The sequence below is a fragment of the Chitinophaga sp. YR573 genome (genome assembly GCF_900110995.1).
In the GTDB taxonomy this organism is placed as follows: Bacteria; Bacteroidota; Bacteroidia; order Chitinophagales; family Chitinophagaceae; genus Chitinophaga.
The window spans coordinates 403,700-461,370 of the sequence record NZ_FOJF01000002.1; the positions used below are offsets into that span (position 1 = coordinate 403,700).

Genomic DNA, 57,671 nt, shown 5'->3' on the forward strand with positions numbered 1-57,671 from the left:
CAGGGCCTGGGAGATTTATTTATTATCAGAACGGCAGGGCAAGTATCCTCCGCTGCATCTTATGGAAGCATGGAGTATGCGGTGTTAAAATTGTATACCAGGTTAATTGTTGTTTTAGGCCACACGGAATGTGGGGCTGTGGCAGCGGCCGTAGAAAGACCTGAAGATGTACCCGGCCATATTGTTACGTTAATTAATGAAATTAAGCCAGCTGTAGCCAAATGTGCCAACATGCCTGGAGATCCTGTTAATAATGCTGTAAGACAGAATGTGATTGATCAGGTAAATTCACTCAGGGATTTAGACCCCATTTTACATAAAAAATATTTAAAGGGTGAGATTCTGATTGTAGGTGCTGTTTATGATCTTCATACCGGGAAAGTAGAATTCTTAGATGAAACCATGAAAGATCTTCCTGAAAAAACTAAATAGCCCTTGAACGGCATAAAATAAAAAATGGGAATAGTTAATTATTCCCATTTTTTATTTTACTCCAATGGTGATTATTATAATTTATCCAGTATCTCTACAACAGTTGCCCAACCATTATAGAGCACACCCTTCACATGTTTTTTGTCTTCGGCAACTGTGTATTTACCGATCCAGTTATCACTAAGCAGCTTAATGTAATAAGTTGAACTCATGCCCGCAGCATGAATCTTTGCAGGATATTCATCATCTTCTCTGAAAAGAAATGGAATAGGCCCGAACCTTTCATGAGGTTTAACCAATACATCACTGCCATTTGGATTGAGGACATAATTCTCATTTGAATAGAAGAGGGTGATACCAAACTTTGTCACACGATAATCATTATTGGCAATACCCGCTTCCTGCATCTCTGCTGTAGCTGTAATAGTAGACCTGATTTTACTGATACCGAAAATTTTATTTACAAGATTCATCATAATCACCAGGAACTTATACTTTAAAGGCATGGTGCTTTTTCTAAAACCTTTCCAGGAATTGATAACAAAAGAATACTGGCCGTGCCATTGGCCACGCCCTACTTCGAAATAATATATCTGGTTGTCTTTCATTTTGAAGTATTATTGTCCAGCGTCCTGATGATCTTTTTAATGCTTTTAAACTCAAATATGCCAATGATAAATATGGCAATCCTACCGAGCAGACCGGGAGAAACAATTTTTTTACCCAGACCAATGACCGTATCATTTACCTGCAGTACAAGTGCTTCTTTTTTCTTTTCATCTGCGACAGCCAGCTGACACGCAAGCGACCAACTCTCACATCGCGCTACACTGAGACTGAAGTTGAAGAATTTGTTTTCCACTTTCATCCCTGATTTTGAGGCCAGGCTAAGCACCGGAGACACTGAAAAAATCTGCTTTTCAATTTGGATCATTGCAGACGCCAGTATTGCATTTATCTTTAAAAAGTCGGGATAGAGGAAAACAATCTGTTCAGGAGTGCACATGCCGCTGGTTGCTATGGGCAGGTCCATATTAATATGCGGGTTCATTGAAAGCAATAGCTGTTGGAGGACAATCGTGAATTTTTGTTTGCTGTTTTCCAGCGCGAATGCCCACCCGGGTGTAATATCCAGGTTGTTGCGATAATTATCAACAGCTGCAAAATATCTTTTCGCAAATGTGACATCCAACTTTTCAATACGTGCTTTATCCTGAAACTCTCCCGCATCTGCCGCGGTTTTTATACGCATGGTCATATTTTTATAAATAGCAGCAAAAAAACCAATCCTGCTATTATTTTGTACAGACCATTCGATAATAGAATTAAGTTCCTGGATCACATCATCAAAGGAAGTGATTTCGTTTTGGTTGAGGTCCTTCATTTGGGGAAGGGGTTTTATTTATTGCAATATAGGCAATTTATTAACAGCCCCCGCACGTACGGGGGCTGTTAAGCTATGGCTGCAGGAGTTTAATAATATGCTCATTATCCTGTAGAGTAGCCTGCGTCAGTGCAGTGTTACCAAACCGGTCTTTGATATTTTTATTAGCCCCATTCGCAATCAGCAATTTTACGATGTTTTCCTGTCCGAAAGTAGCAGCGAACATCAGCGCACTTGCCTGGTTATAGTTTTGAAGATTGATATTCGTTCTATACTTAATTAATAGTTCAGCAATAGCGGTATACCCTTTGAATGCTACACCCATCAGGGCCGTATTACCATTACTGTCTTGTATATTGGTATTGGCACCTGCCTGTAACAATTGTCCGGCAGCAGCTATATTATCATTGTAACAAGCCAGTATCAGCGGAGTATATCCTTTATTATCTGCAGTATCTATATTTTTCCCGCTCACTATATATTGTTGGATGAAAATGGTATCATTGTTCCTTGCGGCATCGAATATATTATCAGCAACGTGCAGGTGAAAAATAAACGGAGCAAGTATATATAATAATGCTTTCATAATTAGTGAATAAACAAGCGTTCAACTTCTTCACGAGTTACGTTTAATTTAGCAGCTAACTGCTTCCCGAAATCGCTGTCTGCCATATAGAAATAACCTACCATTTTACGCATTACATCCTTGTCTGTTACCTGGGCAAGATCTCCGCTCAGATTACTGATCAGGTTCGTCTTATCCTTTTCGCTCAGTGAGCGGTAGAATTCTCCGGCTTGTTTAAAATCATTAGGCTTTGTAATCTTTGTCTGTACCGTATTTACAGTAGTAAAAGAGGCTGTCGGATAATCATATTTTGCATTATCTGTATTCCCATTCACGTCTGTATTGGGCTGGAAATTAATATCGGAGTTTTTACCACGATTGCTGAAAGCGCCATCCTGGCTATAGCTATTTACGGCCACTTTAGGCGCATTTACCGGTAATTGCTGAAAGTTGGCACCAATGCGGTAGCGTTGCGTATCGAAATATGAAAACAAACGTCCCTGAAGCAGTTTATCTTCTGAAGGAGCTATACCCGGTACCAGTGTGGCTGGTGAAAATGCCGATTGTTCCACTTCCTCAAAGTAGTTTCCAGGTAATTTATTTAAGGTCATTTTACCTACCAATACTGGTTTGGCAATAGTTTCCGGCCATATTTTAGTAGGGTCCAGCGGGTTGAAATCATACTTGTCCAGATCTTCCGGCTTCAATAGCTGTACATACAATTCCCAGGATGGATAATTTCCTTTTTTGATATTATCATACAGGTCTACAGTAGCATGCTGGAAATCTTTTGCCTGTATGGCTACTGCTTCCTCTGCCGTTAGGTTCTTTTCTCCCTGTAAAGTCTTCCAGGTATATTTTACATAGGTAACTTCGCCTTTAGCATTTACCCATTTAAATGCATGTACGCCAGATCCGTTCATTTGACGGTAGTTGGCCGGAATGCCATAGTCGGAGTACACTCTGGTGAGCATATGTGTAGCTTCCGGTATGTGACTGAAAAAGTTAAATACCCGGTTAGGATCTTGTTTATTATAAATAGGGGATGGTTTAAATGCATGCACCATGTCGGGGAATTTCATGGCATCCCGTATAAAGAATACAGGCAGATTATTACCTACCAGGTCATAATTGCCCTGATCTGTATAGAATTTTGTGGCAAAACCCCGGGGATCTCTGAGTGTTTCGGGTGAGCCATTACCATGTACTACAGTGGAAAACCTTACAAATACAGGGGTTGTTTTTCCTTTTTTTGAAAAAAGAGAAGCTACAGTATACTGTGAAAAATCGCCTGCTGCTATAAATTCTCCATAGGCACCGGCACCGCGTGCATGCACCACTCTTTCCGGTATCCTTTCACGGTCAAATGCGGCCAGTTTTTCTACCAGGTGAATATCTTCCAGTAATACAGGCCCATTCTGGCCCACGGTCTTGGAATCCTGGTTGTCGCCTACCGGTGCGCCGGTATTGGTGGTTAATTGTTTTTGCTGAGCCATCGCTAATCCATGCAATAAACAGAATAATAGTAGCAGTTTGATTCTTTTCATCATTGGTATGTAAATTTTTTTCTGGCCGTAAAGATGTACTAAAAGATCCATCAATTAAATTGATATGGTTTATCCTTACATAGAGATTACCTATATGATGAAAAAAGGGGTGTATCATTGATACACCCCTTTTTTATATTTATTTAAATCTATTTTAGTTATTGAATTGATAGGCTGCGGAGAACTCTTTAGCAAATTGCTGTAATGACGTTTGTCCTACTGATTGTAATTTATGTTTATTGAAATCTTCCATAAAACTTCCATTCTTTAAAGCTACTCCGATTTCAACCATGTACACCTTTGCCATTTGTTCAGAGAAGCCATTTTGGATCAAAGCATTGAATAATTGCTCATCTGTGAATGCAACCCAATTCACCCCGGATTTTCCAACTGCATTGCCTAATACCGCTGCAATTTCCAATCCGTTTTTCTCATCGCTTACAATATATTGGAACTGCTTTCCGGAGAAAGATAAAGTATCTAAAGCATTGAATGCAACTTCAGCAATATCCCGCGGATGAGTCAGCGGCAGACTAACAGAACCATCGAAATTATTCCCCAGCATATTCTGATGTTTAATCAATCCTATAGAGCCATAGAAATTGGTCAGAAACATTCCGGGGCGAAGATGCAATACATTAACACCCTCTAATTCATTTAGCTGTTGTTCTACAAAATAATTAGGACCAGTAGGGCCCAGTCCATCAGGAATATGGGCACCAATGCTACTTAAATTAACCGCATACTTAATCCCGTTTTCTTTAATAGCTTTTGCATACTGCGCACCTACTGTTCTAATGTATTGCTTTAAATCAGTTGTCCTGAAATTTGGCGGAATCATTAAATAAACTGCATCGCTACCTTTAAAAGATCCGGATATGAAATCATAGTCCTCCACCGAACCTATGGCTGGAATAGCATTGAGCTTCTTAATTTCATTTACCTTATCTGCACTGGAACTGATAACTTTTACTTCGTGTCCGTTGGTAACTAATTTTTCAATAAGTACACGACTTATATTTCCGAGAGACCCTGTTACTGTAATTTTCATAATTGATATATTTTAAATTTACAGAACAAAGGTATTTCTCAACCTGCTTCTCAACAAGTACTTACCCCGGAGTAGGTACTTCTCTCTATAACCTGCATTTAAACTTGGACACTTTTGTAGATTTTACCTGGGTAAGAAAGCCATATTGATCAATAGCATATTCTATCGTTTCATCAGAGTCTTCGCAGTTATCATGATAGGAGACAATCTTTTTTATTACCTGTCCCTGATCGTTATAAACATAACTGCTCTGATGCGGAGTAGCCTTTAGTGCCACAGAGTCCGCGGCAGCAAGATTCGTAATATACAAAGGGGATTTATACTCTTTATCTGAAATAAGAAGCCCTGTAGAATCATAACCGTATACATTCATTAATACTTCCTGTGTACCGTAATTAAGATCTCTGCTAACTTCCATCTTCCTGTCTATTGCTCCTTTGCCGGAGAAATCCATCCTGTAGCTTTTTAATCCCTGGTAAGGCATCTTCGGCTGGTAAAGATTATCTTTCTGTATACTACCAGTGCGTTCATACCTGAAGCGATCGATATATTCAGTAGACTTTACCGGTGGCTTTGACATGTAGTATGAATAATTGTAGACACTATCAGGTCTTTTCTTCCCATTATAATATATGCAATGGAATGTCCAGTTATCATGGTCTTTGCATTCAACACTATCCACCGCATCGTTTGTGTAGGTAAGGAAATACCTGGTGATCTGATGATAGACTTTTTCCAGTCCCGCATTTGCCTGGCCTATCGTAATTATACGTGAAGGATGGATAGAATCGTACACAAAGAAATAAGAATACTTTAATTCAGTGACCCAGGTCCAGGTAGTATTAAAATCAGGTACGTTACGTGTTTTATTCTTATTTGCGTATTGTAACATATGCTTCACTTTTGTTGAATCATACGTAACAAGTATCCTGTCGGTTGTATGCCCGAGAATATTTTTAAGCAGAATAGTAGCGGATGTATCCGTTACATCTTTGTATTCGGTATACTTCTTCCTGTCACTGTATATATCATATGGAGTGCTGAACATCTGTCCACAAGTAAACATTAAAGAAAGAAGATCATCTGTATTTACTCTCCTGACTTCCGCAGGTGTTAATACTTTCTTTTCTGCAATTTTCTCTTTAACAGGTTGCGGTTTTTTTGAAACAGCAGTTTTAGGTGCAATCTTCTGTTTGGATACCTGCGAAAAGCTTAACATGCTAATCCCACAGCAGATAATTAAGAGGCAATACTTTTTCATATAGGTAGGTATAGATTTTGTACCGAAGATACAAAATATTATAAAATATTACATATTTACCAGATTAGATAAAATCCCCCTTTCTCAGTTTTAATTTCAATACGCCTGCAGCTTTGGTATAACCACCTTCTGCTCCATCTACAAAATGAATATGATCATCCTTCAGATCATGTACATAACAGGACATAACAGACTCTTTGCTTACATAAAATGCATATAAAATTTCTCCGGCAGTCTCCAATGTATTCAATGCTTCCTGAAGAAGTAAGCGCTGTTTTTCTGTCCCGGTGATGACGGTATTTATTTTACCATCAATGACCAATGTATCAGACATCTCTACCAGCCGGTTCAGGTAGGTTTTTCCATTTCTCGTTTGAAAATAAAGATAACCGAGAGAATTGGTGAGCCATATCCGGATAAGATTAAAGACTTTCATTTCGCCGAATCTGGCACGTATCTCCAATCCCAGTTTGGTAAAAGTACCTTTCAATCTGAGTTTTGAAACAGATATTGGCTGCCTTTTTTCAGGAGTTCCATATATTTCGTCTATATGGAAAATTACTTTTCTGTATGCTTCTGATTGTTTCACCCTGTCAGCTGCAATAGCAATTAAAGTGACCACTTCATAGTTATTTTCCGGTGGCTTAATTCTATCCCAACGGCATTGCATCCCATTAAGATTCAGTTCATGCTCCAGGAGATCCGGATCAGGAAGCTGATAGTCCTCTCTTTTTATAAGCTTCTCTGCATACATTAAACCATCTCCCAATATTATCGGAATGGAAAAATTTCCCGAGCTACTGAATTTACTTACCTTAAGTTCAGATCCATGTTCATAAATCTCCCTGACAGGCATCGTACCTATCCGTAGTTCAATATTGAAATTCTTCTGTGTATTGATTTTATATAATCGAAGAGCACCTATAGCAGCATCTTTAACAACCTGTGGAACAATGAAAGTAGCACCGTCCCCTCCGAAGAAGAATGGAATGGTAATATTCGCCTTAAAACTTATATTCAGTACAGCCACAATACTTCCGGTGGCAATGAGATTTACGGTTTCATGTAGTCCGCTTTGTACTGCAGCAGTAGAATTTTTAATATCCGTTATAATAACATACCAGTTGTCGGGGATTTTATAAAACAAATGCTCCTCTGTTAAGAGATCACTCAAAGGAATACGATTCACCGGCAATCTTGAATAAAACTGATCGTTATTCATGGACATACTATGCTTTATCCTTTGATAACGCAACCTTTAATCAATTGTTTATAAAAAACAACCCGTGTTGGGGTTACACGGGTTGTTCATCTTTAATTTACTGAGAAACCTCCACTTCCGCAGGTACATGGTACACCAGTAAAGTAGGCCGAAGTGCCATAGACGTTATAGTTGTACGTGCAAACACTGCCTGCAATAGTATAATTGGAGGATGCACCGCCTGTGGGGTGTATACCAACCTGGTAGGTACCGGATGGAATTGTAACAGAATTGTTGTTAAACTGGAATTGATAAGTGCCTGATGAGTTACTGAATTCAATTACCCAGATACCTGAAACGTTTGAACCTTTTGATAAGGTGACCGTGAAATCCGCTCTGGTATCTGGTTTGTGAGATGAAGCTTTAGCTGGCTTCTTTGGATTGCTGGCAGATAATGTTGTGCCCAGCACAACCATACATAATAGCAGGAATGTGAGTTTTTTCATGTGGGTTTGGGTTTTTGGGTTTGGGTATATTGTGTTATACAATTTAAGTATTAAAACTCAGTATAAGAAAACTCTTCGTCATAACTATAGGTAGGCTGTAGGTAGATCATCACCAGAATAACAGGGTTTTAACTGGTATATAAGCCCACTCTAAATAAGGTGAGCTTGTATACCAGTTATAGAGGACTTATAGTGGGCTTATATAGGGCTTATACCTTCATATAGGTTGAATATCAGTACGTTGCAGGTACTAGTTAATTCGCAGTAAAAAGGCTTACTTTATTTCTATAATATAAAAGTTATCTGTTAATCAATAGTTAAGACCTTTATAAATAGTCGTAAACAGAAACAATTGCAGGTGATTCTATGTTATAACATATAAACACTGTTATGAAAACTTCTCTTTTTTCCAGGCAACAACTGCTGGCAGGCAGTTTCTTAATAATAACCGCATTACTGGCCTCTTGTAGTAATAGTGGTGGTTATGGTAATGGCGATACTACACCTACCAATTATACTGTTAGCGCCACTCTTAACGGCGGGGCAGAGGTCCCTTCTAATGCCACCACAGGCACCGGTACTCTTACAGGTACTTACAATCCATCCACTTATAAATTGACTTATACACTTAACTGGACCGGCCTTACTGGTGTAGCCCATATGATGCATTTTCACGGTCCTGCCATTGCGGGACAAAGTGCCGGCGTAGAGGTCGCTATTACCGGTTTTAGCTCAGTTGCAGCTGGTAGCTATTCAGGTTCAGCAACATTTACTGCAAGTCAGGGCTCCGATTTAACAGGAGGGAAGATGTATGTAAATATTCATACCGCCGGATATCCGGATGGTGAAATAAGAGGGCAGTTATCAGCCACAAAATGACAATAAAAAAAGCCAACAATTGTTACCCCGAGAATATTTCTTCCCTAAATAAATGTCAAATTGACGATTAATAAAGAATTTTTATTAGTTTTCATTCTGAAAGATCCTGTATAATTTAAAATCAATGTTGTTTAGCTAAATTCAGAAACATGGGTTTTGCTAAACAACATTGATTTTGAAGCTGAATTACAGGACAAAAATTCCAGTTATGAAACGTTTTCCGCTTTTCCGCATGCGGATATATAAGTTTTCTATATGAAAAAGATATTGCTGTTATTGGGGGTTTGTGTAGCAACCACCGCATTGGGACAAGTAAAAGATTATCCCTTTAAATCAGTCAGCTTTACAGCAGTAAGGGTAACAGACAGTTTCTGGCTGCCTCGTCTGCGCATTAATCACATGGTTACTATTCCGGCTTCATTTCAACGCTGTGAAAGCACTGGCAGAGTCAGTAATTTTGAAATGGCTGCCGCCCATTCGGGTAAGTTCTGCACTACTTTCCCGTTCGATGACACAGATATCTATAAAACCATTGAAGGTGCATCCTTTTCATTGAGCCTTTTCCCGGATAAAAAGCTGTCTGCATACATTGATTCGCTCATTGTTAAGATCAGGAACGCCCAGGAGCCGGATGGTTACCTGTATACGGCAAGGACTATCAACCCGGCATCTCCGCATGAATGGGCCGGACCAGAAAGGTGGATCAAGGAGCGGGAATTAAGTCATGAGCTATATAATGCCGGACATCTGTATGAAGCTGCTTTTGCCCATTATTATGCCACCGGTAAAAGAACTCTCCTTGATATTGCGCTTAAAAATGCAGACCTGGTTTGTTCCGTATTCGGCCCTGATAAAAAACATGTAGCTCCTGGTCATGAAATCGTTGAAATGGGCCTGGTAAAGTTGTACCGTATTACAGGGAAGAAGGAATACCTGGAAACAGCAAAGTTTTTCATCAATGAACGCGGTCATTATACAGGCTATGATGCCAAGAGTAAAGATCTCTGGAAGAACGGTGCTTACTGGCAGGATGATAAACCGGTAACAGAACAATATGAAGCAGAAGGGCATGCTGTCCGTGCAGGCTATCTGTATGCCGGTATGGCCGATGTAGCTGCATTAACAGGAGATGAAAGCCTGCTGCATGCCATAGACACCATCTGGGATAATATGGTAAGCAAAAAAATGTATGTACAGGGAGGATTAGGCGCTGTTCCATCAGGAGAACGTTTTGGCGACAATTACGAACTTCCCAATACTACTGCCTATAATGAGACCTGCGCTTCCATTGCAAGCGTATACTGGAATTACAGGATGTTCCTGTTGCATGGGGATTCAAAGTACATGGACATACTGGAAAAGACACTATACAATGGATTGATCTCCGGACTGGGTCTGGATGGGAAATCATTTTTCTATAGTAATGCGATGGAAATCAAAAATTCCTTCTCACATAAGAACCTGGAGCCGGAACGCTCCGGCTGGTTTGATTGTTCCTGTTGTCCTACCAACCTTACAAGACTGATACCTTCTATCCCGGGTTATGTATATGCTCAAAAGGATGATAAGATCTATGTAAACCTGTTTATCGCCAGCAATGCAACACTAACCCTGCAGAACAGGTCTGTGAACATTGAACAACAAAACAGCTATCCCTGGAACGGGGACCTGGTATTTAAAATTTCGCCGGAAAAAACACCGCTTGCATTTAATCTCCTGATACGTATACCAGGATGGGCACAAAATGAAGCCGTTCCTTTAGGGCTGTATAAATTTGCTACCAGTTCCGATAAGAAACCTGTCATTAAAGTGAATGGACAACCGGTGGAATATGAGATAAAAAAAGGGTATGCATCTATTGCACGCACCTGGAAAAAGAACGATAGGGTAGAAGTGGAGCTTCCAATGGAAGTACGGAAAGTAAAGGCGAATGAAATGATAAAAGATGATATTGGTAAAGTAGCATTACAGCGTGGCCCAATCATCTATTGTGGCGAATGGGTAGATAACAATGGTAAAACAAGTAATATCATCATTCCTTACAATGCTGTTTTTACATCAACATATGAACCTGGTATGTTAAATGGTGTAGAAGTAATTAACAGTGATGTACCGGTAGTTGTAATTGATGAAAACGGGCAAACGGTTAGCACTGTAAGAAGAAAGTTCACAGCTATCCCTTATTATGCCTGGGCAAACAGAGGTAAAGGGGAAATGATGGTCTGGTTCCCTGAGAAAATAAATGATGTCAATCTATTGACGAACAAGCCTGATGATAATACAGTTTCAAAGTAAAAACATATGATGAGAATACCTATCAAATGGATTTGTGTATGCCTGGCCCTGGGAATGTTGGTGCCGGCAATGGCTCAACAGGCCTCAACAAAGCATTATAGCGCTTATTTATTTGCCTACTTTACAGGTGCCGGAAATGATGCGGAATCTATTCGTTTTGCAATCAGTAATGATGGCTATAACTACAAAGCGCTCAATAACAATATGCCTGTCATTAATTCGGCCCAGATAAGTTCTACAGGGGGCGTAAGAGATCCGCATATACTGCGTAGCACAGATGGAAAAACGTTCTATATGGTGGCTACTGATCTGCATGTGGTAAAAGATGGCTGGGGCCCCAATCAGGCCATGGTATTATTGAAATCAAAGGACCTGGTTAACTGGAGCAGTCATATCGTAAACATAGCGAAGAGATTTCCCGCATTATCAGATGTAAGTAAGGTTTGGGCACCGCAAACCATATTTGATAGTCAAAAGAAGAAGTACATGATCTATTGGTCTATGAGTTTTGGTAAGGGCCCTATCAAAATATATTATGCCTATGCTAATCCGGATTTTACAGGATTGGAGACTACTCCCAAACAGCTTTTTTTCAGCCCTGACAGCAGCACTTGTCTTGATGCAGATATCATTTTTAAAGATGGTAAGTATCATTTATTCATGAAAGCTACAGGTAAAACACCAGGTATTAAAGAAGCCATTTCTGATAAACTGACAGAAGGGTATGTGTTATCAGATAAACGTTTGGAACAGACAGAGGAAGAAGTAGAAGGTTCAGGCGTATTTAAGTTAAACAATTCCGATACCTGGATTTTGATGTATGATCTTTTCAAAAAAGGGAAATACCAGTTTACTGAAAGTAAAGACCTGGAAAATTTCAAAGCAATAGATAACGAGATCTCCATGAACTTTCATCCCCGTCATGGAACTGTTATTTCAATCACCGCGAAAGAAGCACAGGTACTGACAAACAAATGGCCCTCATCTGATGAAAAAGAAACGCATAACCCGGTTTTGAAAGGGTATTATGCCGATCCGGATATTTTATATGCTGAAAAAACAGGCAAGTTCTATATATATCCAACCAGTGATGGTTTTGATAATTGGTCGGGTACTTATTTTAAAACTTTTTCTTCCAAGGATTTAACTAACTGGAAAGATGAAGGTGTGATACTGGACTTAGGTAAAGATGTAAGCTGGGCAAAAAAGAATGCCTGGGCTCCATGTATTATCGAGAAAAAGATCGATGGGAAATACAAGTATTTTTACTACTTCACTGCAGCACAGAAAATTGGTGTAGCGGTAGCGGATGATCCTACCGGTCCGTTTCTGGATTCGGGTAAGCCTTTAATTGATAAATATCCCGAAGGAGTTAGCGGAGGACAGCAAATAGATCCTGATGTTTTTACCGATCCTAAAACAGGAAAGAGTTATCTGTATTGGGGAAATGGGTATATGGCTTCTGCGGAACTGAATGATGATATGGTTTCTCTGAAAGCTGGAACGACTAAAATATTAACACCTGCTGCCAGTTACAATGAAGGTTCTTATGTGACTTACAGAAATGGCATTTATTATTTTATGTGGTCGGAGAATGATACCCGTAGCGAAGATTACCAGGTGCATTATGGAATGTCTGATTCTCCACAGGGACACATAAATATTCCGGAACATAACCTGGTCATTGCAAAGGATGCAGCGGTCGGTATTTATGGCACCGGTCATCATGCTGTTATTCAGATTCCTGGTACAGACGAATGGTATATAGTATATCATCGTTTCAAATATCCTGAAGGAATTACCATGGGAAGAGCAGCGGGATATAACCGTGAAGTTTGTATCGATAAACTGGAGTTTAATAATGATGGAACTATAAAGCAGGTAAAGCCAACTCATGAAGGAGTGAAGGCAATCAATAAAGTCCGTCAATAGTTTGATTTTTGGGTGCAGGGCGAAGCCCTGCAAAACCACTTCAATTTTTTTTATGATGGTGCTTAGCACCATCATAAAAAAATTCTCTATTTAAAATTGTATAGCTGTTTTTTTACCAGCATATTTAATCACCTTATCCGCTTTTTCGACAGTCTCAATTCCAGTACCATGGTTTTTCTTTACCAGGATAATATTAAAGGTTCTGTGTAGAAGCATCCCCGGATAACTACCTTTACGATCTTCTATGGTGAGTGTTTTTGTTTTATCGTTCCACTTCATCGTAATGGTCGAATAAATATTCCGCTCATAATTATAATTATCGTTTTCATCTTCATACAGAGTGAAAGTGCCATTGGCTCCTTCATATACTCTTAACTCCAGGTTGCTGGCATCTTTTTCACCTGTATATTGCTGAAACGGCCCCATTGGTAAAATAGAACCGGCTTTCACGTATAAAGGCATAATATCCACCGGCACTTCTTTTTCAATATCCTGTCCTCCTCTTGTTTTTTCACCTGTCCAGAAATCAAACCAATCACTACCTTCAGGCAAATAAACGGTATGTGTTTTTGTTTTGCTGAAATCGGTAACAGTCTCTCCATTAATTCTGCCGGTATAAAGAGAGTCAGTAACAGGAGCTACTAAAATATTTTTACCGAAGAGGTATTCGTTGTTGATCTCCCTTGCTTTTTTATCCGCTGCGAAATCCATCACCAATGCACGCATAAGGGTACCTGATTTTGAAGTCACTTCCCAGGCATTGGAATAATTATATGGCAGCAAACGGTAACGAAGCTGAATGAATTTCACTATCGCATCATAAGCCCAGTAACCTTTTTCTCCAAACTGGTAGATCTCCCTGGGTGTATCAGTACCATGAGACCGGAACATAGGTGTAAATGCAGCAAATTGTAACCAGCGTACATATAATTCCTGGAAAGCAGCGTCCTTAACCCCTTTAGGATAATTACGCCATGAGAAAAATCCGCCAATATCAGTATTCCAATATGGAATACCACTTAAAGAAAGATTAAGTCCACCGGAAATCTGCTTATTGAAAACATCCCAACCGGATACAATATCCCCCGACCAGTTAGTGGCAGCATTCCGCTGCTGACCCGCAAATGCTGAGCGGGTAAGGATAAATACGCGCTTATCAGTATTTATCCGGCGTTGATGTTCATATACGCCACCAGTGGTCATCAATGGAAAAGCATTACGCACTTTTCTGAAGGTACCCAGGTAGGTAAGGTTCTCATCATCACCTGGTTTAGGTACGATCTGGTCGGGCTCGGTGGCATCCATCCACCAGCCATCCATGCCGAGGGAGAAGATGTTTTTATTCAGATATTTCCAGTAAAGATCCCGTGCTGTAGGATTAAATGCGTCATATACCTGTACTTCCTGCACCGGTGGCCAGGTAGTAAAGTCATATAACATGTGCTGTTCTTTTAATTCCTGGTAGATCTTTGTTTTGTTCCCGAAAGAAGGCCATATTGAAATAACAATATGTGCATTGGCCTGGTGTACACTGTCGATCATGGCTTTGGGATCTGGAAATGCAGGATTACCAAACTCCATGGCATTCCATTCGTTATCATGTACGCCCCAATATTGCCAGTCCTGTACAATTCCATCCAGCGGTACTTTTAACGCCCGGTATTTTTTCACTACGTCCATCAGCTCATATTGGCTCTTGTAACGTTCCCTGCTTTGGGTGTATCCAAACAACCACCTGGCATACATAGGCGCCTCACCGGTAAGCCAGCGCATCTGAGCTATCACCTTATCTGCATTGCCGCCATTAATAAAGTAATAATCGGCGCAGTTACCAATTATAGATTCAAAGGAAGCAATGTTCAGGGTATCATTGAAAATAGTGGTTGAATAATTATCCCAGAACAGTCCATATCCTTTCACAGATTGAAAGAAAGGCACCGCTATCTGCATGTTTCCCTGCTTCAGTTCCAGTTTTTGGTTACGCTGGTCCATCAGTCCTTTCTGATGTTGCCCCAGGCCATAAATAGCCTCCTCTTCTTTTAACAGGAAGGACTGGTTTACACTATAGGTACTGTCTGCTCCGTCTTTTGCGGGTGTGAACTGAAGGCTGTTTTCTTCCAGTAAAGCTACTGCGGCGTTATTGTAGAAACTGATCTGCCCTGTTTGAAGGTTGATCCTGGTTTGCAGGGAAGCGCTGCTTACAGATAGTATATTGCCGTTCTGATGTACAGTTAGCGGAGTGCTTACAGGAGTCTTTATCACTGATAAACTTTTCTTCTCATCTGTAACACCTACGGGGTATTTTAATACCCGTACAATATCTGCATTAAAAAACCGGACTTCAATGTTTACGGAGTGGATGGTGGCTCTTATACCTCCGTTTGTCTGCTGGTATTGTTGTGACCATGCGCTTGCTGTAAACAGCAGCAGCCCGGAAAACAATAATGAACTTTTTACATGTATCATGACTAGCTTTTTCAGTACGTGGATTGCTAAATTAAGCGTCAAATTAACATTTATTATTAAAATAGATGTCAAATTGACGATTAATAATAAAAAATCATTAATTTACTTGCTGAGAATATCCCACGTAGACAATATAAGATATAGAAAACGTATTCCAGGTTATGAAATGATCAATCCAATTTCAGAATCGAAACTTTATTTAAACCTATTATAAAATGGGCTTTATTAAATATGTATGGTATAATTCATTTTACAGAATTACCATACTGCTCTGTTTATTATCGGCTGGCAGCATCTATGGTCAAAACACGGTGAAAAGAAAACAGATCTCTCCGAATTTGTTTGGGATCTTCTTTGAAGACCTCAGTTATGCAGCAGATGGAGGACTTTATGCTGAATTGATTCAAAACAGATCTTTTGAGTATGCTCCGGACGACCGGAAAGACTGGCAGCCATTTACCGCATGGGAATATCTTACAAAAGGCTATGGATACGGAACCGTTTCTGTGGAAACCAGGGAGCCAATCCATCCAAACAATCCTCATTATATTGTACTGAAGGTAGACGATGCAGGGCAGGAGGGAGTGGGCTTAATCAATTACGGTTTTGACGGAATCGTGATCAGAGCTGGTGAAAAGTATAATTTCTCAGTTTTTACCCGCCTGGTTTCGGAACAACCCATACCATTATCCATACAGTTGCGAAGTAAAAAGGGGGATGTGTATGGGGAAGTCGCTATTACTGCAAATACGCAAAAATGGAATAAGTACTCCGCTGTAATTGAAGCCACACATAATGATGACAGCGCTGTTTTAGCCATTGTTGCTAAAAATAAAGGTACCCTGGCAATAGACATGGTTTCACTGATCCCGGACAAAACTTTTCATGGAAGGGCAAATGGTATGCGATCTGATCTTGGTCAGGCAATTGCAGACCTGAAACCTGCATTCATGCGCTTCCCTGGTGGCTGTCTTGTTCACGGCGATGGATTAGAGAATATGTATCGCTGGAAAAACACCATCGGACCGGTAGAAGAGCGTAAAGAGCAACGGAATATCTGGAATTATCATCAGTCTGTGGGCCTTGGATATTTCGAATACTTCCAGTTTTGCGAAGACATAGGTGCTAAACCTTTGCCCGTTGTACCGGCTGCGGTAAGTTGCCAGAATTCCGGAGGTACCTGGAAAATAGGGGGAACAGGACAGCGGGGATTACCGCTGGATGAAATGCCTGATTATATCACTGAAGTGCTGGACCTTATTGAATACGCCAATGGCCCTGTAACCTCTACCTGGGGGGCAAAAAGAGCGGCTGCAGGTCATCCTGCTTCCTTTCACCTGGAGTTCCTGGGCATCGGTAATGAAGACAAACAAACACCGGAATTCAGGGAGCGTTTCAAGCTGATTTATGACGTGGTGAAAAGTAAACATCCTGAAATCACTGTTATAGGAACAGTAGGGCCTAGTCCGGCCGGTGAAGACTACGAACTGGGATGGAAGTTTGCCAATGAGAATATGTTGCAGATGGTAGATGAGCATTATTATGAAAAACCAGAATGGTTCCTGGCGAATACAGGCCGTTATGATAATTATGACCGCAAAAAAACAAAAGTATACCTGGGGGAGTATGCCTCATGGGGCAATACTCTATTCAATGCGCTTGCTGAAGCCGTTTATATGACTTCGCTTGAGCGTAACGGAGATGTGGTTAATATGGCCTCTTATGCGCCTCTTTTAGCAAGGATCGGGCATACATCCTGGAATCCCAATCTTATTTATTTTACAGGCACTGGGATTACTCTCACTCCCAATTATTATGTACAGCAATTGTTCTCAAACAATCAGGGTGACATTTATTACCCGGATATTGTTTCGTTCAAAGGGACTAATGTAGCGGCATCTTGTGTGAAAGATAGCAAAACAGGGGATCTGATCCTTAAACTGGTAAATGCGGGGGAGACCCCGGTGCTGGCTAAAGCCAATCTTTCCGGCTTCCGCCCTTTAAATAGCAATGCCACACTTACTTTTTTGAACGGCCAGAATGAAGCAAAAGAAAATGTAGTTCCGGTAACAACAGCTTTTAAGCCCGAAAAACAATTCACATACAATATGGCACCTCACTCGTTATCTGTCATCAGGATAAAATCAAAAAAAGAGTAAGTCAATTTCCACATATGAATGATACGCATCTTCAAAAATATGCAGACGATATCCTTTTAAGTTTACTTAAAGAGGATAACAGGGATGCATTTGATGTTATCTATATGAGGTATTGGGAGCGCCTGTACTTTTATCTTGTAAAAACAATTAAGAACGCAGAAGAGGCTGAGGATATTCTTCAGGAGGTATTTGTTTCATTATGGAAGCGCCGTAGTGATCTGGATGGTATTGAGTCTCTCTCTGCCTATCTTTTTTCATGTGTGAGATATGGTGGCTTCAGGTATATTCGTAATGAAATTAAAAAGAATGAGTTCAGAAAATCATGGAATTTCCTCTTTCATGAGGAAGATCATTTGCCTGAAATGCAACTCGCTGCAAATGAGTTGTCAAGGCTGTTAAATAAGGAAATTGATAACCTACCTGTAAAAATGCGGGAAGTTTTTATCTTAAGCAGAAAAGAGGAACTCTCCTATAAGGAAATAGCTCATAAACTTAATATCTCTGATAAAACGGTTAAGAAGCAGATTAGCAATGCTTTAAAGTACCTGCACCTAAAGCTGAACGGGAAAGTATTACTCCCTCTGTTTTTTCTCATTCAATTATTTTGATATTTTTTTTTCTCCGCCTACTACCACCTGACCTTTTTATACACTTCATTATTACAAGTCGCTTCTAATGGAAGAAAAAGATATTAAAAATCTGCTGGACCTTTATTTTAAAGGGGAATGTACGCCTGATGAAAAACAGTACCTGGAGTCAATGTTTGACGAGCTTTCCATACATGGAGAATTTGATGAGAAAACAATTGACACAGAGGCTGTCATGCATAGATTAAAGGGGAAAATAGACAGGCAGATCAGGCAGGGAAGATTTATCAGGCTTTCTGTTATGCTAAGGGTTGCTGCTGCTGTATTCCTGATTTCTTCTGTTGCAGTATTCTTTGTTTATAAAAGGACTCAGATAGATGCTGTTAAGTATGTAATCACTACAGTCCCAAAAGGGCAGAAAATGAAACTGACTTTAAGCGATGGTTCTACTGTTATGCTAAATGCCGGCTCACGAATCCGGTACCCGGAAAAATTCAACAGCGAAACAAGGAGTGTAACATTATTGGATGGAGAAGCTTTTTTTGATATAAAACATAATGACGAAAAACCTTTCGTGGTAGAAACACCGGGAACGCAGACACAGGTATTGGGAACAGCGTTTAATGTGCAGGCATACCAGGAATTAAAAGAGGTGAAAGTGACAGTATTACGTGGTAAGGTAGCCGTAAAAGAAACAGGGGAACACAAGCCTGTTTTACTGTTACCAGATGAGCAGGCCATCGTAAATACAGCTACGGGTTATCAGTCGAAGAAGCACATCAATGCAAATGAAAGTATAGGCTGGGTGCAGGGGAAATTTATATTCAGAAATGAGACACTGATGAATGTTGCGCTGATTTTACAAAACAGCTATAATGTTAAGATAGAATTTAAAAAAGAAACAACTAAGGAAATTCGGTTCACTGCAAATTTTAATTCAACTGATTCACTTGAAAAAATTCTTTTTGCTATTGCTAAAGCAAATGGGATCACCTATTCAGTTAAAGATAATATTGTTCGATTCTGATACAAAGCATTTTATATGATCTGATCCACCAGTTTTAGAAGAAAAACAGCCATTTATTTATCTAACCAAACCACGCAAATGTTATGAAAAAATTCATTTGGTATAATCTCTATGCCTTCCAGAAAACGATTAGTATTAGTTGTAAAGTATTCTTAATTATCACATTAGGGACGCAAATATTGTTTGCTGGTCCTTCAGCAGGACAAACTGCGAAAGAGATAAAGATTGACATGCAGTTTGAAAGCAGAACATTACAGGATGTTTTAACTGCGATGCAAAAAAAGAGCGGCTTAGGATTTGTCTTCAATGACAAATTGGTATCTAATTACAAAAATGTATCTGTTTCAGCTAATAAGGAACCAGTTACTGTTATTTTAGATAAAATCCTGAAAGATACCAATCTTGATTACCTGGAAAAAGATAATCTGATCATTATCGTTGAAAAGAAAGCAAAAGCTCCTTCTCAAAACGCCAATACTCCCAAAGAATTCTTTGAGCAAATTACCATAAAGGGTAAAGTAACGGATGAAAACGGGACACCCTTAATTGGTGTAAGTGTTAAAGTAAAAGGAGGACATACCGGTACCTCTACGGATATTTCCGGACAATATGCACTTACTGTGAATGACGGAAATGTAGTCCTTATATTTTCTTATATAGGATTTCAGGATAAAGAGGTGCCTGCAGCAGGCAATTCATCCCTGGATGTTGTGATGAAAGTAACAATAGAAAATCTCCGCGAAGCGGTGGTAATCGGTTATGGAACACAGAAAAGAGCTGATGTAACCAGTGCTGTTGCTTCCGTAAAGTCGGAGAATTTTGTTAAAGGACCGGTAGTGGATGCAGGCCAGTTATTACAAGGTAAAGTGGCCGGTTTAACTATTTCAAATACCAGTGGTAACCCCACCGGTGGATCGCAAATATTACTTCGTGGGAACACCACTTTATATGGCGCTAACACTAATCCTTTAGTAATCATTGACGGGATTCCGGGCGACCTCAAAACAGTATCTCCTGAAGATATAGAATCAGTAGATGTGTTAAAGGATGGTTCATCTGCCGCTATTTACGGTGTAAGAGGTTCTAATGGTGTAATCATCATCACCACCAAGAGAGCAAGTGGAATGATCACCAACAGCGTTGATTACAGCGTTTACGCTACTACCCAGGTGATTGCGAAAAAACTGGATATGCTTACTGCGCAGGATTACCGCGACCAGATCAAAGCTGGAACCAGACTGGCCTCATGGGATGCGGGAAGTAATACCGACTGGCTGAAAGAAACAACCCGTACTCCGTTAACGCACGTGCACAACCTCACTATAAGAGGTGGTAACAGCACAACAAACTACCTGGCTTCCGGTAATTACCGTGCAATGCAGGGTATTTTCAGAAAGAGCGATAACAATACATTTACCGGAAGGATAGATGTGAACCATAGTATGTGGGATAATAAGCTAAAGCTTAATATCGGAATATTGAATCAGACCAATAACTATACAAGGAATAATAATGGCGATAACAGCTTTAATGGCTGGATCTACAGACAAACAATCATACGTAATCCAACAGAACCGGTACGTGATTCTGCCGGTAATTTCTATGAACAAACAGGCAATTTTGATTACGAAAATCCTATGGGATTGTTGTATGAAAGCGATGGAGAGTCTAAAAATGTAAACTCCCGTATGAATGCTACTATTAGTTACAAACCTGTTAGTAATCTAAGATTGTCTGCCCTTTTTTCCTACTCAAGGTTTAATGGAAACAATGGATACTCAGAAAGCAAAAAACATATTTCTAACATTAAAAGCGGTTTAAATGGCTTTGCATCTGTAAGTTCCAGCTTGTCTATTGACCGGCTGACAGAATGGACTGCAGAGTATTCCAAATCCATAAAAGACCACCACTTTGTAATTCTGGGTGGTTATGCTTACCAGGAAAATGTGTCTTCCGGCATGTATGCGGACAACCAGGATTTCCCTACTGATCTCTTTAGTTATAATAACCTGGGATTAGGTGAAGGGATAAAGAATAAACTGGCCACTATGAGCAGTTATAAAACAGAGACAAACCTGATCAGCTTTTTTGGAAGACTAAACTATAGCTATAAAGACAGATATCTGTTGTTGGCAAGTTTAAGAAGGGAAGGTGCCAGTCAGTTGTATGGAGCCTTGAATCCCTGGGGTAATTTCTGGGCTGTTTCAGGAGGTTGGAGAATTTCCAATGAGAACTTCATGAAAGATCAGAAATTGTTTGATGATATAAAACTGCGTGCAGGGTATGGTATAACAGGAAATCCTCCATCTGCGGGATTTCTTAGTCAGCCGTTGATAACCTATGGTGATTATGTGTATTCTAATGGTAAATGGACAAGAATCCTGGTGCCTGCTACTAATGCGAATCCATATATCAGATGGGAAGAAAAAGCAGAAGCAAATATTGGTCTTGACTTTAGTATGTTAAAAGGAAGAATAAGCGGTAGTGTGGATGTTTACAATCGCCGGATCACAGGACTGCTTTATAACTATGCAGTACCAAGTCCTCCGAATTTATACCCCAGCACAACAGCCAATGTGGGTAAGATGGAAAACAAAGGCTTAGAGATCATGTTGAATTTCGTACCGGTAAAATCAAAGGATTTTACATGGACAACCAGTGTTAACTTCTCTACCAACTCAAACAAATTAATCAGTTTATCAAACGAATTATACCAGACAACTACTCCATATTTCACTACCGGAGCTGCAGGTATCCCCATTCAGACTTTTACCAATATTGTAACCGTTGGTAAGGGTATTGGCGATTTCTATGGATATAAGGTAATTGACATTGATGCTAATGGTAAGTGGATCTATGAAGGCAGAGATGGCAAACCTGTTAATTACGATAATTTCGCACATAGCTTTGAAGACAAAAAAGTGATTGGTAATGGTCTGCCTAAATATTATGCAGGCTGGAATAATAATTTCTCTTACAAGAAATTCGATTTAAGTGTTACGATGAGAGGTGCTTTTGATTATCAGATCATCAACTCTCAAAGGATGTATATGGAAAACCCCGCCATTCAGAATTATAATATTCTGAAATCTGCTTACGATCCTGTTTTTGGTAAAACAGCGCTGAAAGTAAATGCTTTGGAGTTTAACAGTTACTATGTTGAAAACGGGAACTTCTGGAAGATAGATAACATCACGTTAGGTTATACTTTCAATAAGATAAGAAGTAATTATATAAAGGGAGCACGCATCTATGCATCCACTTTAAATACGTTTATCATTACCAAATACAAGGGATTAGATCCGGAAGTAAACAGGCTTGGTTTAAATCCGGGTATGGATGATCGTGATAAGTATCCTACGACCCGTTCGTTTACTTTGGGAGTGAATGTCAATTTCTAACAATTGAAAAATCAAAAGATGAAAAAGCTTGCAAAAATTCATTTATTCATTGCAGCATTAGTTGCTGTAATCACTATATCCGCCTGTACCAAATTAAAAAATACACCATATACCTCTATTATATCTACCGAATTTAATCCTACCAAATCAGATCTGGCGGCATTGGTAGGAGCGGGATATTCTCAGTGGCGCTTCGTATTGCTGGACTGGAATGGTTTATGGCGGGCACAGGAAGTTACAGGGGATCAACTGGTAATACCTAAACGCCCCTGGGGCTGGTTTGATGATGGTGTGTATCAACGCTTACACAAACATACCTGGACTACCGATGATGATGTGGTGAATCAAACATGGAGCAGAACATATGCAGGTATCACAAACTGTAACAGGATCATTTACCAGATAGAATCCGGACTTATTCCAATTACAGAAGGGAAAGAGGCGACCCTTGCCGAACTGAAAGTTCTGCGGGCTTCCTACTATGCAATTCTGTGCGACTTTTACGGTAATGTTCCCATTGTAACAAAGTTTGATCTGCCATCAGGGTTTTTACCTGAACAAAGTACCCGCCTGGAAGTCTACACTTTTATTGTTAAAGAGCTTACAGATAATATCCCTTTATTAAGCGCTGAAAATAATAATGAGACTTACGGGAAATTTAATAAATGGGCGGCTTTTACATTACTTGCCAAGATGTATCTGAATGCCGGGGTTTATACAGGAACAACGAAATGGACCGAATGTATCGCGGCCTGTGATTCTGTTATCAATTCAAATGCAGGGTATATATTAGAACCAGCTCAGAAAAATGTATTTGTAACGGAAAATCAGAATTCAAAGGAGATCATTTTTGCATTACCTATGGATGAAGATTATACAAATAACTGGAATGCATTTGATCTTCATATGCAAACCTTGCAGCAGGAAAACCAGGCAACATACAATCTTAAAAATACTCCCTGGGGAGGCATATGTGCCATTCCTCAATTTATAAACACATATGATGTGAGTGATGCGCGGTACCAGAATAACTGGATAAAAGGTCAGCAATATACTTCAGCAGGTCAGATGTTATACGTAGCCCAGGGAGATTTTACCGGTCAGCCACTGGCTTTTGTCAATGAGTTACCCGGATTGGAAAAAGGAGAATCTGTGCATGGTTTTCGACTGAATAAATTTGAAATAAAAATGGGCGCTACCAACAGGTTAAGTAATGACTTCCCTATTTTCCGCTATGCAGATGTATTGATGATGAAGGCTGAATCGCTGTTGCGTAACGGGCAGGCAGATGCGGCTGCGACAATTGTTACCCAGGTAAGGCTGCGGAACTTTGCATCAGATCCGGCTAAAGCGGTTGTTACAGGAGCGGAGTTACAGTTAGGCAGTTCATATGCATATGGCCTTCAGGACGCGGTAAACAATCAGCATACTACTGAAGGTGGGGCTGATATTCAATATGGCAGATTCTTAGATGAGTTAGGATGGGAGTTTGACCAGGAAGGACACAGACGTACAGATATGATCAGATTTGGTGCATTTACCAAAAAATCATGGTTATCACATACAGCTACCAATAATATTAACAGAACACTGTTTCCGATACCAAGAACTGAGATACAGAAAAATGGCAACCTGATACAGAATCAGGGGTATTGATATTTTTTATGTAGAATATAACAGGGCATAAGTCGCCTGATTATTACTGAACTAAGGTAATAATCAGGCGACTTATGCCCTTTATGGAATAATAGCATTAATTTAATACAGAAAGAGACCATTTTATTATAAACTTGTGCTACTGATAATCGAAGACTTATGAGGAGCATTCTTGTTATTCTTATTACACTATTACCTTTTGCAGATAGCTTTTCCCAAACCGCTGCACAGCTTGAAGCCAGTCGTATACATTTGCCCAATGGCTGGTCGCTGACGCCTGTGGGTGAACACCTGCCGCTTGGAGATCTCCCATTGAATATAGCCGTTTCATCTTCTAAAAGATATATGGCGGTAACCAATAACGGGCAAAGTGTACAAAATATCCAGCTCATTGATGTGAAAGCTCAGCAGGTCTTAGATGAAGTGGTAATCCCGAAAAGCTGGTTTGGTTTGAAGTTTAGTGCAGATGAAAAATTCCTGTATGCTTCGGGTGGTAATGATAATCGTATAATTAAATACGCCGTACAGCAGAACAGGCTGATATTGAAAGATAGTATCAGACTGGGTGAAAAATGGCCGGTAAGAATCTCTCCTTCCGGTATAGAGATAGATGACAGGAAGCAGATCATGTATGTATTAACAAAGGAGAACGATTCACTTTACATCATTGACCTTACTACAAAAAATATTAAACAACAGTTGCCGTTAGGCGGAGAAGGTTATAATTGTTTGTTATCATCCAATAAAAAGGAGTTGTATATCACCTGTTGGGGATGCGACAAAGTACTGATCTTCGACACACAGCATAACAGTTTCAGCGGAGAGATTAAAGTCGGAGATAACCCCAATGACCTGTGCCTGTCAAAAAACGGGAAATACCTGTATGTTGCCAATGCGAATGATAATTCCGTTTCTGTGATAGATCTTCCGCAAAAAAAGGTAATAGAAACATTGAATACCGCACTTTACCCAAATGCACCGAATGGATCTACTACAAATGGGGTAGCATTGAGTGAGGATCAGAAGACTTTATACATTGCAAATGCAGATAACAACTGCCTGTCTGTATTTGATGTGAGCAAACCCGGTTCCAGCAGGAGTAAAGGATTTATTCCCGTAGGATGGTATCCAACAAATGTTAAAGTGATCGGTAAGAAAATATATGTGGCTAATGGAAAAGGATTCTCATCTATGGCCAATCCTTATGGGCCTAATCCTTTGAAGAAAAAGGAAGACGTGGAATACCAGGGAGGAGATAAGAACAGGCCAAAGGATGTGCAATATATAGCCGGACTGTTTAAAGGTAGCCTCAGTATTATCAGTGAGCCGACAGATAAACAACTGGCCATATTTTCCCAGCAGGTGTATAAAAATACCCCTTATACCAAAGAAAAAGAAAGTATTACAGCAGGAGAAGCCGGCAATCCTATTCCTATGAAAACAGGAGCAGCTTCTCCTATCAAATATGTATTTTATATTATTAAGGAGAACAGAACTTATGATCAGGTGCTGGGAGATATGAAAGAAGGGAATGGTGATACCAGTCTTGTTCTTTTCGGGGAACATGTAACGCCAAATCTGCATAAACTCTCAAGGGAATTTGTACTGTTGGATAATTTTTATGTGGATGCAGAAGTGAGCGCAGATGGTCATAACTGGAGTACCGCCGCTTATGCTACCGATTATCTTGAAAAGACCTGGCCTACCAGTTATGGCGGACGCGGCGGCGTTTATGACGGAGAAGGCAACCGCGATATTGCCAATGCGCCTAAGGGTTTCATCTGGGATCATTGTCAGCGTGCAGGGGTATCATATCGTACTTACGGGGAATTTGCTGATAATTCCAAGCCTAATATACCTGTGTTGAAAGGGCATGTTTGCCCATATTACACTGGCTGGAACCTGAGCGTTTACGACACTACCCGTTTTAATCAGTGGAAGCATGAATTTGATTCGTTGCTGTCTGTAAATATGGTACCGCATTTTAACTCTGTGCGAATGGGAAATGATCATACAGAAGGATTGCGAAAAGGTAAGCTGTCGCCTATAGCACATGTTGCAGATAATGATCTGGCAGTAGGTATGTTTGTAGATTACCTGAGTAAAAGCCCTATCTGGAATGAGAGTGCCGTATTTGTAATTGAAGATGATGCACAGAATGGTGCGGATCATGTGGATGCTCACCGTAGCACTGCTTATGTTGCAGGAGGATTTGTAAAACAGGGATATGTTGATCATACCATGTATTCTACTTCTTCTATGCTTCGTACTATTGAACTCATCCTGGGCATTCCGCCAATGAGCCAGTACGATGCAGGTGCTGTGCCCATGTGGAATTGTTTTTCTGCGACTGCCAGTCATCCACCATTTCAGTCAGTTGCTGCACAGGTAGATCTGCAGGAAAAGAATGTTGCCATAAATGAATGGCAACGACGCTCAGAACAGTTTGATCTTTCCAAAGAAGATAACGTACCTGACCTGGAGTTCAACATCGTATTGTGGAATGGAATGAAAGGCACTCCCTTTCCTGCTCCGAAAAGGGCTGCCTTTGTGAATTTATTGAAAAAAGATGATGGCGATGATGATTAGTGAATGTGTAATGCATGATCACTTAACTGATACCTGATGCTGGTTGTTTGCGACAGGTTATCCATGAACTCTGCCAGCCCGTCTTTCTTCGTGAGTACGCCGGTAACTGTTACATTCTCTACTGTTGCATCATCGAAAACAACAGGTATATCAAATAAGCGGGTAATGACGATAGCAATATCTTTAAGGGTGGATTTTTTGAAATAGTATTTTCCTTCCATCCATGCAAGCGTATTCTTTGGATTAAATTCATCTACACTGAAATCATTATCACAGGTAGCTTCATAACCCGGACGTAATTGAATCTGCTGATTACCGGTATTACTTTTAAGAGAAACTTTGCCGGAGGAAAGCGCAATTTTAGTATTGGTATTACTATAGGTATTTACATTAAATGCTGTTCCCAATACATTAATAGATACCTCCCCGGTATGTACTATAAAAGGATGATCAATATCTTTTTTCACAGAAAAATAAGCTTCTCCGCGCACGGATACTTCCCGTGTGCTGCCATTGAATGCCAGTGGGAAACTGATTTCGGACATGGAGTTCAGCCATACTTCAGTACCATCTGTTAATGTAAGTTTGTAATCCTTTCCGGCAGGTACCCGCAGTATATTCATAGCAGCTGCCTGACTGGTACCGGTTGCTTCATATTGCAAACTCTTGGGAGAAAGATGCATTTGAACTGTTCCAACACTAAGTACCGGTGCCTGACTGCTATCCGAGAGATTTATTTTTTGCCCGTTGGCCAGCTGAAGGGTGATACCCGGCGATTGTTTTGCAACAATGGGCATTTGTTTATGTTCCCGGGGAAAAAAGGTATACAGGAAACCGCTTCCTATAACTATTAACAAGCCTGCGGCAACCCTGTACAGCAGATGTTTATTACTGCGTCTATAAAAAAGATGTTGCTTTTTTTGCCATAAAATGTCTTCATCAAGTTCATCAAGATATTGTTTTGCTTCCGGATGGTTGAGTTGCTGCTGTAAACCGGTATATACCTGTTTAAGCTCCTTGTCATCCTCCAGCAATTGATGGAGTTCCTGATCATCTTCCCCGGAAATATATCCTGAAAGCTTCTCCACCATTAATTGATCAATATGTTGTTTATCGGATATCATTAGTTGCTAACTTAAGGGATGAATTTCACTCTGATATTGGAAAATGCAGCTTGTTCCGTAAGGTTTTAACAGCAATTTTCAGGTGAGTTTTTAATGAATTGACACTGATGCCCATATTGTCTGCAACTTCATGGTATTTTTTATGTTGCATATATACGAGATTAAATGCCCGCTGGCGTTGTGCAGGAAACTCATTCAGCAGTTCTTGCAGTTGTTCATGGAGTTTCGATTCATCTTCTATCTGATGTTTTTTATAGGTATCTGATTCGGGTAAATAAGACTGATCAACTGTTTCTACATATTTTTCAATCCTTTTATGGGTCCTTTGCTTCATCTTATGATAATCATTTACCTGGTTGCGAACAGCGGTAAACAGATAGGTCTTAAGATTGCCATTGATATTCTGATATAGTTTTCTTTCCCATATGTTGCTGAGAACAGACTGGACCAGGTCGTCGGCTTCAATAGGATCGCCGGTACCCAGGTATGCTTTAGTCCACATTAACCGGTAATATTTCTTAAAAATGCACTCGAATGCATTGCTGACATTCCCCCTTTCTAATAAGGCAAGTATAACCTCATCTCCTGTATATTCAGGCATAAAAATACTTTTTAATCTGGTTGATTAAATAACGTGGATAGAGTCGTCTGGGATACTGACAATAAATATATAAAAAGTAGTTCGGTTTTTAAAATGTTATTTTGACAATTATTTTTCAATTTTCTTCACCCGGTTTATAAATCTGTCGTCTTTATAGAGTAGCCAATTGTTATGAAGGACAAAATGAGTTCCATGTTATAGTTAAAATCAACCAAATAAGGAAAATGAAAAGAATTATCCCGTTAATGAAAATTGCGAGTCGAGATTTTGCGCGCAAAAAAATCAGTATTACAGCCTTTTTGCTCTTTTTTCTAAATTTCACGATGTATGCTCAGACTGTTACTCCCACAGTCACCATAAAAGGGAATAATATGACTCTGGAACAGATATTCCAGTCTATTGAACAGCAGACTGATCTGACGTTTTTTTACAAAGAAGCCCTCTTAAAGAGTGAAATAATCAATGGTCCGTTAAATTATACGGATGCTAAGGTTACCACTGTCCTTAATGAGGTACTAAAAGGACACAATTTGACATATGAGCTGAAAAAAAATGTGATCCTTATTAAAAGAGAGGAGAAGATTGCTGCAGAGCCAGGTAAACCGGCAGAAAAGCAGCATCAGGAAATCGCACAGGATAAACAGATCTCCGGGAGGGTGCTTTCTGAGGATAACAAAACTCCTTTGCCAATGGCTACGTTATTGCTGAAGGGAACCACCAATGGTGTTACAACAGACCAGAATGGGTATTTTAAATTAAAAGTGGTGGGGAACAGCAAAACACTGGTTGTTCAATATATAGGTTATATAGCCAAAGAAGTAAACATCGTAAATGGTGTGAATGATTATGAAATAGTACTTTCTCCCAAGGATAATACTATAAAAGATGTGGTGGTAGTTGCTTATGGAACACAGAAAAAAACAAGTCTGGTTAGCTCCATCACCAGTATCGACCCAAAAGAACTCAAAGGACCCTCTTCCAACCTTACCACTATGCTGGCGGGAAGGATAGCCGGTATTATCTCTTATCAGCGCAGTGGTGAACCAGGAGCAGATAATGCGCAGTTCTTTGTAAGGGGAGTAGGTACTTTTGGGGCGGGTAAAGTTGATCCGCTTATATTAATAGATAATATAGAATCGTCTTCAAGAGACCTGGCGAGGTTGCAACCTGATGATATTGGAGGTTTCTCCATACTCAAAGATGCAACAGCTTCATCCTTATATGGAGCAAGAGGTGCAAACGGGGTGATATTGATCACTACCAAAACAGGTGGCGCCGGGAAAATGAAATTCAACGTGCGTATGGAGAATTCAACTTCTTCCAATACCCGGAATTTTGCACTGGCCGATAATGTAACTTATATGAAACTGGCGAATGAGGCTGTGCTAACAAGAAATCCTCTTGGTGCATTACCTTATTCTCAGAATAAAATCGATCATACGGCTGCCGGAGATGATCCATTACTATATCCTAATAATAACTGGATAGAACAACTCATTAAAAATCGCACCAACAATCAAAGAGTTAATATAAATGCCAGCGGTGGTTCTGATAAGTCTAAGTATTATCTGGCCATGACATATAATGTGGATAATGGTATTCTGAAAGAAAACTCATTGAATAATTTCAGCAATAACATTAAGCTGAGATCTTATTCGCTTTTATCGAATGTTACATTAAACCTCACAAAAACAACAGAAGCGCTGGTGAGCCTTAAAGGGCAGTTTGATGATTATAACGGTCCTATTGGTGGTGGTGCTGCTACATTCTATAACGCTATATGGAGCAATCCTGTGGCGTTTCCGGCAGTTTATCCGGCAAGCTTATTACCATATGCAAAACATCCGCTGTTTGGAAATGCATTAATACCAGGAGGAGGAGGGTTGTATGTTAATCCATATGCGCAATCTCTTTCCGGTTTTCAGGCAACCAATACCAGCACCATGACTGCGCAATTGAGTTTAAAGCAAAACCTGGATGTTGTTACGCCAGGTTTGTCTGTGAGAATGATGGCCTATACCAGCCGGTATGCAAATTTTGCAGTAACCCGTCAGTACAGTCCTTATTATTATATGTCCAGCGCAGTAGATGGGAAATTCAGTGGCTTAACCCTGATTAATGATGGGGCCTCCGGAAGTGTTGGTACAACACCCACTGAATATTTAACGTATAATCCCGGTGATAAAAATGTGAATACTACCACATACGGGGAAGCGGCTATTAATTATGCCAGGATATTTAATGATAAACATAGTGTAGGTGGTATGCTGATAGGTACCATCAGAAATTATCTTACAGGGAATGCATCTACCCTGCAATTGTCTTTGCCAGCAAGGAACGAAGGCGTTTCTGGCAGGTTTACCTATGGATATGATAATCGTTATTTGTTAGAGTTTAATTTCGGATTCAATGGTTCAGAACGTTTTGCTGCGAATCACCGCTTCGGTTTTTTCCCTTCAATAGGTGGTGGATGGATAGTATCTAACGAAAAGTTTTTTAAGCCATTAACAAATACAATTAACCAGCTTAAGTTCAGATTCACATATGGCCTGGTAGGTAATGATCAGATAGGTAGTGCAACGGATCGTTTCTTCTATTTATCTGATGTGAATTTAAATGGTGCTGCTGCCGGATACTTTGGTACAAACTTTAATTATAGCAGACCTACTGTAGATATAAACCGTTACGAAAACCAGAATATTACCTGGGAACTGTCCAGACAAACCAATCTTGGAATGGATTTAATCCTCTTCAAAGATCTGACAGTAACAGTAGATGCATACCAGCAGAATCGTAGTAATATTCTGATGGTAAGAAGTACAATGCCTACCTCAATGGGTTTACAGGTAGATATTTCGTCTAATGCAGGTAAGGCTACCAGTAAGGGAGTAGATCTTGCGCTGGATTATCATAAATCATTTAATAATTCTTTATGGATACAAACACGGGGTACTTTAACTTATGCAAAGAGTAAACTGTTAGTAAATGAAGAACCTCAGTATGCTGAGAATAACAAGAATTTATCAAAAGTAGGTAATTCCCTGGGGCAGATCTATGGCCTTGTTGCAGAGAAGCTGTTTATTGATCAGGCGGAAGTGAATAATTCTCCTGTGCAATATGGGAGTACAATGGCGGGAGATATTAAATACAGAGATGTAAACGGGGATGGAAAAATTACCAATGCAGATTATGTACCTATTGGTTTCCCTACTACTCCGGAAGTGATATATGGTTTTTTGTTCTCAGTGGGGTATAAGAATTTTGATATCAGCGGTGCCTTTCAGGGTTCTGCCAGATCATCATTTATTATCAACTCAGCAAATACTACTCCTTTTTATCTGAATGGTGGTAATCAGAATGGCTTATTACAGGTGATTGCTGATAATCACTGGTCTGAAGATAACAGGAACTCTTATGCTTTCTGGCCACGTTTAAGTAATACACTTTCAGAAAATAATACACCAGTATCTACCTGGTGGTTAAGAGATGGTTCATTCTTACGATTAAAATCTGCCGAAATCGGATATAATATTCCCAGTCAGTTTTTGAAACGGTTCCATTTGAGTAGCGGACGTATCTATGTAAATGGGATGAACTTATTTACTATCAGCGCCTTTAAACTCTGGGACCCGGAAATGGGTGCTTCAGGGCTGGGATACCCTATTCAAAAGGTATTTAATACCGGATTGACAGTTGGATTTTAAGTTTTAAATAAAGAACTAATTATATGAAGGATAATAAACTTGTTGGCAGGTATTACAAGATGTGCTTCTTAATACTTTCAGTGTTATTGGCTATTTCCTGCAAAAAATCTTTTCTGAATGTAGTACCCGATAATGTGGCTACAATAGACAATGCTTTCACCTCTAAAACAGAAGCCGAAAAATATTTATTTACCTGTTATTCTTATTTGCCGGTAGATTATGACCCTACATACAATGTAGGTCTTTCTGCAAGCGATGAGGTTTTCGTGCTTGATCCCACAAATAATATCAGATCTACCAACGTGTTACGGTTAGATTATGGAGATCAGAATACCTCAGATCCGATCGCTAATTTCATGAGCGGCGGCAGAGATGGAATAGCATCTTATAAAGCTATCAGGGATTGTAATATATTTTTAGAAAACGTAAGTAATGAAAGTAAGATACCGGACCTCGATATAGATACCAGGAACAGGTGGATAGCAGAAGCGCAGTTTCTGAAAGCGTTTTATCATTTTGTGATGTTCAGGGCATATGGCCCTATTCCGGTAATAGATAAGAATTTGCCTATCAGCGCTTCACTGGAAGAGGTATATGTGAAACGTCAGCCGGTAGATAGTGTGGTGAATTATATTGCCAGTCTGCTGGATATGGCTGCCGTAAATCTTCCTTCAAGTATCAATAATATATCCTCTGAACTGGGACGTATTACAAAGCCTGCGGCATTAAGTTTAAAGGCAAAACTATTAGTAACAGCAGCAAGCCCTTTATTTAATGGTAATTCAGACTATGGCTCATTCAGAAATAAGGATGGTGTGGCGCTCTTTAATCCTGCTTATAGTGTGGAGAAATGGCAGAGAGCTGCAGATGCATGTAAAGCAGCTATAGATTTATGCACTGCGCAAAATATACAGTTATATACTTTCCCTGCACAGACGATACCGCTTAGTACTACTACCATGACTCAAATGAGTATCAGGAATTCAATGAGTGAACCCTGGAACGATGAGTTAATATGGGGATCTACCAGTGGTGTTAGCTGGGGCTGCACCTTTTTACAGCGTTGCGGGATAGGGCAGTTCGATTTTAATAATGCAGTGGCTTCGAAAACCGGCGGTCACCCTTTATTAGGTCCTACTATTAAAATGGCAAAGATGTTTTATACGAAAAATGGTGTTCCGATCGATGAAGATAAAACACTGGATTTTTCGAATATTGCTGCACTGAGGGTTGCCACTCATGAAGAAAGGTTTAATGTTAAAGAAGGTGAAACAACGGCAAGATTAAATTTTGACAGAGAGCCAAGATATTATGCTGATCTGGGATTTGACAGAGGCATCTGGTATATGGCAAACAGTCCGTCAAAAAGTGATGAAAATACTTTCTGGCTGATGGCCCGCGGTAGTGAATTAAGTCAGTCTTCACCAGTACCTATCGCCGGATTTTATATGAAAAAGACAGTGAACTGGCATATGGACTGGAATACACTCACTTATCCCCCTTATCCATATCCTGAAATGCGACTGGCAGATCTGTATCTGTTATATGCAGAGGCTTTGAATGAAGTACAGGGCCCTACTGCAGATGTATTGGATTATGTTAACAGGATAAGGGCAAGGGCTGGTTTACAAACAGTAGAAAGTTCATGGACAAGCTTTAGTAAAAATCCTACTAAATATACAACCAAAGATGGTATGCGCTCTATCATTCAACGGGAGCGTGGCATAGAGCTTTGTTTTGAAGGGCATCGCTTCTGGGACCTGTTACGCTGGAAAACAGCAGCACAGGAACTGAGTGGAAATATAACAGGTTGGGTTGTAAGCGGACAAACAGCTGAGTTGTATTACCGTGAGGTGTCTTTCCTGTCGAGACATTTTGTATCTCCCCGCGATTATCTGTGGCCAATACAGGAGAATGATCTGCTCGTGAATCCAAACCTGGTGCAAAACCCTAACTGGTAAAATAAAATATTAAAGGATGAGACTAATAAAACTATCATATATAACGCTACTATTAATAGTTGTAGCAGCCTGTAAGAGAGACGAATTAAACAAACCGATTGTCACTAATACAAACCCTCCGGGGCTTATATCCGGTATATCGGTAGTAAACCTGAATGGTAAGGCAACGCTTACCTATACATTACCGGCAGATGAGGATCTTTCTTATGTAAAAGCCGTGTATGAAACTTCACCGGGACAAACCAGGGAAGTGAAAGCCTCTCATTATGTGAATACATTAACAGTAGATGGTTTTGGAGATACGCTGGCTCATACTATAAAACTGTATTCGGTGAATTCCAGTGAAGTATCCTCAGGGGCTGTCACAGCAACTGTAGATCCTTTAACCCCTGCCGTGGACCTGGCACTCAGGTCATTGCAGGTGGTGGCTACTTTTGGTGGGTTTAACCTTACCTGTAACAACCCTACACTGGAAAATCTGGCCATTATCCCTTTGGTGGATTCTGCCGGGAAGGGACAATGGATACAGACCGTTGGGATGGATAATGTGTATAGTAACAGTCCGGTTATTACCAGCGCTGTAAGAGGACAACCGGCGGTAGAAAGAACATATGCTTTTGTGGTAAGAGACAGGTGGTTAAATTTTTCAGATACATTATTTGTAAAACTTACGCCTATATTCGAACAGTTGCTGCCGAAATCAGACTGGAGCAATTACGTATTACCCAATGATGCTACCATTCTTAATAATGGAGGTCGTACAGATGTGCCATATATTTATGATGGCAACTTCCACCCGGGATGGCCACAGTGCTTATTTACAGTAGAACAGGCAGGCAGTTCACAAATGGTAACGCTGGATCTTGGCAAGGCACATATCCTTAGCCGTATGCAGGTAAACCCATACCTGGAAGTGGGGAATAATTATTATGTAAGAGGAAATGTAAAAGATTTTGAAATATGGGCGTCTAATAGTCCGGATTTAAGTGGCAGCCTGGATCCCAGCTGGACCAAACTAACCACCTGTCATGTTATGAAACCTTCCGGATCTGCTTACGCAACGGAAACAACGGCTGATCAGACTTTGGCGTACAATGGCTGGCAGTTTGATTTCCCTGCCGGACAAATCGCCTACCGCTATATAAGAATAAGAAGCTTGTCCAACTGGCAGGGATCTTATTTTATAAATATTGCAGAGTTTACATTATGGGGTAATTAGTAATTGTGCAAACTGATAAATGATAATTTAAAACAGATGAAACAACATAAAATTACAACTTACTATATAATAGCATCGCTGGTGTTAATCATAAGCGCCTGTTCTAAAATGGATGATTACAAGGATAAATACATGGCCGGAGGAGCTATCACTTATCCTGGAAAAATGGATTCAGTCGTGGCTTATTCCGGTAACGGCAGGGTAAAGATTACCGGCCTTTTTACATCCGATCCGAAAATCGTTAAATACAAGGTGTTCTGGAATAGCAGGCAGGATTCAATAGAAGTGCCTGTTACAAGAACTTCCGGCGTAGATACTCCCAGTGTAATCATCCCTGATTTGCCGGAAGGATTGATGAATTTTGAAATAAGGACTTATGATGCCAAAGGTAATATCTCTATTCCTGTGAATACTTCAGCTAACGTCTTTGGTACCTTGTACCAAAGTGCGCTTATTAACCGCGGAATCGCCAATGCAGAAATGCAGCCTGACGGTTCCGCGTTGATTAGCTGGGCGGATGTAAGTAAAGATGCAGGTATAATGAATATGCAGATTAAGTACGCTGATAACACAGGTATGATGCATGATACCCTGATCATATCGGATCTGACAGGCTTAACTACTTCATTGCCTGCTTTCAAATCAGGTAATGCCATTAGTTACCGTACAGCTTATCTGCCCAATGCTACAGCTATTGATACATTTTATACTGCTTATGAGGTACATACTGTAAAAGCCGATGTAACCAGTCTCTATTTGACTAATACAGGTCCTTTTGACAGAGCTACCTATGATGGCGGCAGATGGGGAACACTGGCTGCTCCCTGGATTACAAGCGCGAATGTGATTAACCATTCGGGTTATGGCGGATACGCTTCTGAACCCTGGTTAAATATAGGAGGATGCCTGGTAATGGAATCGGGATGGGGTGGCACTGCTAACATTGTGAACGGGAAAATTACTCAAACAACTACTCTTCCGGCAGGGAATTATATTTTCCAGGTTAACTGCTATACTGAAGCGCTCGATCCGGTTTATATTGTGGCTGCTGCCGGTACCACATTGCCTGATATCAGTGATCTTTCAACGGCATTGGGGTACACTACATTTCCAACTAAAACGGGGACAACTGCTACCATCCAGTTTACGTTTACGCTGGCACAGCAACAACAGGTTACATTAGGGTTTTTAGCTACGATGGTATCGGGTAACCAGTATTGGAGAGTCCCTTCGCTGAAGCTTATTAAAAATTAGCTGGTCATATAACACGGTTCCATACACGAATACCGGGAACCGGAGATTGTCAGGGGGTATCATTAGATGCCCCCTGATTTTTTATGACCACAATCGGACAGTCTGCGTTCCATAAACGGACAGTTGAAAATAATAAATGGATATACATCGTTGATTTGTAATTATATAGGAATCTGGCATCTTCTTGGTTCTTCCAGACCAGTTTCCTATATAAATTGCAATTCATGCTAAAAAGCTACTTCAAAATCGCCTGGCGGAACCTGTTGAAAGACCGTCAGTTTACCTTTCTCAACCTGGTAGGGTTATCGACAGGGTTAGCTTGTACGCTGCTGATCTATCTCTGGGTGATGGATGAATTGAATGTCGATAAGTTTCACGAAAATGATGCCCGGCTTTTCCAGGTGCTTGTAAATAGTGAGAATGCCGGTGCTATAGGAACAGGCTCACAAACACCTGGTCTTTTGGCACAGACGCTGGCCAAAGAGATGCCCGGTGTCAGATATGCTGTGGCTACCGCCCCTACAATAGGATTGAAGAAAACGACCCTGTCTGTCGGTGAGAATGTTACAAAAGCCGTAGGACAATATGCCGACAAGGATTATTTCAATATGTTCTCCTGGCATCTGATACAGGGGAGAAATACAACCGTACTGGCAGATAAGAATTCCATTGTTTTGTCGAAGGACCTGGCCATGAAACTGTTTAACCGCACAGATAACGTTATCGGTAAAACAGTAGTATGGCAGCAGGATAAACCTTATACAGTTTCCGGTATCTTTGAAGGAACGCCCGCTAACTCTTCCGTCCAGTTTGATTATATACTACCTTATGAAGCTTTCCTGGATGCCCGCCCTTATGAGAAAGATTGGGGGAACGCAGATCCTTACACGTACCTGATGCTGGATAAGGACGTAGACTGGCAACGATTTAGCCGGAATATTGCAGGTTTCCTCAAAACAAAAGATCCAAAGACTACCAACACTTTATTTCTCCGGCCTTTTTCAACAGGTTACCTGTACAACCAATATGAAAATGGTGTACAGAGCGGTGGAAGAATAGAATATGTGAGGTTATTTTCATTGATAGCTGCCTTCATATTAATTATAGCCTGTATTAATTTCATGAACCTGGCAACAGCAAAAGCTGCGGGAAGAATGAAAGAAGTGGGGATTAAAAAAGTAGTAGGCGCAGGCAGGGGAGCATTGATTCTGCAATACCTGGGAGAATCCATGCTGATGTGTTTTCTGTCGTTGACGGTAGCGCTTGTTCTCGTTATATTTCTCATTCCTCCTTTTAATATCATCACCGGAAAGCAACTCGCTCTTCATTTCGATATAAGGCTTATTTTGTCGATACTGGGAGTGGGTATATTTACGGGTCTCATTGCGGGTAGTTATCCTGCATTCTATCTTTCAGGCTTTGCACCGGTAGCTATTTTAAAAGGGAAGCTCAAAAATTCAGCAGGAGAGAACTGGCTCCGGAAAGCATTGGTTGTATTTCAGTTCACCCTGTCTGTAGTGTTCATTATAGCGGTGATCGTTGTGTACAGACAGATTGTTTTTATACAAACGAAGAGCCAGGGTTTTAATAAAGACAATGTCATTAGTTTTGACATAGAAGGGAAATTCTCTACACCGGCAGAAGTCAGTGCTTTTCTTTCTTCAGTACAAAATTTTCTGCGGGAAGTTAAAAATGTTCCGGGTGTGATAAACGCCTCCAGTATGGACCATGAGAGCATCATAGGGGATTATGGTACTTTCGGGCTGAATTGGGAAGGAAAGGACCCTAAGAATAATATTAGTTTCGGGAACATTGGGATTAATTATGGAATGATAGAGACGCTGGGAATGCAAATGGCGGCCGGTCGCAGCTTCTCCAGTGCGCTCAGTTCCGATAGTGCTGAGATTATATTCAATCAGGCAGCTATTGACAGGATGGGCCTTAAAAACCCGATTGGGAAGAAGATCAGAATATGGGATAAAGACAGGACGATTGTCGGGATCATTAAAAACTTCCATGTGGAATCTCTTCATGAAAATGTGATGCCTTTTGTTTTGAGGCTGGAACCCCTGGAGACCTATTGTATTCTGGCAAGAATTAAGACCGGAGAGGAGACAAAGGTTATTGAACAGATCCGGACCCTGTATCAGAAATTCAATCCGGGTTATGTGTTCGATTATAAATTTCTGGATCAGGACTACCAGGCGCAGTATGTGGCGGAAAAAAGAGTAGCGGTATTGTCCCGGTGGTTTGCCGGACTAACGATCCTCATATCCTGCCTGGGCTTGTTTGGGTTAGCCGCTTTTACTGCCCGGAAAAGACAGAAGGAGATAGGGATCAGGAAAATAGTGGGTGCAACAATAAGTAACGTACTGATGATGCTTACCATGGACTTTCTGAAGTTGGTAGGGATCGCCGTGCTGGTTGCTTTCCCTCTGGCCTGGTGGGCCACTGACAGATGGTTACAGAGTTTTGCCTACCATGTAAGTGTGGGAGCCGACATCTATTTAATAGCCGGAAGTTCAATTATTTTTATCACGTTATGCACGATTAGTTTTCAGGGAATTAAGGCCGCAATCGCCAATCCGGTACAAAGCTTAAAAACGGAGTAATATAATCTTTGTATCTTATGCCCAAATCGCGATAATTGTGTCATTAAATCAACTATTATCCAGTATCGGCAATATTATTCCACTCAATAAATCAGAAAAAGAAGAGTTATCTCAAAGAGTGGTTGAAAGGAAGATTAAGCGAAAGCAATTTATTTTACAGGAAAGCGATATCTGCAAACATTATACATTTGTAGCAGAAGGATATTGCAGAAAGTATAAGGTGGATGATAAAGGTACAGAACACAACCTGCAGTTTATAGCGGAGAACGACTGGATAACAGAAATAAACAGTTTTTATTTTGAAACCCCCAGTCGTGTTTTTATTGAGGCAATGGAACCTGCAGTTATCCTTCAGATAAGTAAACCTGATCTGATTTATTTGTATAGTAGCAGCCCCAAATTCAACCGGATTTTCAGAGTGATTATTGAGAACCGGTTTGCGGAATTGGAAGAAAGAGTACTACATAATATAAGCTCTACCGCAGAGGAAAGATACCTGGCTTTTATCAGGACATATCCTCAACTTTCATCAAGAATCCCCAACACGCAAATAGCCTCCTATCTGGGCATCACCCCGGAGTTTTTAAGTAAAATAAGAAAGAACCTTAAACTAGTTTAAGTATAATTATTAAAATAGTTTATTTTCTGTCTGCCCGATCCGGGGGATCTTTGCGGTCTTATGGAACTACAGATAGCACAAACAGCCTTCAGAACGGATATAATAAAAGGGTTATCATCTCCTCAGAAGTTTTTGTTACCCAAATACTTTTATAATACAGAAGGAGATAGAATCTTTCAGCAGATCATGCAAGCTCCGGAGTATTATATCACCAATGCTGAAGATGAAATATTGGATTGCCAAAGTGATGAGATCTTAAAAACCAGCATGCAATTATTCCCTACATTTGATATTGTTGAACTGGGAGCCGGTGATGCTACCAAAACAATACATCTTCTGCAGGAAGCTGTACGACTGGGCGCCAGTGATCATTATTACCCCATTGATATTTCACGTAATACGATAGATTACCTGCATACGGCTTTGCCATCACTGGTGCCGGGAATGCAAATAACAGGTTTGGAAGGGGAGTATATCCCTATGTTACAGCAAGTACCTCTAACAAAACCCAAACTGGTTTTATTCCTGGGTGCAAACATTGGAAACATGCTGCCAGATGAAGCCCTGGCATTTTGCAAAAGGATTTTAAATAAAGGAGATATGCTGTTAACCGGCTTCGATCTGAAAAAAGACCCTCAGAAAATTCTGGCCGCATACAATGATAAAGCCGGCTTTACAAAAGCATTTAACCTAAATTTACTGGTGCGTATCAATGATGAATTAGGCGCCGATTTCAATACCGCTCACTTTACGCATTATCCCCTGTATGACCCGGTAACAGGGGCTTGTAAAAGTTATCTCATCAGCAGGATAAAACAACAGGTGACACTGGATGATGGCACTACTTTTAGATTTGAGAAGGATGAACCTGTTTATATGGAAGTATCGCAAAAATATAGTGAAAGAGAAATAGATAAAATGGCGATACAGGCAGGCTTTAAAACAATCCGTTCTTTTTACGATAGTAACCACTTATTTGTAGATACACTTTGGCAAAAAAAATAATTATGAAAGCAGCAGTTTTATATCATCCGGGACCCGCAGAGAATTTTGTTATTGAAGAGAGACCAATACCTCAGCCAGGGGAAGGACAGGTATTAGTGAAGATAAAGGCTTTTGGATTAAACAGGTCGGAGTTGATGACACGTAAGGGTTTATCGCCCAGTGTGCAGTTTCCGCGTGTATTAGGGATTGAATGTGTGGGTGAGATTGAAGCAGATCCTTCAGGGGAATATAAAAAAGGTCAGCAGGTGGCTGCTTTGATGGGAGAGATGGGCCGCGCTTACGATGGGGGATATGCCGAGTATGCCGTATTACCTAAAAGCATCATTTATCCTTTTAAGAGTACGCTGCCCTGGAAACAATTAGGGGCTTTCCCGGAAATGTTTCAGACAGTCTATGGCTCATTACACAGGTCTTTAAAAATAAAGGAAGGAGAAACCTTGCTGATAAGAGGTGGTACGTCTTCTATAGGTATGCTGGCTACACAACTGGCTAAAAATAAACATGTAACTGTTATTGCAACCACCCGTAAAGAAGAAAGCAGACAGTTACTGATGGATAACGGTGCCACACATGTACTCATAGACAATGGCCACCTGGAAGAACAACTGAAGGCTATCTATCCCGCTGGTGTTAACAAGGTATTGGAGCTTGTTGGTACAATTACACTGGCGGACTCATTAAGATGTGCCGCTGAAGGGGGGACTGTCTGTATGACAGGCATGCTTTCGGAAACATGGTCAATGCCCAGCTTTGTACCGATGGATTTAATACCATCTACCATAAACCTCACGACTTATCACAGCGACCATATCCGCATTTCTACTCACACTTTTCAGGAGTTTTTGACCGCCGTTGAGGCTGGGCAGGTGAACCTGAATGTAAGCAGAACCTTTCAACTGGAAGAGATCGTTGAAGCTCATAAATTTATGGAAAGTAATAAGGCCGGGGGGAAAATAGTAGTATTGACTTCCCATTCATAGATTAATGCCGTAACAAGATGGTTATGAGGTTTTTACTTCGAGTTCAGCAAGCAATGGATATTATATTATCCTCATAAGAAATCCATGTTTTTTCAATTATTTTTCATCTTTTATGAAAATTCATTTCTTAAATATGGATTTAAAACTATATTTAAGGTATGGATACCAATGCGAACGACTTTACATGGAGTCAAGAACCGAACCCACATCACGTTCGGGTGAGACAAATACTCAAACAACATCCTGAAATGAAGGAGCTGATCGGTAAAAATCCCTATACGATTTTTATGATTATTGGCCTGGTTTCGGCTCAGGTTGCCATTTCGTATTTTGTTAGTGATGTTTCCTGGTGGATTGTCTTTTTGGCAGCTTATGCTGTAGGCGCTTTTATCAGCCATGCTTTATGGGTAATGATACATGAAGCAAGTCATGGTCTTATATTCCGTGGAAAAGTGCCTAACCTGATGGCAGGGATATTGGCTAATCTTCCCCATATTTTCGCCAGCTCTGTTTCTTTTCAACGCTATCACCTGAAACACCATGCTCACCAGGGTGAACATGATCTGGATGCTGATTTGCCTGATTTCTGGGAAGCAAAACTGGTAAGTAACAATCCATTTAATAAAATGCTCTGGTTCCTTCTTTTCCCGGTATTCCAGGTAACAAGAACTGCCAGATTGAATATCGACCTTTTCGATCGCTGGATCTTACTGAACTGGATCATCCAGATCAGCTTTAATGTGGCACTCTTTGTATTCCTTGGCCCTAAAGCCTTTGTGTTTATGCTGGCCAGCTTCTTTTTCTCTGTAGGGCTGCATCCTCTCGGAGCCAGATGGATTCAGGAGCATTATCTGACCCTCGATCCTATACAGGAGACTTACAGCTATTACGGGCCACTGAATAAAGTAGCCTTTAATGTAGGGTTCCATAATGAACACCATGACTTCCCTTCCATTCCATGGAATAAGTTACCACAGATCAAGAGCAAAGCACCAGCTTATTATGATACGTTATTATCACATCAATCCTGGACAAAACTCTTCTTTAGTTTTATTTTCAATCCGAAACTATCGCTTTATTCACGTGTGTTAAGAAAGGAAAAAGTGAAGATTATAAAAGAAAGTGAAGTAACTGCTTAAATAGAAAAAGGCGATTCAATACTGAATCGCCTTTTTCATTATCAGTCTGTAACCCTGCATTAAACCTGTAAATAATAATGTGAACCCTAATACCCAATTAATAAGATATTGCTGCGTTTTAAGAACGTCCATTAAAAAACTCCCTATTAATCCATAGAGTATAAAAGCAGCCGCTGTTCCTGTTCCAACAGCCAGGATATAAATACTATACCCGTTATCATTCAATACCTGCCTGCTTTTTAATACGGCTGTCCAGCCCATCCAAAAAGGAAGATGCAGCGGATTAAGCAGACTAAGTAGCAATCCCGTATAAAAAGGCTGTTTTCCTGCAAGTGGCAGCACATCTGCAATGGTACGCATCTGAAAGGCTGCTTCAAGGCTTTTGAACGCAAGAAATAAAATGGCGACACATATCATCAGGCTCAGGATCTTAAATAACTGCCGTAAGCGGATCAGGCGGTCAATTAAAAATAAGGCTATCCTCACGACTATTACTTCAATAAAAATAGCTGCTACTCCAAACTGAATAGCCCCGGTAACATTATTATTAAGTGCATAATTAGCAACATTGGTGTTTAATGTCCCTATTGGCAATGTACCGATGAAACTGATAAGAAAAGCAGCAGAGAATAATTTCTTCATATCAACCAATTAATTTGAAATATTCAGCATTTTTCCTGAGCATATTCATACCGTCCTTATACGTCATATAAGTAAGCGCTTTCTTATCCTTGTTTATCTTACTGATCCGGTATAAAATCTTCCAGTGACGAATGATTTCTTTCCATGCATAAAAGATGGAATGATCATAAATATGGGTGGGTTCACTTCCTGCTCCATTCAGCTCAACGATAGAAAAGTTTTCTCCCCTGCAAAGCTCTTCCCAGCTGTTGTACATGATATCCAGTCTGCCGAAATAAAATTCAGGTATCTGCTGGCAAACCGTATCTATGACGGCGGTTAACTGATCATTGATCAGATGACTCAGATCGATAAATTTAGCGCCTCTGGCATGATTACCATAAGGAATCAGTGTAAGGGATTCTCCTTTCGCTAATACACGTCTGGACAGGTTATTATAAGTACGGCGGAGAGCAGGTAACTGTAATAAATAACGGGGATTTCTGATGATGAGTTCTTCCATTGTTGAGACACCATCTCCTGTAACGGATAAGAATTCTTTACCCACAATACCGGAAATATGTCCGCTGCCTGCTCCCGGAAATCTATAATAAAAGATGCCCACTTCATTTTTAAACGGGATATATTCCTGTAATAAAAAATCAACAGGAATCTGCCGGATATAGTCAGATAATTCTGTCTCATTATTTATCAGTTTTACCTGTACTCCCTTGCAACCGATATCGGGTTTGGCAATTACCGGATAATTAGGATGGACTGTTGATCCGGCTTTGAATGCAATTGTTTTTGGATAATATTGCTGTGGAATCAGACCGTAGATGAGCGTTTTACTTTCTAATGCAAAACCTCCGTTCTCAATCAATGGATTCGCTGTGTTGAAAAAGAAAAAAGAACGGCATTTCATACTTAACCAAAACCAGTAAAGCATGATAGGAGCGTAGATCACTTTGGAAGGCCAGTATTCCCAGTTAAAAAGCCGGATGAAGCACCTTTTTAAGCGATATGCCCGTGGGGAGAGTGTACGTGTATACTGATGCTTCAAATCGTTGTATGTCATGGTAACGTTATCTGCTGTAATATGAATATTGGTAATGCTTACAGTCTTTATCTTTTCCCCGTTCAGCTTCATATCATGATGGAAATGCAAAATTTCTTCTGTGGTTGTAGCGGATGCACCCCATTGATTAAAACAATCCTCTTTTTCAGCTGTAATTGTTTTGTCATACAGGGTAGCAGATGACCAGATATGGGCTGTTTTATTATCCAGTAATCTCTGGTGTTTTTTATCCCCGTCCCAACGGCATTCATACAATCTTCCCGAAACATATAAGATCAGTGTAAATGGCGCTATGTCATCAAGGTCTGTTTCCATGAAGCATTGTTCGGGATGGGCATCCTTTATAATGTCTAATAGTATGAGCCCGCGGCTTTTCCTGTAAGCAGGTTTAACCTGGTATTTTACAAAAGCCCCATTGAGTAAAATGACTACATCACCATTGCGTTTGGCAGCCAGCCAGCTGCCGTTCTTATCCGTATCTTTAGGATATAACAACCCGTTATATTCCTTTGGAATAATGGCTTTACTTCTGCCGATATGTTCATCCCTGTTAGAAGTAAGATGAACGCCATTTGTAGTGGGGATGAAAGTTACTGTACACATGACTGCCGGTATTTTAGTGTGGATGCGGCTACACCAAATTCACCAGGGACAACTATGTCACTGATGGTTCCTATGCCTATTCTGATGAGTGCCATGTGATGCACCATATGTTCCATATTATAGATCAATTCACGGAAATAATTAGTGGGAATATCTCCGTATTCAACATGCAGGACAAGTTGTTTATCCGGACGAAGAATGCTTACTGCCACTTCATTCATGACATTTATAGCAAAGAGTTTATCAGATTCAATAGTATGATCCCGAAGGCGTTTGTCATAATCCACTATTCCATTTTCATATCCTTTATTTAGCTCAGTAAAGAACTCAAGGATATGCCTGGTATGCTGGCCTATTGTAGCCCCGGATAATACTTTTACAGGAGTAGTATATTGTTTATCTGAGAGCGCTTCAAGTGCATGTTTTAACTGCTCCAGTAAATCAATGATAGATTGCATGTCTGAACAATTTGAAGAATGAAATAAACTGCTTCCGGAAGGTGATAAATAATATGACGGAGCTGGTGAATACCAGCAGTGCATAAATGAATAACAGACCACCATCATCCTGTACTACAATTCCCAGTTTTGTAAGATGAGAGAAAATGGCTCCGCTCATAATACCGGCAGCCAGGAAAGCGCCTATACTTGTAGTGCGTGGAATCAGCAGCAAAACAGATGCAATCAGTTCCATGATTCCTGTTCCTATCCTTCCCCATGGCTCCAGACCCAGTCTGGAGAAAATGTATACTGATTCAGGTGCTGCCGTGAATTTAAAAAACAATGTTTGTAACATGATTATGGCTGCTAAGAGCCGTAATCCCCAAATCAGTATATTAAATTGCTTGTATGTTATCATGATTATTCTTTGTTTTTGAGTGCAGGCCAGTTGGCATCAGCTTTCATAATCAGGTTCTTTTGATCTTTGGTCCACATTTCTTTTACCTTACTATTGTAATTGAAATACAGTTTATCATCTGCAATGGTCCATGTATCTATTTGTGTGGGTGCTTTATGACCATCTGCTGTTCCATACGCACAGTATCCTCCGTATTGTGGTGCGTATTTCTCAGGAGAAGATTTAAAGGCATTCATATTGTCTTTATTCGAAAAGAGCCAGGTAGCCCCTTTCCATTGATAAGAAAGACTATCAGCTCCTTTCATGGGCCTGGATGCTGTAAAGAAAGCCACAGGATCATACCCGTTAATGGCTTTGCCCGCTGTTGTGTAAACTTCGGATTTCTGTGCATTGGCATGTAGAAAGCCAAGAATGATAAGTGTTGTGAATACCAGTTTCATTTTTTACTTTTTTAAAAGGTTATTCCAGTTTGCGTCTGCTTTATTTTTAAGATTATTCTCGTCTTTATCCCAGGACTTTTTAGTGTTATTGAAGAACTTGTTGTAGAAGAGATATAACTTACCATTTATAAGCTTGAAGGTCTCAGGATCTACTTCTACTTTTTCTCCGCTGGCTCCCATAGCATAAGCGCACCAGCCACCATATTGTGGTTGATATTTTACAGGATTAGCCTTAAACAGCTCTCTGTTGCCGGCAGATGCGAAATGGTAAGTGGCGCCTTCAGTAGTGAACGCAAATTCTTTTTTACCTTCAATGGCTTTTGGGGAAGTGAAATACGATACAGGATCATAGCCTTCAATGGCTAAACCTGATTTATCCGTATTTGTTTTTTTCTGTGCAGATAAAATATTTATTGAGAAAATAAATATTACAAGAAGAGAAGTTAATTTTTTCATGATCTGATTGCAATGTTTGATGGTTTGTCGCAATCAGATCATAAACCTTACAATGTTTTTTTTATTTCTTTGTCTATACGTTGTTGCAATTCTTTCTTAAAATCATCTTCCAGTTTCATTGTTTTATATTGGGGTAGTTGAAAGAGATTTTTTACTGTCCGGTTGATCAGGATGCTTTGCTGCTGAAAGATGCGGCATATCACACAACCTGACAGATGAATTTTTAATTCTATCTTTTCACGTAGCGTGATAGTTCCAATCTGCTTTTTTTCAATCAGAAAGGTGGCTTTTTTGCAGTTGTAAGCAATTTTCTTTAATCTGTTCATTTTGGTTGATTTACTTCCAGTTTTTTTGAAGACACGCTCTGAGATTTACCTTCGTACGATGAATAATTACCCAGAAATTAGCCGGAGTAACATTTAGTTCGTCGCATATGGTTTTAGTAGATTCATCATCCATATGTTTCATTGTAAATACGGATAACCATAATGTGGGCAATTTCTGCATACACATTTGCAGGAAGCGAATAAATTCTTTGTTAAGGATCGGGTCCTCGTGTTCTATACCAAATGATTTAGGTCTGTATGCAACATTCCAGTGTCCATCTTCCTGATCAAAGAAATCATGTTGTTCAAACTCGGCATCCTCTACCTCTTTCCTTTTATTAAGACCAGACGATTTTTTCCGGTAAACGTCTATGATCTTATTTTTTAATATAGCAGTAAGCCAGGTACTTTCAGAACTTCTTCCTTCGAATTTGCTGATGCCCTGTAATGCTGCCAGAAAGGTTTCCTGTACGAGATCCCGGGATTGTTCTTCATCGTTGGTCCTGCTGAATGCATAAGCATACAGGTAGTCTGCGTATTTATTTACCCATTGCTGTGGCTCCAGCAGGTTGTTAACAGTCTTGATATCGTTGTTGACTTGCATGTTTGATTTCAAATTAATGCTTAGTCGGTTCACCCGCACAATCCTTACAAACTTTTTTTTATTTTTTTATAGCCCTTACTCTGTAAGGTTTTTAATCAGCGTCCGACCAAAGGTTTGTCTGCTATTGCAGGAACTCATTCATCATTATAAAATACAAAAAAATTAGCGTATGAATTTCAGTAGAAGAAATCTTTTATGGTTAACCGCAGTGGTTTTGCCTTTGGCTTTTACCGCTTGTAAGAAGGATAAAAATGATACCCCGGTTTCGGAAAGCGCTACCATTACTGTAGAAAATGTCCTGAACTCCCAACCACTGGTAGAATCCGGTACTTTCAAAGGTACGGGTACTCCTCCTGTGATCCTGCCTGGTCAATCAGTTTCTATTCAGTTTTCAGCCGCAAAAGGAGAGGCCATCTCCTTTGCAACTATGTATGGCTGGTCCAACGACCTGTTCTTTGCACCTGCTAACCCTGGTATCCTGGTGTATGATGCAACAGGCAATCCAATTGAAGGAGATGTTTCTTCCCAGGTAAAACTGTGGGATAACGGAACAAGAATCAACCAGGTACCCGGTGCTACGGTAAATCACCCCGGAGTGGCTGATAACCAGAATATTGTAGAGGTAAATGGTACAGATGCACAAGGTAATACTTATCTGCCCGCTTCTTCCCTGGTAAAGGCTACTTTGAAATATAACGGTAATTCCGCTTTCACACTTACCCTGGAAAATACTTCAGGTGGTACTGCTAATGAAACGCCGTTAAGTCCGGGTGTATGGTCTGTATCTTATATAGTAGGTGGTCAGTTATTGAATGCAGCCCCATTATATACCGCTGGTAAACCTACTGCAAACGGACTGACAGGCATTGCTGAATCTGGTGATAATACTGTGCTGAGTGCTTATATAAGTAGCATTACAGGCATTTTTACGCCATTATCTCCAATACTGGTAGTGGTATATAACGGCATAGATAACCCCATCTATAAAACAGGTGAGACCGACAGGGGCGAAGGTTTAAAATTAATTGCACAGCAGGGTAATGCGGATGTACTGGCGGCAGCTTTGAAGACTAAAGCCGGTGTAAAAGCGGTGTATGTGCTGGCGGCAGCTACCAGTAAGGTATTATTGCCTGTTATCAATGGAGCGGCAGGTAGCAGTGTCTCTCAGGCGATTACAGTAACACAGGGAGACCGTATTGCTATTGCTACTATGTATGGATTCTCGAACGACTGGTTCTTTGCTTCTTCCGGCAATGGCGTTGATGCTACTCAGAAAGGAGATATTTCAACCAGTATAGCATTATATGATGATGGGACCGCTATCAGTCAGTTCCCGGGTGCTGGCATTACTCAGTTTAACCTGGCTGGAACACCGCTTGCTGAAAGCAAAGCCATAGCGGCAGTACCTAATCCCAATGAGTTTACCACTTTGCCAGCTATACAGAATTTTATTCGTGTAACGATTAAATAGCTGATTTAACTCAATAGGTAGACCCTTACAGGGTTTACCTATTGAATATTTGATTAGTAAATATTAATATGTATGTTTATAGTCTTATTGTACTGAGCTGAATTAATTTATTATGAGTTTTGCCTACGAACAGGATACCTCTGTTTCTTTTTTTACTAATTGCTATGAAAACGATTGGGAACGGGTGCTGATAGAGAATCGCTTAGAGACGATGATTAAGCGCTGTAATTATGATTTCTTAGAAAGAGTACTGATCATAAATAATGTGAAGGATAGAACTAAAGTAGAGCAATACGCTATCGAAGCTGTAAGCAAAAATATTATAGATGCGTATTACTTTAGTGAAGATTACAGTGAGAGAATCCTGTCTGCATTTTCTATAGAACGGGATAGTTTCTTTTTAGATTTTTATGATGGATACTGGTACAGCATGGGCCCTCTGAGTGCTGTTTATTTCTGTAAAGGGAAATACCTGTTATACTTTACCTGCGATTGTATCATGGAGCCTAAGGCTACCTCATCAGAGTGGATAGCCGAATCAATAACTGCATTAGAAAAAGATCATTCGATATTTGTAGCGAATCCTTTCTGGAATGATAATATAGTAGAATCCAGGCATGATAAATTTAAAGAAGAGAATAATTTTATCCATGTCTCTTCTTTTTCTGATCAGTGTTTTATGGTAGAGAACAGTCGCCTGAGGGGAGATATTTATAATACCTATCATTACGCTTCTGAAAAATATCCTATCTATGCGGGTAACCTGTTTGAGAAGCGTGTGTACAGTTATATGTGCAACAATGAGTTTACCAGGATTACAAGAAATGATGTTTACTATATTCATGAGCGTTTATTAAACCATGATATAGAAGGGAAGCAACAAAGTATAGATCTCTTAAAAGAGTTTAAAAAGATCGCCTCTGTCTGCTCAAGGAAATTAAGAAAGTTTGTGTATAAGAAATTTTTAGGGCATCAGAATGTAGATTATAGTAATGCTAAAAACGGTCGTCTTGATTTCCGGATCAATGTAAAGCAGTAATTTTATTTTAATGCAGAAGAGGTATCTAACAGATGTTCCAGTGGACATTCTTCGAGAATAACCCGTGATGCATCTTTCCATTTAATCAATCTTATTTTCCCACCTTCCATTTCTATTCCCGTAATATCACCATCACTAAAACAACAACAACCGCTATTGAAATATGTATTCTTGGAATAATCTAATCTTGATGATGTATCTCCACTAAAATTCCCTGCTTCCAGCAGGGCCTCTATCTTTTGGATCTCTTCTTTATTCCCGCCTTTTTTCGCAGTCGACAGGTTCATGTACAACTGCTCTAAATGAGTAAGCGAGTTAAATACAGGTTGATGAGTATGACCGGTAATCAGGGCAAGGTTTGATTGCTGGGCCGTCCAGTTATACATGATAGTATTGTGTTCAGATTTTAGCTGGTTATCGTATGCAGGCGTATTAGGATTAATACGGAGATAAGATTGGAACGGTCCCCATATAACGGATACAAACCATTTGCTGAACAAGTTACCATCACTTTGCAGGTCGCCTTGATGGCCGTGTGTAAGAAACACATAAAATGGTGTCTTACGAAGCGTCATCTTAAAAATTACGCCTTCATATATTTTAATTCTTTGTCCGTATACCTTCTCCAGAGTTAAACCTGCTAATGGGGCATTAGCCCAATATAAATCATGGTTACCGAATACTTTGATAAAAGCATTTCGTTTGAGAAATAATTTTTCTGCTTCAAAAGTAGCAGTGTTACATTTCAGTACATCATCCAGTTTATTCTTCCAGAGTTCTTCACTATCCCCTAAATTACAATAGAGGTATTCTTCTTTATTATAATAATCCAAAGCAGCCAGATAATTTTTCTCAGAAAGTGCAAAATCATCTCTGTAATCACGTATGCCTTTATGCTGATCTGAAAAGATGATCACTTTGGAAGAGGGGGTAAAATTGAGCTTTATTCCTTTTTTGCCTGGTCTGTTCTGAATATTACTGAATAGCGTTGATAATGCTTTATGTACCCGCACCTGATCAGGTCTGGAAGCATATTTATTGGCCATCCGGATGATGGGAGCGCTAAAGATTTTTTGCAACAATTTACGCATACGGAAATAAAGATAAATCAAATGTCTCATTTTTGGGAAATTTACTTAGATTTGTAATTCATGTTAGAGGATACTAAGCAAAATATCATCAATGCTGCCATCTTCATCTTTAATGAAGATTTATCTGCACCACTGGAAAAGGTGGCAGATCAGGCAACGGTGACGCGCAGAACGCTTCACCGGTATTTCAGCAACAGGGAAGAGCTGCTGACAGCCTGTAATGAGGAAATGCAGAAGAGCTGTGGTCAGGCGATGAAAGCAGCAGAACAGCGTTCTGATGATCCATTGGTACAACTGGAGCATTTACTGTATGCCGCTATTGATTGCGGTGTTAAATATGCCTTTTTGCATAAGCTGCATCATATGCACGGGCATCAGCATGTACATAAGGATAAAGACTGCGCCAAATACGACAAGACATTTGGTAAGATTCAGCACATCATAGAAAAATTAAAGGATAAAGGAGTTATCAGTAAACTGATTACAGTAGAATGGATCTCTGTATTCTTTCCGGGTATAGTAACGGCTACTATTAATTCACATGCTTCAGGTAATATGGATAATGAGAACCTTAAGAAATTTGCATGGTTCTCTTTTAGTAAAGGAATAGGAGTGTAAAATTTTTTGTATATACATGTCTCATTTGTGAGACTTAATTAAAATAATATGAAAGATATAGTTATTATCGGTGGCAGTTATGCAGGTCTAGCTGCTGCAATGTCTATGGGCCGTGCCTTACGTAATGTACTGATTATTGATAGCGGAAATCCCTGTAATAAACAAACGCCTCATTCTCATAACTTCCTTACCCAGGATGGTCAAACGCCGGCACACATCAGGGAAACAGCATTAAGCCAGGTATTGGCATATCCTACTGTTAAACTTATAAATGATACAGCAACGGATGTTGCAGGATCTGATAATCAATTTGTAGTTACCACATTATCAGGGACTGTCATACATGGAAGGAAGATCCTGTTTGCAACAGGTATTAAGGATATTATGCCAGCTATTGAAGGGTTTTCTGCCTGCTGGGGAATATCTGTGATCCATTGCCCGTATTGCCATGGATACGAGTATAGAGGTCAGGATACAGGGATCTTCCTGAATGGAGAGATGGCTGTAGAATTTGCAGCTCTCATCAGTAACTGGACGGATAAACTCACTGTTTTTACAAATGGGAAATCTACCATTCCTGCGGGATCAATAAAGGCAGCTATAGTAGAAAAGGAGATTGCACGTGTTCATCATACAAACGGCCGAATGGAATACCTGGTGTTTACAGATGGCAGCACTCAACCACTGAATGCGTTGTATGCAAAACTGCCTTTTGTACAGCATACTACGATTCCCGCAGCGTTGGGATGTAAAATGACGGAGCAGGGTTATATAGAGGTCAATGAATTTAAGAAGACCAGTGTACCGGGTGTATTTGCCGCCGGTGATAATACAACACCTATGAGGGCTGTAGCGGGCGCTGTTGGCGCCGGCACTTTAGTTGGGGCCGTCATCGTGAGGGAGTTACTGGGGATGTAGTATATTTGTGATATGATCTACAAACTCTTCAAAATGCCATTTGTCGGCTCCTTTATGGTAAAATGGAGAAGCCCGTTAACAGATACTGAACGCCTGGAATGGCAGCCTGTTTCTGCTAAAAGTAAATCAGGTGGTATGATACAGGGGCTCTTTGCAAAAGCTAAAACAGAGGATGTAAAAGCTACTATTGTATTGGGGCATCCGATGGGGAAAGAAGCCAAAGCTTATTTTCTTAAAAATGGTTATGCTGAGTTTTTACGGAATAATGGCTTTAATACACTGGTGTTTGATTTCAATGGTTTTGGAGAGAGTACGAACGGGAGTTTTTCTTATTTTGAGGATGTACTGGCAATTGCCGCTGAAGCGAAGAAGATCACGCCTTTATTGCCTATGGGCTATCATGGTGTATCTCTTGGGGCGCAATGGGCTATCATATCATTTACAGATGCCTCACATCCTTTTACATTTGCGATAGTGGAAAGTCCTTCTGCTACTACAGAAGAGTTCTGGATTAAATATCCTGCTGCGTATAAAACATTGAAAGTCCTGAATTTCCTTTTACCCCGGTATGCAAAGAAAATCCGACCTGTTGAAAGAATAAAGGAAGTAAAGAATCTGCAATCTATGTTATTGATTTATTCTTATGCAGATGAATGGACACCTGTTGAAATGGGAGAGAGATTAAAAGCGAATAGCGCTGTACCCACTGAATTGTGGACAGTGAATGATGCCGGACATACGCTGATTATGAAATCTGATGAGCAGGAAGCCTATAAGCAGAAGATCCTGGAATATTTTAATACGGCGATCCTTTTTGGGAAATAAGTTTTAGCAAATACTGGCTTATTGTTTGCTGCAAATCTGACTAAACTTTATGTATAATGAGTTTGAGAACGATGATCCCCATTCTGCTGTTAAGTACATTAAACGTATTCTCCCAGCATAAAACAACCCTCACTTATAGTGATACATTGAAGATGGATGTATATAGCAACCAGGATATACAAGTGAAACAACCTTGTGTATTATTTGTATTTGGCGGAGGGTTTTTTATGGGACACCGGGATGCTGATTATTATACTGATTACTTCAATAAACTGGCCCAGCATAATTATAAAGTAATTTCCATTGATTACAGACTTGGATTAAAGGATAATAATAAGAAGATTTCTCCGCTGAACACCAAACCTTTGAAAGATGCTATTGACCTGGCTGTAACAGATCTCTATGATGCCACGGCTTATCTGATTAAAAACGCGGATAAACTGGGGATAGATACTTCTATGATGATGCTCTCCGGATCAAGTGCAGGAGCTATTACTGTTCTACAGGCAGACTGGGAGAAGAGAAATCATACCACTCTTACCTTACAACTACCGGAAGATTTTCAATATAAAGCCGTACTCTCTTTTGCAGGCGCTATCTTAAGTTATAAAGGCAAACCTTCTTATAAGATCCCTCCGGCGCCTACTATGCTATTTCATGGTACCGATGATAAAGTAGTTACTTATAATAAAATAAGACTTTTCAATAAAGGATTTTTTGGATCTAAGGCGCTGGCTAAGAAATTCAGGCAAAACAAATACCCTTATTATTTTCAAAGAGTAGAAGGGATGGGGCACGAAGTAGCAGGTTCCCCAATGAAGGAGAACCTGGATGATATTTTGTGGTTTATTGATACATACGTTTATAAAAAGAAGCAGTATCTGATTGAAGTTGATTTCAATGATTTGCAGCGAAAGAGGACGTTTAATATGCAACCAATGCGATAATCTATTTAAACAGATCATTAAAGGCGCTATAAGCAACTGTGCCAGCTGTAAAGCTGAAACTACCTTGTTGATGGATCTCTTCTGCGGCATGCAGGAAAGAACTATATGCCACCCGCGCCAGGGTAGAACCCAGACTCACCCTTTTTACACCTATTGCGGCCAGATCACTTATTGTAAAGGTAGTCTGTGACAGACCGGCTACAACATTCACAGGACGGGGAGCTACAGCCTTTACAACGGCCGTGATCTCTTCCAGTGTCTTTAACCCTGGAGCAAAGAGAACATCTGCTCCTGCATCGGCAAAGGCTTCCAGCCGGCGGATAGTATCTTTCAGGTCTGGTCTGCCATGAATGAGGTTCTCTGCTCTTGCTGTAAGAGTAAAGTGGAAAGGAAGACTTCTGGCAGCTTTAACAGCAGCTTTCACTCGCTCTACGGCGAGCTCAAAGGGAATGATAGGATCTTCGGGGTGGCCCGTTGTATCTTCTATGGAACCGCCAACAAGACCAATACCGGCAGCGAGTAAAATAGTTTCAGCACAGGTTTCAGGATCTAAACCATAACCGTTTTCCAGATCTGCGGAAACGGGAAGATCTGTAGCATTGACAATATCCTGTGCATTCTTCAAGGCTTCTTCCCGGCTAACAGCGTTTTCCCCGTCTCGTTTTCCCAAAGAAAAGGCGAGTCCTGCACTGGTGGTAGCCAGGGCTTCGAAGCCTGTAGCTGCCAGCATCTTTGCAGATCCCGCATCCCAGGGATTGGGAATAACGAAAATACCTTCACGCTCGTGGAGTGTTTTAAATACCTGGGCTAAAACTTGTTGCGATATCATTGTATGAGGGTTATACTGCAAGGTATAAAAAACAGATTGATATTCAACCTGCTTTGGATATTATAAGGACGGTACCGGTATGGGCCTTCATATTCTTATCCAGCAGGAACATATTTCGCATAAAAACGCCGGATTCTATGGCTAACCCGGCAATGGCTATACGAGGTTTATTCTTATGCCCTGCAATAAAAGCCATGCCCATCATCGTACTGCAAAACAGGATTAGAAACATGTATACTTTATAGGTGAGTTTTTAGATATTGAATACTGTATTCGCCCCGTTGATTGAAAAATACTAAAAAAATGTATCATTCATTAATATATATAAATAAGATAATTTTTCTTCCTTATTAGATATGGAGCACTTTTTTGTGTGTATTAAAATCCAGTTTTTGTATTGTAGCTTGCGTGAAATATAACCATAGACACAGACACAAATAGCCCGGAGACGGCCCTACAACTGTCTTCGAATTACGTGTATCCCCGTCGTGTTAGTATTGCCACAGTTTACAACCAGTCCCATGTCTATCTACAACCAACCCAGAAAGAGGGTTATTCAGCTAATTATTGCCGTTGGAGTAATTATTATTGTCAGCAGGTTATTTTTCCTGCAGGTAATCGAAAAGAAATATTCCAAATTATCAGATGCCAATTCGGTATTGAAGAAAATCGTGTATCCGGGCCGTGGTATTATATATGACCGTAAAGGCCGGAGTGTACTACAGAATGATGTGATGTACGATCTGATGGTCACACCATCCGCTGTGAAAAACATTGATACCGCTTATCTGTGCGATATCCTGGGTATAGATAGGGTGGAGTTCAAAAAGCGCATCGTTGCAGCTATTATTAAAAACGGGAGAGTAAGACAATCCGTATTTGCACCTTTATTATTACCGGTTACTTTCAGCAAGCTACAGGAAAGCATGTATATGTTTCAGCCGGGCTTTGAACTGATACAACGGCAGATCCGCTCTTATCCTTATAAGGCTGCCGCTAACATACTGGGTTATATAGGAGAGATCTCCCCGCAAATGCAGGCAAATCCGGCATTCAGCGCTTATCAGATGGGCGATTACCTGGGTATGACCGGATTAGAAAGAACGTATGAAAATGTGCTGATGGGGCAGCGTGGTACGCAGTACCTGTTAAAGGATAACCTGAACCGCCCGCAGGGAACTTATGAAAGGGGAGAGTTTGATACGGCTGCTGTGGCAGGTAAGAACCTGAATCTGTCGCTGGATATTGATTTGCAGGTGCTGGGAGAAAGACTGATGCATAACAAGATAGGCAGCATTGTAGCTATCGATCCTAAAACAGGGGGCATACTGGCACTGGTGAGCGGCCCTACCTATAACCCTAATCTGCTTACCGGTTCTTACAGGGCCAGGAATTTCAGCAAGCTGTCCGCAGATACAACCAAACCTTTATTCAACCGTGCCATACAGGGGACTTATGCCCCCGGATCATCTATAAAGCCATTAACAGCCTTAATTGCCCTGGATGAAGGTATCATCACCCCTGACTATGGTTATTCCTGTAACGGGGCTTACTGGAGCTGTGGACGGCGTATAGGCTGTGAACACAGTGATGCTGGTCATGCTGCGAATCTGCGGCTTGCTATCTCTCATTCCTGTAACTCTTATTTTGTGAACCTTTACCGCATGGAAGTAGATGCCCGTAAATGGGGCAGTGTAAACGAAGGGCATCAGAAGTGGTATGAATACATGACAAGTTTTGGAATGGGGCATCGTCTTGGCATTGATATCCCTTCAGAAAATCCGGGTTATG

Annotated in this window: 48 protein-coding genes (2 of these 48 running past the window's edge); 26 read left to right on the top strand and 22 right to left on the bottom strand. The window is 40.3% G+C overall.

Annotation, left to right across the window (positions count from 1 at the left end):
* On the top strand, positions 1–432 hold the 3' portion of the coding sequence (locus BMW86_RS21610) for a carbonic anhydrase (protein WP_218149202.1). 390 nt of this gene lie to the left of the window's left edge; only the last 432 of its 822 coding nucleotides appear in the window; its start codon lies off the left edge, out of view; its stop codon occupies positions 430–432.
* A 74-nt stretch (positions 433–506) separates the two neighbouring features.
* Here BMW86_RS21610 and BMW86_RS21615 read toward each other — a convergent pair whose 3' ends face one another.
* From BMW86_RS21615 to BMW86_RS21650, 8 genes are all read right to left on the bottom strand, one after another.
* Positions 507–1,040: a hypothetical protein gene (locus BMW86_RS21615; RefSeq protein ID WP_089784028.1), complete on the bottom strand. Its 534-nt coding sequence runs from the start codon at positions 1,038–1,040 to the stop codon at positions 507–509.
* Positions 1,037–1,816, bottom strand: coding sequence for a DUF5995 family protein (locus tag BMW86_RS21620; protein WP_089784029.1), 780 nt, complete (start codon positions 1,814–1,816; stop codon positions 1,037–1,039). The genes BMW86_RS21615 and BMW86_RS21620 overlap by 4 nt, the downstream gene beginning before the upstream one ends.
* Before the next feature lie 73 nt (positions 1,817–1,889).
* Positions 1,890–2,402 (bottom strand): ankyrin repeat domain-containing protein, encoded by a 513-nt coding sequence (locus BMW86_RS21625; RefSeq protein WP_089784030.1) that lies wholly within the window; start codon positions 2,400–2,402, stop codon positions 1,890–1,892.
* 2 nt (positions 2,403–2,404) lie between these two features.
* The gene (locus tag BMW86_RS21630; protein ID WP_089785735.1) at positions 2,405–3,931 is read right to left on the bottom strand and encodes a catalase; all 1,527 of its coding nucleotides are present in this window, start codon (positions 3,929–3,931) and stop codon (positions 2,405–2,407) included.
* Positions 3,932–4,082: 151 nt separating this feature from the next.
* Positions 4,083–4,979, bottom strand: a complete 897-nt coding sequence (locus BMW86_RS21635; RefSeq protein ID WP_089784031.1) for an NmrA family NAD(P)-binding protein — start codon at positions 4,977–4,979, stop codon at positions 4,083–4,085.
* A gap of 85 nt (positions 4,980–5,064) precedes the next feature.
* Positions 5,065–6,240 (bottom strand): hypothetical protein, encoded by a 1,176-nt coding sequence (locus BMW86_RS21640; RefSeq protein WP_143056655.1) that lies wholly within the window; start codon positions 6,238–6,240, stop codon positions 5,065–5,067.
* 64 nt (positions 6,241–6,304) lie between these two features.
* Complete coding sequence (locus BMW86_RS21645) at positions 6,305–7,462, bottom strand: DUF3095 domain-containing protein (protein ID WP_255372974.1); 1,158 nt, start codon at positions 7,460–7,462, stop codon at positions 6,305–6,307.
* A gap of 92 nt (positions 7,463–7,554) precedes the next feature.
* Positions 7,555–7,947: a hypothetical protein gene (locus BMW86_RS21650; protein WP_089784034.1), complete on the bottom strand. Its 393-nt coding sequence runs from the start codon at positions 7,945–7,947 to the stop codon at positions 7,555–7,557.
* Between the two features lie 390 nt (positions 7,948–8,337).
* Here BMW86_RS21650 and BMW86_RS21655 point away from each other — a divergent pair, with 390 nt between their 5' ends.
* The 3 genes from BMW86_RS21655 to BMW86_RS21665 all read left to right on the top strand — a co-directional run bounded on the left by BMW86_RS21655 (position 8,338) and on the right by BMW86_RS21665 (position 13,053).
* Positions 8,338–8,826, top strand: coding sequence for a CHRD domain-containing protein (locus BMW86_RS21655; protein WP_089784035.1), 489 nt, complete (start codon positions 8,338–8,340; stop codon positions 8,824–8,826).
* Between the two features lie 255 nt (positions 8,827–9,081).
* Positions 9,082–11,121, top strand: a complete 2,040-nt coding sequence (locus tag BMW86_RS21660) for a glycoside hydrolase family 127 protein (RefSeq protein ID WP_089784036.1) — start codon at positions 9,082–9,084, stop codon at positions 11,119–11,121.
* Positions 11,122–11,127: 6 nt separating this feature from the next.
* Positions 11,128–13,053, top strand: a complete 1,926-nt coding sequence (locus tag BMW86_RS21665; RefSeq protein WP_255372975.1) for a glycoside hydrolase family 43 protein — start codon at positions 11,128–11,130, stop codon at positions 13,051–13,053.
* Positions 13,054–13,143: 90 nt separating this feature from the next.
* Here the strand turns inward: BMW86_RS21665 and BMW86_RS21670 are convergent, their stop codons facing one another.
* Positions 13,144–15,519 carry a glycoside hydrolase family 31 protein gene (locus BMW86_RS21670; RefSeq protein WP_089784038.1) on the bottom strand — a complete coding sequence of 792 codons (2,376 nt, stop codon included), beginning with the start codon at positions 15,517–15,519 and terminating at the stop codon, positions 13,144–13,146.
* A 215-nt stretch (positions 15,520–15,734) separates the two neighbouring features.
* Here BMW86_RS21670 and BMW86_RS21680 point away from each other — a divergent pair, with 215 nt between their 5' ends.
* From BMW86_RS21680 to BMW86_RS21705, 6 genes are all read left to right on the top strand, one after another.
* Positions 15,735–17,678 carry an alpha-L-arabinofuranosidase C-terminal domain-containing protein gene (locus tag BMW86_RS21680; protein WP_089784040.1) on the top strand — a complete coding sequence of 648 codons (1,944 nt, stop codon included), beginning with the start codon at positions 15,735–15,737 and terminating at the stop codon, positions 17,676–17,678.
* A 14-nt stretch (positions 17,679–17,692) separates the two neighbouring features.
* Positions 17,693–18,286, top strand: coding sequence for an RNA polymerase sigma-70 factor (locus BMW86_RS21685; RefSeq protein ID WP_089784041.1), 594 nt, complete (start codon positions 17,693–17,695; stop codon positions 18,284–18,286).
* A 67-nt stretch (positions 18,287–18,353) separates the two neighbouring features.
* The gene (locus BMW86_RS21690) at positions 18,354–19,292 is read left to right on the top strand and encodes a FecR family protein (RefSeq protein ID WP_089784042.1); all 939 of its coding nucleotides are present in this window, start codon (positions 18,354–18,356) and stop codon (positions 19,290–19,292) included.
* Between the two features lie 83 nt (positions 19,293–19,375).
* Positions 19,376–22,693, top strand: a complete 3,318-nt coding sequence (locus tag BMW86_RS21695; protein WP_089784043.1) for a SusC/RagA family TonB-linked outer membrane protein — start codon at positions 19,376–19,378, stop codon at positions 22,691–22,693.
* Positions 22,694–22,711: 18 nt separating this feature from the next.
* Positions 22,712–24,349 carry a RagB/SusD family nutrient uptake outer membrane protein gene (locus tag BMW86_RS21700; RefSeq protein ID WP_089784044.1) on the top strand — a complete coding sequence of 546 codons (1,638 nt, stop codon included), beginning with the start codon at positions 22,712–22,714 and terminating at the stop codon, positions 24,347–24,349.
* 159 nt (positions 24,350–24,508) lie between these two features.
* On the top strand, positions 24,509–26,938 hold the full coding sequence (locus BMW86_RS21705; protein ID WP_089784045.1) for a bifunctional YncE family protein/alkaline phosphatase family protein: 2,430 nt from the start codon (positions 24,509–24,511) through the stop codon (positions 26,936–26,938).
* On the opposite strand, the gene BMW86_RS21710 is transcribed toward BMW86_RS21705, so the two are convergent.
* Positions 26,935–28,062 carry a FecR family protein gene (locus BMW86_RS21710; protein WP_089784046.1) on the bottom strand — a complete coding sequence of 376 codons (1,128 nt, stop codon included), beginning with the start codon at positions 28,060–28,062 and terminating at the stop codon, positions 26,935–26,937. The genes BMW86_RS21705 and BMW86_RS21710 overlap by 4 nt on opposite strands.
* Before the next feature lie 25 nt (positions 28,063–28,087).
* Entirely contained in the window at positions 28,088–28,663 is a 576-nt protein-coding gene (locus BMW86_RS21715) for an RNA polymerase sigma factor (protein ID WP_089784047.1), read from the bottom strand.
* 371 nt (positions 28,664–29,034) lie between these two features.
* Here BMW86_RS21715 and BMW86_RS21720 point away from each other — a divergent pair, with 371 nt between their 5' ends.
* The 9 genes from BMW86_RS21720 to BMW86_RS21760 all read left to right on the top strand — a co-directional run bounded on the left by BMW86_RS21720 (position 29,035) and on the right by BMW86_RS21760 (position 43,156).
* Positions 29,035–32,367: a SusC/RagA family TonB-linked outer membrane protein gene (locus tag BMW86_RS21720; protein ID WP_089785737.1), complete on the top strand. Its 3,333-nt coding sequence runs from the start codon at positions 29,035–29,037 to the stop codon at positions 32,365–32,367.
* Between the two features lie 23 nt (positions 32,368–32,390).
* Positions 32,391–34,328, top strand: a complete 1,938-nt coding sequence (locus tag BMW86_RS21725) for a RagB/SusD family nutrient uptake outer membrane protein (protein ID WP_089784048.1) — start codon at positions 32,391–32,393, stop codon at positions 34,326–34,328.
* Between the two features lie 16 nt (positions 34,329–34,344).
* Positions 34,345–35,547 carry a DUF5000 domain-containing lipoprotein gene (locus tag BMW86_RS21730; RefSeq protein ID WP_089784049.1) on the top strand — a complete coding sequence of 401 codons (1,203 nt, stop codon included), beginning with the start codon at positions 34,345–34,347 and terminating at the stop codon, positions 35,545–35,547.
* 36 nt (positions 35,548–35,583) lie between these two features.
* The gene (locus BMW86_RS21735; protein WP_089785739.1) at positions 35,584–36,801 is read left to right on the top strand and encodes a DUF4998 domain-containing protein; all 1,218 of its coding nucleotides are present in this window, start codon (positions 35,584–35,586) and stop codon (positions 36,799–36,801) included.
* 224 nt (positions 36,802–37,025) lie between these two features.
* On the top strand, positions 37,026–39,413 hold the full coding sequence (locus BMW86_RS21740) for an ABC transporter permease (RefSeq protein WP_089784050.1): 2,388 nt from the start codon (positions 37,026–37,028) through the stop codon (positions 39,411–39,413).
* Between the two features lie 37 nt (positions 39,414–39,450).
* Positions 39,451–40,032, top strand: coding sequence for a Crp/Fnr family transcriptional regulator (locus tag BMW86_RS21745; protein ID WP_089784051.1), 582 nt, complete (start codon positions 39,451–39,453; stop codon positions 40,030–40,032).
* A gap of 60 nt (positions 40,033–40,092) precedes the next feature.
* On the top strand, positions 40,093–41,037 hold the full coding sequence (locus BMW86_RS21750; protein ID WP_089784052.1) for an L-histidine N(alpha)-methyltransferase: 945 nt from the start codon (positions 40,093–40,095) through the stop codon (positions 41,035–41,037).
* 2 nt (positions 41,038–41,039) lie between these two features.
* Positions 41,040–42,017, top strand: coding sequence for a zinc-binding alcohol dehydrogenase family protein (locus BMW86_RS21755; RefSeq protein ID WP_089784053.1), 978 nt, complete (start codon positions 41,040–41,042; stop codon positions 42,015–42,017).
* 158 nt (positions 42,018–42,175) lie between these two features.
* The gene (locus BMW86_RS21760; RefSeq protein WP_089784054.1) at positions 42,176–43,156 is read left to right on the top strand and encodes a fatty acid desaturase; all 981 of its coding nucleotides are present in this window, start codon (positions 42,176–42,178) and stop codon (positions 43,154–43,156) included.
* A gap of 15 nt (positions 43,157–43,171) precedes the next feature.
* On the opposite strand, the gene BMW86_RS21765 is transcribed toward BMW86_RS21760, so the two are convergent.
* The 8 genes from BMW86_RS21765 to BMW86_RS21800 are packed head-to-tail and all read right to left on the bottom strand — an operon-like array spanning position 43,172 to position 48,142.
* Positions 43,172–43,798 carry a LysE family transporter gene (locus tag BMW86_RS21765; protein ID WP_089784055.1) on the bottom strand — a complete coding sequence of 209 codons (627 nt, stop codon included), beginning with the start codon at positions 43,796–43,798 and terminating at the stop codon, positions 43,172–43,174.
* A 1-nt stretch (position 43,799) separates the two neighbouring features.
* Positions 43,800–45,458: an NRDE family protein gene (locus tag BMW86_RS21770; RefSeq protein ID WP_089784056.1), complete on the bottom strand. Its 1,659-nt coding sequence runs from the start codon at positions 45,456–45,458 to the stop codon at positions 43,800–43,802.
* On the bottom strand, positions 45,446–45,916 hold the full coding sequence (locus tag BMW86_RS21775; RefSeq protein WP_089784057.1) for a hypothetical protein: 471 nt from the start codon (positions 45,914–45,916) through the stop codon (positions 45,446–45,448). Before BMW86_RS21775 ends, BMW86_RS21770 begins: the two co-directional genes overlap by 13 nt.
* On the bottom strand, positions 45,900–46,316 hold the full coding sequence (locus BMW86_RS21780; RefSeq protein WP_089784058.1) for a DoxX family protein: 417 nt from the start codon (positions 46,314–46,316) through the stop codon (positions 45,900–45,902). The genes BMW86_RS21775 and BMW86_RS21780 overlap by 17 nt, the downstream gene beginning before the upstream one ends.
* A 2-nt stretch (positions 46,317–46,318) precedes the next feature.
* Entirely contained in the window at positions 46,319–46,756 is a 438-nt protein-coding gene (locus BMW86_RS21785) for a YHS domain-containing (seleno)protein (RefSeq protein ID WP_089784059.1), read from the bottom strand.
* Positions 46,757–46,759: 3 nt separating this feature from the next.
* Positions 46,760–47,212, bottom strand: coding sequence for a YHS domain-containing (seleno)protein (locus tag BMW86_RS21790; protein ID WP_089784060.1), 453 nt, complete (start codon positions 47,210–47,212; stop codon positions 46,760–46,762).
* Positions 47,213–47,259: 47 nt separating this feature from the next.
* Positions 47,260–47,538, bottom strand: coding sequence for a hypothetical protein (locus tag BMW86_RS21795; RefSeq protein WP_089784061.1), 279 nt, complete (start codon positions 47,536–47,538; stop codon positions 47,260–47,262).
* A 10-nt stretch (positions 47,539–47,548) separates the two neighbouring features.
* Positions 47,549–48,142, bottom strand: coding sequence for a sigma-70 family RNA polymerase sigma factor (locus tag BMW86_RS21800; RefSeq protein WP_089784062.1), 594 nt, complete (start codon positions 48,140–48,142; stop codon positions 47,549–47,551).
* Between the two features lie 169 nt (positions 48,143–48,311).
* On the opposite strand from BMW86_RS21800, the gene BMW86_RS21805 reads away from it, so the two are divergent.
* Together BMW86_RS21805 and BMW86_RS21810 are read left to right on the top strand one after the other, a co-directional pair.
* On the top strand, positions 48,312–49,613 hold the full coding sequence (locus tag BMW86_RS21805; RefSeq protein ID WP_089784063.1) for a spondin domain-containing protein: 1,302 nt from the start codon (positions 48,312–48,314) through the stop codon (positions 49,611–49,613).
* A gap of 112 nt (positions 49,614–49,725) precedes the next feature.
* Positions 49,726–50,652, top strand: a complete 927-nt coding sequence (locus BMW86_RS21810; RefSeq protein ID WP_089784064.1) for a hypothetical protein — start codon at positions 49,726–49,728, stop codon at positions 50,650–50,652.
* 2 nt (positions 50,653–50,654) lie between these two features.
* Here the strand turns inward: BMW86_RS21810 and BMW86_RS21815 are convergent, their stop codons facing one another.
* The gene (locus BMW86_RS21815) at positions 50,655–51,773 is read right to left on the bottom strand and encodes a metallophosphoesterase family protein (protein ID WP_255372976.1); all 1,119 of its coding nucleotides are present in this window, start codon (positions 51,771–51,773) and stop codon (positions 50,655–50,657) included.
* Positions 51,774–51,803: 30 nt separating this feature from the next.
* Between BMW86_RS21815 and BMW86_RS21820 the strand changes: the two genes are divergently transcribed.
* From BMW86_RS21820 to BMW86_RS21835, 4 genes are read left to right on the top strand one after another with little or no spacing between them, the layout of a single operon-like run.
* On the top strand, positions 51,804–52,361 hold the full coding sequence (locus tag BMW86_RS21820) for a TetR/AcrR family transcriptional regulator (RefSeq protein WP_089784065.1): 558 nt from the start codon (positions 51,804–51,806) through the stop codon (positions 52,359–52,361).
* A gap of 48 nt (positions 52,362–52,409) precedes the next feature.
* Entirely contained in the window at positions 52,410–53,279 is an 870-nt protein-coding gene (locus BMW86_RS21825) for an NAD(P)/FAD-dependent oxidoreductase (RefSeq protein ID WP_089784066.1), read from the top strand.
* Between the two features lie 12 nt (positions 53,280–53,291).
* Positions 53,292–54,104 carry an alpha/beta hydrolase gene (locus tag BMW86_RS21830; RefSeq protein ID WP_089784067.1) on the top strand — a complete coding sequence of 271 codons (813 nt, stop codon included), beginning with the start codon at positions 53,292–53,294 and terminating at the stop codon, positions 54,102–54,104.
* Positions 54,105–54,160: 56 nt separating this feature from the next.
* Positions 54,161–55,051, top strand: coding sequence for an alpha/beta hydrolase (locus BMW86_RS21835; RefSeq protein WP_143056656.1), 891 nt, complete (start codon positions 54,161–54,163; stop codon positions 55,049–55,051).
* Position 55,052: 1 nt separating this feature from the next.
* Here BMW86_RS21835 and BMW86_RS21840 read toward each other — a convergent pair whose 3' ends face one another.
* Together BMW86_RS21840 and BMW86_RS32595 are read right to left on the bottom strand one after the other, a co-directional pair.
* Positions 55,053–55,880 carry an isocitrate lyase/PEP mutase family protein gene (locus BMW86_RS21840; RefSeq protein WP_089784069.1) on the bottom strand — a complete coding sequence of 276 codons (828 nt, stop codon included), beginning with the start codon at positions 55,878–55,880 and terminating at the stop codon, positions 55,053–55,055.
* 43 nt (positions 55,881–55,923) lie between these two features.
* Positions 55,924–56,112: a hypothetical protein gene (locus BMW86_RS32595; protein WP_143056657.1), complete on the bottom strand. Its 189-nt coding sequence runs from the start codon at positions 56,110–56,112 to the stop codon at positions 55,924–55,926.
* Positions 56,113–56,401: 289 nt separating this feature from the next.
* Here BMW86_RS32595 and mrdA point away from each other — a divergent pair, with 289 nt between their 5' ends.
* Positions 56,402–57,671: the 5' portion of a penicillin-binding protein 2 gene (gene mrdA / locus BMW86_RS21845; RefSeq protein ID WP_089784070.1), read on the top strand. Its footprint extends 686 nt past the window's final position; the window shows 1,270 of its 1,956 coding nt (coding positions 1–1,270); its start codon is at positions 56,402–56,404; the stop codon falls past the right edge of the window.

Bases quoted from the DNA above. Each gene is read 5' to 3' on its own strand.
- BMW86_RS21785 (WP_089784059.1), bottom strand. From the start codon at position 46,756: ATGAAACTGGTATTCACAACACTTATCATTCTTGGCTTTCTACATGCC.
- BMW86_RS21715 (WP_089784047.1), bottom strand. From the start codon at position 28,663: ATGCCTGAATATACAGGAGATGAGGTTATACTTGCCTTATTAGAAAGG.
- BMW86_RS21755 (WP_089784053.1), top strand. From the start codon at position 41,040: ATGAAAGCAGCAGTTTTATATCATCCGGGACCCGCAGAGAATTTTGTT.
- BMW86_RS21630 (WP_089785735.1), bottom strand. From the start codon at position 3,931: ATGATGAAAAGAATCAAACTGCTACTATTATTCTGTTTATTGCATGGA.
- BMW86_RS21690 (WP_089784042.1), top strand. From the start codon at position 18,354: ATGGAAGAAAAAGATATTAAAAATCTGCTGGACCTTTATTTTAAAGGG.
- BMW86_RS21665 (WP_255372975.1), top strand. From the start codon at position 11,128: ATGATGAGAATACCTATCAAATGGATTTGTGTATGCCTGGCCCTGGGA.
- BMW86_RS21620 (WP_089784029.1), bottom strand. From the start codon at position 1,816: ATGAAGGACCTCAACCAAAACGAAATCACTTCCTTTGATGATGTGATC.
- BMW86_RS21640 (WP_143056655.1), bottom strand. From the start codon at position 6,240: ATGAAAAAGTATTGCCTCTTAATTATCTGCTGTGGGATTAGCATGTTA.
- BMW86_RS21795 (WP_089784061.1), bottom strand. From the start codon at position 47,538: ATGAACAGATTAAAGAAAATTGCTTACAACTGCAAAAAAGCCACCTTT.
- BMW86_RS32595 (WP_143056657.1), bottom strand. From the start codon at position 56,112: ATGTTTCTAATCCTGTTTTGCAGTACGATGATGGGCATGGCTTTTATT.
- BMW86_RS21735 (WP_089785739.1), top strand. From the start codon at position 35,584: ATGAAACAACATAAAATTACAACTTACTATATAATAGCATCGCTGGTG.
- BMW86_RS21650 (WP_089784034.1), bottom strand. From the start codon at position 7,947: ATGAAAAAACTCACATTCCTGCTATTATGTATGGTTGTGCTGGGCACA.
- BMW86_RS21660 (WP_089784036.1), top strand. From the start codon at position 9,082: ATGAAAAAGATATTGCTGTTATTGGGGGTTTGTGTAGCAACCACCGCA.
- BMW86_RS21725 (WP_089784048.1), top strand. From the start codon at position 32,391: ATGAAGGATAATAAACTTGTTGGCAGGTATTACAAGATGTGCTTCTTA.
- BMW86_RS21770 (WP_089784056.1), bottom strand. From the start codon at position 45,458: ATGTGTACAGTAACTTTCATCCCCACTACAAATGGCGTTCATCTTACT.
- BMW86_RS21685 (WP_089784041.1), top strand. From the start codon at position 17,693: ATGAATGATACGCATCTTCAAAAATATGCAGACGATATCCTTTTAAGT.
- BMW86_RS21710 (WP_089784046.1), bottom strand. From the start codon at position 28,062: ATGATATCCGATAAACAACATATTGATCAATTAATGGTGGAGAAGCTT.
- BMW86_RS21780 (WP_089784058.1), bottom strand. From the start codon at position 46,316: ATGATAACATACAAGCAATTTAATATACTGATTTGGGGATTACGGCTC.
- BMW86_RS21670 (WP_089784038.1), bottom strand. From the start codon at position 15,519: ATGATACATGTAAAAAGTTCATTATTGTTTTCCGGGCTGCTGCTGTTT.
- BMW86_RS21765 (WP_089784055.1), bottom strand. From the start codon at position 43,798: ATGAAGAAATTATTCTCTGCTGCTTTTCTTATCAGTTTCATCGGTACA.
- BMW86_RS21805 (WP_089784063.1), top strand. From the start codon at position 48,312: ATGAATTTCAGTAGAAGAAATCTTTTATGGTTAACCGCAGTGGTTTTG.
- BMW86_RS21720 (WP_089785737.1), top strand. From the start codon at position 29,035: ATGACTCTGGAACAGATATTCCAGTCTATTGAACAGCAGACTGATCTG.
- BMW86_RS21750 (WP_089784052.1), top strand. From the start codon at position 40,093: ATGGAACTACAGATAGCACAAACAGCCTTCAGAACGGATATAATAAAA.
- BMW86_RS21645 (WP_255372974.1), bottom strand. From the start codon at position 7,462: ATGAATAACGATCAGTTTTATTCAAGATTGCCGGTGAATCGTATTCCT.
- BMW86_RS21615 (WP_089784028.1), bottom strand. From the start codon at position 1,040: ATGAAAGACAACCAGATATATTATTTCGAAGTAGGGCGTGGCCAATGG.
- BMW86_RS21775 (WP_089784057.1), bottom strand. From the start codon at position 45,916: ATGCAATCTATCATTGATTTACTGGAGCAGTTAAAACATGCACTTGAA.
- BMW86_RS21695 (WP_089784043.1), top strand. From the start codon at position 19,376: ATGAAAAAATTCATTTGGTATAATCTCTATGCCTTCCAGAAAACGATT.
- BMW86_RS21825 (WP_089784066.1), top strand. From the start codon at position 52,410: ATGAAAGATATAGTTATTATCGGTGGCAGTTATGCAGGTCTAGCTGCT.
- BMW86_RS21635 (WP_089784031.1), bottom strand. From the start codon at position 4,979: ATGAAAATTACAGTAACAGGGTCTCTCGGAAATATAAGTCGTGTACTT.
- BMW86_RS21625 (WP_089784030.1), bottom strand. From the start codon at position 2,402: ATGAAAGCATTATTATATATACTTGCTCCGTTTATTTTTCACCTGCAC.
- BMW86_RS21760 (WP_089784054.1), top strand. From the start codon at position 42,176: ATGGATACCAATGCGAACGACTTTACATGGAGTCAAGAACCGAACCCA.
- BMW86_RS21840 (WP_089784069.1), bottom strand. From the start codon at position 55,880: ATGATATCGCAACAAGTTTTAGCCCAGGTATTTAAAACACTCCACGAG.
- BMW86_RS21830 (WP_089784067.1), top strand. From the start codon at position 53,292: ATGATCTACAAACTCTTCAAAATGCCATTTGTCGGCTCCTTTATGGTA.
- BMW86_RS21680 (WP_089784040.1), top strand. From the start codon at position 15,735: ATGGGCTTTATTAAATATGTATGGTATAATTCATTTTACAGAATTACC.
- BMW86_RS21740 (WP_089784050.1), top strand. From the start codon at position 37,026: ATGCTAAAAAGCTACTTCAAAATCGCCTGGCGGAACCTGTTGAAAGAC.
- BMW86_RS21705 (WP_089784045.1), top strand. From the start codon at position 24,509: ATGAGGAGCATTCTTGTTATTCTTATTACACTATTACCTTTTGCAGAT.
- BMW86_RS21700 (WP_089784044.1), top strand. From the start codon at position 22,712: ATGAAAAAGCTTGCAAAAATTCATTTATTCATTGCAGCATTAGTTGCT.
- BMW86_RS21730 (WP_089784049.1), top strand. From the start codon at position 34,345: ATGAGACTAATAAAACTATCATATATAACGCTACTATTAATAGTTGTA.
- BMW86_RS21800 (WP_089784062.1), bottom strand. From the start codon at position 48,142: ATGCAAGTCAACAACGATATCAAGACTGTTAACAACCTGCTGGAGCCA.
- BMW86_RS21790 (WP_089784060.1), bottom strand. From the start codon at position 47,212: ATGAAAAAATTAACTTCTCTTCTTGTAATATTTATTTTCTCAATAAAT.
- BMW86_RS21835 (WP_143056656.1), top strand. From the start codon at position 54,161: ATGAGTTTGAGAACGATGATCCCCATTCTGCTGTTAAGTACATTAAAC.
- BMW86_RS21810 (WP_089784064.1), top strand. From the start codon at position 49,726: ATGAGTTTTGCCTACGAACAGGATACCTCTGTTTCTTTTTTTACTAAT.
- BMW86_RS21655 (WP_089784035.1), top strand. From the start codon at position 8,338: ATGAAAACTTCTCTTTTTTCCAGGCAACAACTGCTGGCAGGCAGTTTC.
- BMW86_RS21820 (WP_089784065.1), top strand. From the start codon at position 51,804: ATGTTAGAGGATACTAAGCAAAATATCATCAATGCTGCCATCTTCATC.
- BMW86_RS21815 (WP_255372976.1), bottom strand. From the start codon at position 51,773: ATGAGACATTTGATTTATCTTTATTTCCGTATGCGTAAATTGTTGCAA.